This window comes from Halomonas sp. E14 (assembly GCF_052568415.1).
Window position 1 is genome coordinate 2,191,413 of sequence record NZ_CP199423.1, and the last position, 56,212, is coordinate 2,247,624.

The 56,212-nt window shown below is 65.3% G+C and carries 52 protein-coding genes and 1 tRNA gene (2 of these 53 only partly in view); 24 read left to right on the forward strand and 29 right to left on the reverse strand.

Translation table 11 applies throughout. The annotated features are described in order from the left end of the window. From fliD (ACT7B3_RS10225) to ACT7B3_RS10245, 5 genes are all read right to left on the reverse strand, one after another. On the reverse strand, positions 1-98 hold the start of the coding sequence (gene fliD, locus ACT7B3_RS10225; RefSeq protein ID WP_445157864.1) for a flagellar filament capping protein FliD. It extends 1,330 nt beyond the left edge of the window; only the first 98 of its 1,428 coding nucleotides appear in the window; it begins with the start codon at positions 96-98; its stop codon lies off the left edge, out of view. A 135-nt stretch (positions 99-233) separates the two neighbouring features. Continuing rightward, positions 234-1,925, reverse strand: a complete 1,692-nt coding sequence (locus tag ACT7B3_RS10230) for an HD domain-containing phosphohydrolase (RefSeq protein WP_445157865.1) — start codon at positions 1,923-1,925, stop codon at positions 234-236. A gap of 72 nt (positions 1,926-1,997) precedes the next feature. After that, a complete protein-coding gene (locus ACT7B3_RS10235) occupies positions 1,998-5,987 on the reverse strand; it encodes an EAL domain-containing protein (RefSeq protein ID WP_445157866.1) in 3,990 nt (1,329 codons plus the stop codon). A 64-nt stretch (positions 5,988-6,051) separates the two neighbouring features. Next, positions 6,052-7,269, reverse strand: a complete 1,218-nt coding sequence (locus ACT7B3_RS10240; protein ID WP_445157867.1) for a GGDEF domain-containing protein — start codon at positions 7,267-7,269, stop codon at positions 6,052-6,054. A 139-nt stretch (positions 7,270-7,408) separates the two neighbouring features. Then, positions 7,409-7,630 carry a DUF2835 domain-containing protein gene (locus ACT7B3_RS10245; RefSeq protein WP_445157868.1) on the reverse strand — a complete coding sequence of 74 codons (222 nt, stop codon included), beginning with the start codon at positions 7,628-7,630 and terminating at the stop codon, positions 7,409-7,411. Positions 7,631-7,767: 137 nt separating this feature from the next. Between ACT7B3_RS10245 and ACT7B3_RS10250 the strand changes: the two genes are divergently transcribed. Then, the gene (locus tag ACT7B3_RS10250) at positions 7,768-8,271 is read left to right on the forward strand and encodes a hypothetical protein (RefSeq protein ID WP_445157869.1); all 504 of its coding nucleotides are present in this window, start codon (positions 7,768-7,770) and stop codon (positions 8,269-8,271) included. A gap of 43 nt (positions 8,272-8,314) precedes the next feature. Here ACT7B3_RS10250 and ACT7B3_RS10255 read toward each other — a convergent pair whose 3' ends face one another. Continuing rightward, positions 8,315-9,883, reverse strand: a complete 1,569-nt coding sequence (locus ACT7B3_RS10255; protein ID WP_445157870.1) for an ATP-binding protein — start codon at positions 9,881-9,883, stop codon at positions 8,315-8,317. A 155-nt stretch (positions 9,884-10,038) separates the two neighbouring features. Between ACT7B3_RS10255 and mntA the strand changes: the two genes are divergently transcribed. Then, positions 10,039-10,440, forward strand: a complete 402-nt coding sequence (gene mntA / locus ACT7B3_RS10260) for a type VII toxin-antitoxin system MntA family adenylyltransferase antitoxin (protein WP_445157871.1) — start codon at positions 10,039-10,041, stop codon at positions 10,438-10,440. Between the two features lie 18 nt (positions 10,441-10,458). Further along, positions 10,459-10,863, forward strand: a complete 405-nt coding sequence (gene hepT, locus ACT7B3_RS10265; RefSeq protein WP_445157872.1) for a type VII toxin-antitoxin system HepT family RNase toxin — start codon at positions 10,459-10,461, stop codon at positions 10,861-10,863. Between the two features lie 182 nt (positions 10,864-11,045). Here hepT and ACT7B3_RS10270 read toward each other — a convergent pair whose 3' ends face one another. The 7 genes from ACT7B3_RS10270 to ACT7B3_RS10300 all read right to left on the reverse strand — a co-directional run bounded on the left by ACT7B3_RS10270 (position 11,046) and on the right by ACT7B3_RS10300 (position 20,881). Continuing rightward, positions 11,046-12,047 carry an Rpn family recombination-promoting nuclease/putative transposase gene (locus tag ACT7B3_RS10270; RefSeq protein WP_445157873.1) on the reverse strand — a complete coding sequence of 334 codons (1,002 nt, stop codon included), beginning with the start codon at positions 12,045-12,047 and terminating at the stop codon, positions 11,046-11,048. Positions 12,048-12,220: 173 nt separating this feature from the next. After that, complete coding sequence (locus ACT7B3_RS10275; RefSeq protein ID WP_445157874.1) at positions 12,221-12,448, reverse strand: hypothetical protein; 228 nt, start codon at positions 12,446-12,448, stop codon at positions 12,221-12,223. Continuing rightward, a complete protein-coding gene (locus ACT7B3_RS10280; protein ID WP_445157875.1) occupies positions 12,445-12,819 on the reverse strand; it encodes a hypothetical protein in 375 nt (124 codons plus the stop codon). Before ACT7B3_RS10280 ends, ACT7B3_RS10275 begins: the two co-directional genes overlap by 4 nt. A 95-nt stretch (positions 12,820-12,914) precedes the next feature. Further along, on the reverse strand, positions 12,915-15,329 hold the full coding sequence (locus tag ACT7B3_RS10285) for a flagellin N-terminal helical domain-containing protein (RefSeq protein ID WP_445157876.1): 2,415 nt from the start codon (positions 15,327-15,329) through the stop codon (positions 12,915-12,917). A gap of 289 nt (positions 15,330-15,618) precedes the next feature. Beyond that, positions 15,619-17,019 (reverse strand): flagellar filament capping protein FliD, encoded by a 1,401-nt coding sequence (fliD, locus tag ACT7B3_RS10290; RefSeq protein WP_445157877.1) that lies wholly within the window; start codon positions 17,017-17,019, stop codon positions 15,619-15,621. A gap of 159 nt (positions 17,020-17,178) precedes the next feature. Beyond that, positions 17,179-18,270 (reverse strand): OmpA family protein, encoded by a 1,092-nt coding sequence (locus ACT7B3_RS10295; protein ID WP_445157878.1) that lies wholly within the window; start codon positions 18,268-18,270, stop codon positions 17,179-17,181. Positions 18,271-18,358: 88 nt separating this feature from the next. Then, a complete protein-coding gene (locus tag ACT7B3_RS10300; protein WP_445157879.1) occupies positions 18,359-20,881 on the reverse strand; it encodes an EAL domain-containing protein in 2,523 nt (840 codons plus the stop codon). Between the two features lie 289 nt (positions 20,882-21,170). On the opposite strand from ACT7B3_RS10300, the gene ACT7B3_RS10305 reads away from it, so the two are divergent. Then, entirely contained in the window at positions 21,171-21,539 is a 369-nt protein-coding gene (locus ACT7B3_RS10305) for a flagellar protein FlaG (protein WP_444677457.1), read from the forward strand. A gap of 19 nt (positions 21,540-21,558) precedes the next feature. On the opposite strand, the gene fliE is transcribed toward ACT7B3_RS10305, so the two are convergent. After that, positions 21,559-21,888, reverse strand: coding sequence for a flagellar hook-basal body complex protein FliE (gene fliE / locus ACT7B3_RS10310; protein WP_444677456.1), 330 nt, complete (start codon positions 21,886-21,888; stop codon positions 21,559-21,561). A gap of 249 nt (positions 21,889-22,137) precedes the next feature. Between fliE and fliF the strand changes: the two genes are divergently transcribed. The 13 genes from fliF to fliR all read left to right on the forward strand — a co-directional run bounded on the left by fliF (position 22,138) and on the right by fliR (position 33,426). Next, positions 22,138-23,871, forward strand: coding sequence for a flagellar basal-body MS-ring/collar protein FliF (gene fliF, locus ACT7B3_RS10315; RefSeq protein WP_445157880.1), 1,734 nt, complete (start codon positions 22,138-22,140; stop codon positions 23,869-23,871). Further along, positions 23,868-24,872 (forward strand): flagellar motor switch protein FliG, encoded by a 1,005-nt coding sequence (fliG, locus tag ACT7B3_RS10320; protein WP_445157881.1) that lies wholly within the window; start codon positions 23,868-23,870, stop codon positions 24,870-24,872. The genes fliF and fliG overlap by 4 nt, the downstream gene beginning before the upstream one ends. Next, the gene (locus ACT7B3_RS10325; RefSeq protein WP_444677451.1) at positions 24,865-25,617 is read left to right on the forward strand and encodes a flagellar assembly protein FliH; all 753 of its coding nucleotides are present in this window, start codon (positions 24,865-24,867) and stop codon (positions 25,615-25,617) included. Before fliG ends, ACT7B3_RS10325 begins: the two co-directional genes overlap by 8 nt. A gap of 65 nt (positions 25,618-25,682) precedes the next feature. Next, positions 25,683-27,083 (forward strand): flagellar protein export ATPase FliI, encoded by a 1,401-nt coding sequence (fliI, locus tag ACT7B3_RS10330; protein ID WP_444677450.1) that lies wholly within the window; start codon positions 25,683-25,685, stop codon positions 27,081-27,083. After that, positions 27,080-27,535, forward strand: a complete 456-nt coding sequence (gene fliJ / locus ACT7B3_RS10335) for a flagellar export protein FliJ (RefSeq protein ID WP_444677449.1) — start codon at positions 27,080-27,082, stop codon at positions 27,533-27,535. The genes fliI and fliJ overlap by 4 nt, the downstream gene beginning before the upstream one ends. A gap of 19 nt (positions 27,536-27,554) precedes the next feature. Further along, positions 27,555-28,853 (forward strand): flagellar hook-length control protein FliK, encoded by a 1,299-nt coding sequence (locus ACT7B3_RS10340; RefSeq protein WP_445157882.1) that lies wholly within the window; start codon positions 27,555-27,557, stop codon positions 28,851-28,853. 152 nt (positions 28,854-29,005) lie between these two features. Further along, positions 29,006-29,482, forward strand: coding sequence for a flagellar basal body-associated protein FliL (gene fliL, locus ACT7B3_RS10345; RefSeq protein ID WP_445157883.1), 477 nt, complete (start codon positions 29,006-29,008; stop codon positions 29,480-29,482). 17 nt (positions 29,483-29,499) lie between these two features. Beyond that, the gene (gene fliM / locus ACT7B3_RS10350; RefSeq protein ID WP_445157884.1) at positions 29,500-30,546 is read left to right on the forward strand and encodes a flagellar motor switch protein FliM; all 1,047 of its coding nucleotides are present in this window, start codon (positions 29,500-29,502) and stop codon (positions 30,544-30,546) included. After that, on the forward strand, positions 30,539-31,105 hold the full coding sequence (fliN, locus tag ACT7B3_RS10355) for a flagellar motor switch protein FliN (RefSeq protein WP_445157885.1): 567 nt from the start codon (positions 30,539-30,541) through the stop codon (positions 31,103-31,105). Before fliM ends, fliN begins: the two co-directional genes overlap by 8 nt. Continuing rightward, positions 31,102-31,542: a flagellar biosynthetic protein FliO gene (gene fliO, locus ACT7B3_RS10360; protein ID WP_445157886.1), complete on the forward strand. Its 441-nt coding sequence runs from the start codon at positions 31,102-31,104 to the stop codon at positions 31,540-31,542. The genes fliN and fliO overlap by 4 nt, the downstream gene beginning before the upstream one ends. Before the next feature lie 50 nt (positions 31,543-31,592). Continuing rightward, positions 31,593-32,309 (forward strand): flagellar type III secretion system pore protein FliP, encoded by a 717-nt coding sequence (gene fliP / locus ACT7B3_RS10365; RefSeq protein WP_444679320.1) that lies wholly within the window; start codon positions 31,593-31,595, stop codon positions 32,307-32,309. A gap of 39 nt (positions 32,310-32,348) precedes the next feature. Continuing rightward, complete coding sequence (gene fliQ / locus ACT7B3_RS10370) at positions 32,349-32,618, forward strand: flagellar biosynthesis protein FliQ (protein WP_010628978.1); 270 nt, start codon at positions 32,349-32,351, stop codon at positions 32,616-32,618. Positions 32,619-32,625: 7 nt separating this feature from the next. Next, positions 32,626-33,426 (forward strand): flagellar biosynthetic protein FliR, encoded by an 801-nt coding sequence (gene fliR / locus ACT7B3_RS10375; RefSeq protein WP_445157887.1) that lies wholly within the window; start codon positions 32,626-32,628, stop codon positions 33,424-33,426. A gap of 115 nt (positions 33,427-33,541) precedes the next feature. On the opposite strand, the gene flgL is transcribed toward fliR, so the two are convergent. The 11 genes from flgL to flgB form a co-directional block, all read right to left on the reverse strand. After that, positions 33,542-34,852 (reverse strand): flagellar hook-associated protein FlgL, encoded by a 1,311-nt coding sequence (gene flgL / locus ACT7B3_RS10380; protein ID WP_445157888.1) that lies wholly within the window; start codon positions 34,850-34,852, stop codon positions 33,542-33,544. A gap of 19 nt (positions 34,853-34,871) precedes the next feature. Next, positions 34,872-36,788: a flagellar hook-associated protein FlgK gene (gene flgK, locus ACT7B3_RS10385; protein ID WP_445157889.1), complete on the reverse strand. Its 1,917-nt coding sequence runs from the start codon at positions 36,786-36,788 to the stop codon at positions 34,872-34,874. A gap of 85 nt (positions 36,789-36,873) precedes the next feature. After that, on the reverse strand, positions 36,874-37,995 hold the full coding sequence (gene flgJ, locus ACT7B3_RS10390; protein WP_445157890.1) for a flagellar assembly peptidoglycan hydrolase FlgJ: 1,122 nt from the start codon (positions 37,993-37,995) through the stop codon (positions 36,874-36,876). Beyond that, positions 37,995-39,134 (reverse strand): flagellar basal body P-ring protein FlgI, encoded by a 1,140-nt coding sequence (locus ACT7B3_RS10395; RefSeq protein ID WP_444677441.1) that lies wholly within the window; start codon positions 39,132-39,134, stop codon positions 37,995-37,997. The genes flgJ and ACT7B3_RS10395 overlap by 1 nt, the downstream gene beginning before the upstream one ends. Positions 39,135-39,157: 23 nt before the next feature. Beyond that, positions 39,158-39,841, reverse strand: a complete 684-nt coding sequence (locus ACT7B3_RS10400; RefSeq protein ID WP_444677440.1) for a flagellar basal body L-ring protein FlgH — start codon at positions 39,839-39,841, stop codon at positions 39,158-39,160. 67 nt (positions 39,842-39,908) lie between these two features. Then, entirely contained in the window at positions 39,909-40,691 is a 783-nt protein-coding gene (gene flgG / locus ACT7B3_RS10405; RefSeq protein WP_445157891.1) for a flagellar basal-body rod protein FlgG, read from the reverse strand. 32 nt (positions 40,692-40,723) lie between these two features. Further along, positions 40,724-41,479, reverse strand: a complete 756-nt coding sequence (locus ACT7B3_RS10410; protein ID WP_445157892.1) for a flagellar basal body rod protein FlgF — start codon at positions 41,477-41,479, stop codon at positions 40,724-40,726. 32 nt (positions 41,480-41,511) lie between these two features. Then, positions 41,512-42,798 (reverse strand): flagellar hook protein FlgE, encoded by a 1,287-nt coding sequence (gene flgE, locus ACT7B3_RS10415; RefSeq protein WP_445157893.1) that lies wholly within the window; start codon positions 42,796-42,798, stop codon positions 41,512-41,514. A gap of 81 nt (positions 42,799-42,879) precedes the next feature. Then, on the reverse strand, positions 42,880-43,572 hold the full coding sequence (locus tag ACT7B3_RS10420; protein WP_444677439.1) for a flagellar hook assembly protein FlgD: 693 nt from the start codon (positions 43,570-43,572) through the stop codon (positions 42,880-42,882). A gap of 4 nt (positions 43,573-43,576) precedes the next feature. Beyond that, entirely contained in the window at positions 43,577-43,984 is a 408-nt protein-coding gene (gene flgC, locus ACT7B3_RS10425) for a flagellar basal body rod protein FlgC (RefSeq protein ID WP_445157894.1), read from the reverse strand. Between the two features lie 28 nt (positions 43,985-44,012). Further along, positions 44,013-44,429, reverse strand: a complete 417-nt coding sequence (gene flgB / locus ACT7B3_RS10430; protein ID WP_445157895.1) for a flagellar basal body rod protein FlgB — start codon at positions 44,427-44,429, stop codon at positions 44,013-44,015. A 178-nt stretch (positions 44,430-44,607) separates the two neighbouring features. On the opposite strand from flgB, the gene flgA reads away from it, so the two are divergent. The 3 genes from flgA (at position 44,608) to ACT7B3_RS10445 (ending at position 46,187) form a co-directional block, all read left to right on the forward strand. Beyond that, entirely contained in the window at positions 44,608-45,324 is a 717-nt protein-coding gene (gene flgA, locus ACT7B3_RS10435; protein WP_445157896.1) for a flagellar basal body P-ring formation chaperone FlgA, read from the forward strand. A 135-nt stretch (positions 45,325-45,459) separates the two neighbouring features. Beyond that, positions 45,460-45,741 (forward strand): flagellar biosynthesis anti-sigma factor FlgM, encoded by a 282-nt coding sequence (flgM, locus tag ACT7B3_RS10440; RefSeq protein ID WP_444677437.1) that lies wholly within the window; start codon positions 45,460-45,462, stop codon positions 45,739-45,741. Further along, positions 45,738-46,187: a flagella synthesis protein FlgN gene (locus ACT7B3_RS10445; protein WP_445157897.1), complete on the forward strand. Its 450-nt coding sequence runs from the start codon at positions 45,738-45,740 to the stop codon at positions 46,185-46,187. Before flgM ends, ACT7B3_RS10445 begins: the two co-directional genes overlap by 4 nt. Positions 46,188-46,344: 157 nt before the next feature. Here ACT7B3_RS10445 and ACT7B3_RS10450 read toward each other — a convergent pair whose 3' ends face one another. Beyond that, positions 46,345-48,339: a sensor domain-containing diguanylate cyclase gene (locus ACT7B3_RS10450; protein ID WP_445157898.1), complete on the reverse strand. Its 1,995-nt coding sequence runs from the start codon at positions 48,337-48,339 to the stop codon at positions 46,345-46,347. Between the two features lie 309 nt (positions 48,340-48,648). Between ACT7B3_RS10450 and ACT7B3_RS10455 the strand changes: the two genes are divergently transcribed. After that, positions 48,649-50,379 (forward strand): diguanylate cyclase domain-containing protein, encoded by a 1,731-nt coding sequence (locus ACT7B3_RS10455; protein WP_445157899.1) that lies wholly within the window; start codon positions 48,649-48,651, stop codon positions 50,377-50,379. A gap of 30 nt (positions 50,380-50,409) precedes the next feature. Here ACT7B3_RS10455 and ACT7B3_RS10460 read toward each other — a convergent pair whose 3' ends face one another. The 3 genes from ACT7B3_RS10460 to ACT7B3_RS10470 all read right to left on the reverse strand — a co-directional run bounded on the left by ACT7B3_RS10460 (position 50,410) and on the right by ACT7B3_RS10470 (position 53,188). Beyond that, a complete protein-coding gene (locus tag ACT7B3_RS10460; RefSeq protein WP_445157900.1) occupies positions 50,410-51,819 on the reverse strand; it encodes an amidase in 1,410 nt (469 codons plus the stop codon). Between the two features lie 165 nt (positions 51,820-51,984). After that, positions 51,985-52,956, reverse strand: a complete 972-nt coding sequence (locus ACT7B3_RS10465; RefSeq protein ID WP_445157901.1) for an SDR family oxidoreductase — start codon at positions 52,954-52,956, stop codon at positions 51,985-51,987. A 156-nt stretch (positions 52,957-53,112) separates the two neighbouring features. Continuing rightward, a tRNA-Ala gene (locus ACT7B3_RS10470) sits at positions 53,113-53,188 on the reverse strand. Positions 53,189-53,445: 257 nt separating this feature from the next. On the opposite strand from ACT7B3_RS10470, the gene ACT7B3_RS10475 reads away from it, so the two are divergent. The 3 genes from ACT7B3_RS10475 to pgsA all read left to right on the forward strand — a co-directional run. Further along, positions 53,446-54,093 carry a response regulator gene (locus ACT7B3_RS10475; protein WP_444677432.1) on the forward strand — a complete coding sequence of 216 codons (648 nt, stop codon included), beginning with the start codon at positions 53,446-53,448 and terminating at the stop codon, positions 54,091-54,093. Positions 54,094-54,142: 49 nt separating this feature from the next. Then, complete coding sequence (gene uvrC, locus ACT7B3_RS10480; protein WP_445157902.1) at positions 54,143-55,957, forward strand: excinuclease ABC subunit UvrC; 1,815 nt, start codon at positions 54,143-54,145, stop codon at positions 55,955-55,957. A 68-nt stretch (positions 55,958-56,025) separates the two neighbouring features. After that, positions 56,026-56,212: the 5' end (the start) of a CDP-diacylglycerol--glycerol-3-phosphate 3-phosphatidyltransferase gene (gene pgsA / locus ACT7B3_RS10485; RefSeq protein WP_445157903.1), read on the forward strand. It continues 362 nt past the right edge of the window; the window shows 187 of its 549 coding nt (coding positions 1-187); its start codon is at positions 56,026-56,028; its stop codon lies beyond the right edge, outside the window.

Genomic DNA, 56,212 nt, shown 5'->3' on the forward strand with positions numbered 1-56,212 from the left:
ATGGGCGCCAGCTTGCCACGCTCGGCGGCGTTGAGCTGATCGAGCAGGCCGTTGAGATCGAGCCCTGAACCAATGCCTAGCGAGCTTATCGTAGCCATGACGCTTCCTTCTTGATGCCACTATTCTGGCAGGCTTCGCGCCATGAGTTCCGGTGAAAAGCCCGCATTCCAAGGGTTATTTCGCTATATCGGCAGCAGGCGCACCCACTTTAGACGACGCCTTCAGCCCAGCACTCAGGTCGACACCGCCAGCTCTTCCACCATGTCACCCAGGCGAGCGGTGACATCGCCGCGCAGCACCTCGCCCAGGGCTTCGCCGGGCGGCACCATTGCATCGGTCAGCTGTACCTGGAACGGCTTGCCCTGCTGATCGAGCCGCTGCACCCAGGCCAGCGCACCGCCAGAAAAACGCACCAGCGAGCCCACCGGGCGCAGCCCGAAGCGCTGCACGTAGCGCTTGACCCAGCGCGGATCGAACAGGTGCGGAGAGTGCAGCAGGTGACGATAGACCGCATCGATGCGCCAGGCCGGGCGGTCGGCCCGGCTGCGGCGCATGGCGTCCACCACGTCGACCACGGCGCTCATGCGCGCCAGTTCGGAAAGCCCTTTGGCAGAAGCGCCGGTCGGATAGCCGCTGCCGTCGAGACGCTCGTTGGAGCCGACCACTACCGCCTTGACGACCGCGGGCGAAAGCCACTGGCAGCGACCCAGCCGCTGCTGCAGCAGTTCCACGTGGGTCTTGAGCCGGGCGAACTCAGCGGGCTCTAGCGACGGCGCCGCCAGCAGTTCACCCGGCAGCAGCCCTTTGCCGAGGTCATGGATCATGGCGCTGGCCGCCAGCGCCTTGCGCACGTCGCGCGGCACGGCGTTGCTGCCGGCCAGCGCCAGCATGTGCACGGCCACGGCCAGGCCGTGGCGCACCAGCAGCGGCTCCTGCACCAAGCAGCGCGTGGCGAACTGCAGCGCTTCGATGTCCTCCTCGGCCAGCTGCAGCAGCATGTCGGCATGCCGCGAGAGCTGAACCGAGTCCACCTCATCGCCCTGCTGCAGCTCAAGCAGTTGCGCATCGAGGTAGCCCGCCACCCGTGCCAGGCGCCGCGCCATCGGCGTGGGGTAGTTCAACAGGTTGCGCCGGCTTACCGGCGGCGCGACTGCGGCCGACTGGCTCTGGAACAGCATCGACGGCAGGCGGCCGACGTCGGCCTCCTCGCCGTAGCGCTTCGCCTCGCGCTCGATCTCGCGCACGAAAAACCACAGTTTGCGCTCCTGATCGGCGGTGCAGGCATCGAACTTGAAGCCCACCTTGAGCGTCTGCCGGTCGGCGTCTGCCTGCTTGTGGCGCGGCACCGCCTTGACCGTGAAGCGGGTGCCGTTGGGGAAGCAGAACTCGATCTCGAACAGCAGGCCGTCGGTCAGCAGGGCGGCGGAAGAAGCCGGCAGTTCGAGCAGGCAGCCCTCCTGCGACAGATCCTTGAGATCGCCCTGCGCCGAGGCTTCGCTGTCCGTCACTGCGCTACGCAGGATGGCGCCGACCTCCATGCCCAGGCGCAGGCGTGCGCGGTAGGCTTCACGGCGCTGCAGCTCTTCCAGGTAAAGGGGGTACTCGCAGTAGCCGATCGTTCGGCCCTGCTCGGCATCGAGGCTCATTGCCTTGAGGGAAGGCGTGCGAATCATCTTGCCCTGGAACTGCCCCAGCAGGCGAAACCCCAGCCCACGCTTGAGCTCACCCACCACTTCGCGGATGGCGGAAAGATCAACGGTGAGCGATTCGCCGGGCTGCTGCTCCATGACCACCACGGGCAGCGGCGCGCTCTCGGGGGCATCGAGCAGCAGCGAAGCGCCACCCGGCTGGATCAGCTGATCCAGCAGCGCCTCGATCTCGCCCGGGCTGGTCACCCGTATGAAGTCATCCTGGTGCGGCTCCATGCTTATCGCTCACCCCTTGGTTGCATCTCTTTTCCCCATGCGCTCAGCACGAAAGAGCCAGACGAAAGGCACTCATCTATCGGCTGGCTGGAAGGCAACTTTAGCCCCGGCGGAGCGATAGCCCTGTCGTTCCAGGTAGGCGCGCAGCTGATCCAGCGGCATCGGCTTGGCGAAGAAGAAGCCCTGCAGCACGTCGCAGCCATGCGCCGCGAGGAAATCGCGCTGCTCGGCCTCCTCGATGCCTTCTGCCACCACCTCGAGCCCCAGGTGATGCGCCATGGAGATGATGCCCTGCACGATGGCGCTGTCGTGGGGATTGGTGGTCACTTCCCTGATGAAGCTGCGATCGATCTTGATCTTGCCGATCGGCAGCTGCTTCAGGTAGCTGAGGCTGGAGTAGCCGGTACCGAAATCGTCGATGGAAACTTCCACGCCCATGTCGCGCAGCTGGTGCAGGGTGGCCACCGCCGCCGCGGTATCGTTCATCAGGATGCCTTCGGTCAGCTCCAGCTCGAGGTAGTCCGGCTCAAGCCCTGTTTCCAGCAGCGCTCGCTTGAGCTTGTCGAGGAAATTGGGGCGGTGGAACTGCAGCGGCGACAGATTGACCGCGACACGAAACCGGCCGTAGCCCTCATTGCCCAGGCGGCGCATGTCACGGCAGGCCTGGCGCAGCACCCACTCGCTGATCGGGGCGATCTGCCCGGTCTCCTCGGCCAGCGGGATGAACAGCCCAGGCGAAAGATAGCCCTTCACCGGGTGCTTCCAGCGCACCAGCGCCTCGAACCCGGCCACCGATGCATCCTCTGCCCACAGCAGCGGCTGGTAATGCAGCTCGAAGTCGCCCGCCTCGATCGCCTCCTGCAGGTCGTTGCGCAACGCCATGCGCGAGCTCACCTCGGCATTGATTTCTCGGGTATAGCACTCCCAGGCGTTGCGGCCCTTCTGCTTGGCGCGATACATCGCCATGTCGGCCTGCTGGATCAGTTCGACGGGGTTCGCCAGCTCCTCCTTGAGGAAGGCGACGCCCACGCTGGCGCCGATATACAGTTCATGCTCCTCCACGCGGAAGGGCCGTCCGATGCTGGCCAGCAGCCGCTCCGCCAGCCTCAGGGCGGCGTCTTCGCTGCGCAGCTCCGGCAGCAGGATGACGAATTCGTCGCCACCGAAGCGGGCCAGCGTATCGCCGGGGTCCAGCTCCTTCGCCACGCGCCGGGCCACGTCGATCAGCACCTTGTCGCCCACCTCGTGGCCCAGGCTATCGTTGATCGGCTTGAAATCATCCAGGTCGACATACAGCACGGCCAGCTGGCGACCGTGACGCTGAGCCAGCTGAACATCGTGCAGCAGGCGGTCCTCGAACAGCGCACGGTTGGCCAGCCCGGTCAGGGCGTCGTGGCTGGCGTGGTAGGAGAGCTTCGCCTCGTAGGCCTTGCGCTCGGAAATATCGTGCAGAACGCCGACGAAGTGGGTGACCTCGCCGGAGAAGTCGCGAACCGGTGCCAGGTAGAGATTGTTCCAGAACGGCGTACCGTCCTTGCGGTAGTTGCACAAAGTGACGCTGAGCTCACGCTGCTCGGCCAATGCCCGGCGCATCTGGTCAATGGCCTGCGGATCGGTTTCGCTGCCCTGCAGCACGCTGCAGCCCTGCCCGATGATCTCACTGCGCCGATAGCCGGTGATACGCTCGAACGCCTCGTTGGCATAGATCATCGGCAGGCCGGGCGCACGCGCATCGGCGATGACGATGCCGTTGATGCTGGCTTCCACGCTGCGCTGCAGGATGCGCAGCTCGGTGTCGCGGCGGTGGCGCTCGGTCATGTCCTTGGCGATACCGTAGTAGCCGATCACCTTGCCTTCGACCACCATTGGCAGATTGGTCAGGTCGAGATAGACGCTGTGCCCCTCGGCGTGCGACACCGTGAGCGAATAGCGGAACGCCTCCCCCTCCCCCGCGGCACGCAGCTGATCGCGCAGGCGCTCGCGGTCGGCCGGCTCGATCAAGGCATCGAAGTGCTGGCCGATCAGCGACTCCAGCCGGTAGCCCGTCACCTCGGAGCAGGCCGCGTTGGCGCTGACGAAGCGGCCCGCCAGGTCCAGCGAGAACACCGCATCCGGATGGTAGGTAAACAGCGAACGGTAGCGCTGCTCGCTTTCCCGCAGCGCACGGCGGTTCTGTTCGCGCTCCACCGCCAGCGACACCAGCTCCGCCGCTTCGACGATGCGCCGCCGGTCGCTGCGCTGAGGTTCGCCGGGCTGCGCGGAATAGATGGCGAAAGTGCCCAGCAGGCGGCCGTCGCTGGCCATCACCGGGTAGGACCAGCAGGCGCGCAGGCCATGCGCCTCCGCCGCGGCATGAAAACCGCGCCACTTCGCATCCTCGGCGATATTGGCGCAGACCACGAATTCGCGCAGGTAGGCAGCGCGCCCGCAGGCGCCGTTGCCCGGGCCGATGCGCACGTCGCGCAGCGCCGTGCACCAGCTTTCGGGTAGCGACACCGTATACACCTTGCTCAGCAGCGTGCCGGTTTCGTCGCACAGCATGATCGAAGCGATGGCCCCCGGCGCCTGGGCTTCCACCAGGCGGCACACGGCCTTGAGCGTGTCGGCCAGCGGCTGGTCACGGGCGATCATGGTCTGCACACGCTGCTGCGCCCGCAGGTAGCGCTGTGCTTGTGCCAGGGCCAGCGAGCGCCGCCTGCCCAGGCTGGCCATGCCGAGGCTGAACGCCAGCAGGTAGCTAAGCAGCAGCCCGCCCAGGGCCACGCCCAGCGGCATCAGCGCAGCCAGCGGTACCATGGCCGGCTGGGCGTCGTGCGCCTGAACCAGCAGCCTCACGCCGCCGGGCAGCACGATAGAAGTGCTATGCAATAGACGCCCTTCGCTCGCCTGGTCCTGGCGGTTGTCGACCAACCTCACATCGTTGCGCCACACCGTCAGCGTCAGCGGGGTGACCAAGGCAGACAGCTCTCTCTCGACAAGACGGCGCAGATCGACCAGAGCCACCACCCGGCCGTCGGCAGGCTCAGGCAGTGGCACCACCACCAGCGTCAGCTCGGGCCGGTCCCTGTCGGGCAGCACCCAGCGGGGGTAAGGACCGCCTACCGCCAGCCAGTCGAGCAGCCAGGCGTCGCCAAGCTGTACCCACTCCGGCAGGCGCAGCTCGGCGTCACGGTCGCGTCCCGGGCCGAAGGTCTCGTCTTGGGCCTGCCAGTAGAGCGAGAGCAGTTCCGGCATGTCGCGAAAATAGGTCGCCGATTCCGTAGCACGGTAGGACGCCGGGGGAAGCCCGCCAAGGTTGGCCCAGCGTTCGGCCAGGCGCTGCAGGCTGCGCTGCTGGCCGTCCACCGCGCGCTCGCTCGCTCCCTTGAAGTGAATGAGCAGCTCGGCGGCATGGCGGCGCTGGGCGTCGGCCTGCTGCCAGGTGAGCGCATACCAGGCCAGGCTGCTGGCCAGCACGCCGCCCACCAGCGCCAGTACCGCGGCGCGATTCAGCGCCAATGGCGCGGCGGAACGTCGGCTCAGCAGCAGCATGGCAGTGCCGCACAGCAACGCGGGAAGTGCGGTGAAGGGGGTGGTAAAGGCCTGGCCCCAGGGGCTGGGTATCACCAGATACGGCCATACAACACTCAAGACGCTCAGCGCACCGATCAGGCAAATCGCGATACCGACCCAGAACCAGCCGAGGCGCGCCCGCGGGGTGGCGGTTCCGCCCATCAGGCAGGCCGATGCCATCAGCAAGGCGATGCTGGCAGCCGGTGAAAACGGCGCCGTCCCCAGCATCAGGAAATCCGCCAGCGAGGGCAGCAGAGCCGCCAGGGGGGAAGAAAGACCAAGACCCAGCAGCAGCACGCCGCAGCCCTGCGCCAGACGCACGCGCTGCAGGGTGGCAGCCAGCAGGCCGCCTCCTACCAGCGTCATCACCGGCAGGCTGGCAGCGGAAGGCTGCCACTCTCCGGGCAGGTACCAGCCGGCCAGGCCGTTGATAAGCCCCATGGCCAGCAGCAGCACCGGCACCAGAACCAGCCACGTGTGTCGCGCCACCTGCTGCGTATTATTGGGCATACCGCCTAGACTCCCCGAGAAACATGAGAGTCATATCGGCAGGTGCGGCGAGAACTTGACCTGCTCAAGCGCAGGGCGCATCGATCAATTCGACACGGTTACGGCCGGCATGCTTGGCCCGGTACAAGGCTTCGTCGGCGCGCTTCAGCGCCTCCTGGGGCGGTTCATCCTCACACAGGCGGGTCACGCCGATGCTGCTGGTCACAGGTATGCGCTGGTTGTCGCGGCTATAGAAGGCATGGTTTTCCACCGCCACCCGGATACGCTCCGCCACCTCGACCGCCCGCGCCGTGCCGCTGCCTACCAGCAGCACCACGAACTCCTCGCCGCCGTAGCGTGCGGTGCAGTCGTGCTTGCGGGTCTGACCAATGAGCACCTCGGCAAAGCGGCACAGTACCGTATCGCCCACCGAATGGCCGTGGGTGTCGTTGATGAGCTTGAAGTTGTCCAGGTCGAACATCAGCAGCGAACAGGGCACGGCGCCGGCTTCCGCCTGACCCTGGGTTTCCCGCTGCCAGGCCTGGATCTTGGTCAGGTGCACTTCCAACGCGCCGCGGTTGAACAGGCCCGTCAGCGGGTCGTGAGTGGCCTGGCGATAGAGCCGCAGCAGCAGGCTGAGCTGGAAGTGATTGGCCGCCAACGACACCATCAGCAGGCTGGAGAGCAACCACAGGCTCTCGACGCCACGACCGGTTAGCCAGGCGCCATCCACGTGCTGCGAAAAGGCCAGCAGCCCCAGCATGGCCAGCCCCGCCGCCAGCGACTCCAGCAGCGTGAAGGGAAAGATGCTGAGCGCGGCCACCAGCAGGAACGGGATGAAGCCGTAGCCGACCAGGTTCTGCACCTGGTCCGGCGGCAGCATGAACAGCACCAGCAGGTAGAACCCCGCCGGCAGCGCCAGCAGCATGCCGGCGCTGAAGCGAATGCGGCGGATGCGCTCGCCGCTCGTATATGCCAGCAGCAGCACCGCCACCAGCCCCAGCATCAGCACGATGCGGCCGACCAGGGTGTAGCGCAGCAGCTCTGAAGGAAGCACCAGGGAGTCAACCACGATCCACAGCGGCGACAGCAGCGCAAAAATCAGCCCCAGCGCCAGCACTCGGCTGCGCAGGTAGCGGGCGTGGGCAAAGGCGAAGTCGCGGGAATGGTGGCGGCTACTCAACGTGTCGCGCAGGGCGCTGAGCCCGACGAACAGCTCGTGGCCGACTTCCGGCGGCTCGGCCAGCACATCCAGGCGGCGGTTCTGATAGTGGCTCGGGTCTTGGGGTTGGCTATAGCGCATGAAGTGGCCTGCAGGAAGGAGTGCGGCACATGGCCGCGTGGCGAAAGCCGATAAATCGCTTCTTGTTGTATATCAGACGAATCGAAACATCACGAGGGTGCGAGAGTCGACGCGCGACAAGGATAGGGCTATTGCCAATTCAAGTCAGCCGCTCTATAGCCTGAAAACGGCCTTCTGCGGTGAAGACCAGGCGAAAGGTGCCGTGCACCCCCTCCCGGGTGACCACCCGGCGCAGCGCCTCGGCGGGAAAGCGCACCCGCCGGCCATCCAGACTGCGCGCCAGCACCAGCCCCGCCCGCCCCTCGTAGTGGGCCAGGCAGGCCTCGGCAGAGAGTTCCAGCACCACATCGATACTCGGCAAGGTAAGGCTCCCGGCGCTATATGCGCCCCTTCTCAATCAAGGGCATTTGCCCGTATTCTACCTCGAGCCATCAGGCGGGGCGGAAGAACCCTGCCGATCCTTCCAGGCGCCCGGCGCCTTCACGCAGGAACTCCACAGTGAACCGCAACCTACCCTCTTTCTCAGCCCGCACGGGCATCATGGCGCTGGGCCTCGGCACCGCGCTGGCATTCGGCAGCGCCACCGCCCAGGAGCCCGACTGGTCGGCCTCGCCCAGCTACGGGAGCCATCACCTTGCGGCCGGCTTCACCCCTGACCCCTGGGAACTGAACCTGCAGGCGGGAGGCTCCACGGAGGTGAACGGCAAGCTCGGGCCGGGCTGCACCGGCTTCATCATGGGCAGCGCCCCCGATGTCGACCTGCACTATACCCCAGGCAGCCTGCCGCTCTATATCACCGTCGAGGCCAGCAGCGACACCACCCTGGTGATCAACGCACCGGACGGCCGCTGGTACTGCAACGACGACTTCATCGGCCTGAACCCGCTGGTAATGTTCCAGAACCCGCAGAACGGCATGTACAACATCTGGGTCGGCGTGCACGGCAGCAACCAAATGCAGCCCGCCACGCTGAAGATCACCGAGCTCAACCCCGCCCGCTGATCGCCCCGCGCAGTAACACAGGCGGCAACTCCCCTGCCGCCTTCTAACTTGCCTGCAGTGACTCCACCTCGAACGCCACGATCTGGCGCCGCTCGCGGGAAAACTCCACCCCGACCAGGTGAATCGGCTTGCCCTGGCCGCGGTACTTGTCGGCGTAGCCCCTGGCCTTGATCTGCGCTAGGGCGCTGCCTTCGGGCAGCTGTTCCACCACCTTGAACTCGAACAGGTAGATATGCCCGGCGAAGTCCACCGTCATGTCGACCTTGCCGTGGTGGCTGGCGTCCTCCACCGTCACGTTCACGCCCAGTGCGGCGAAGTGGCTGTAGAACACGCTGGCATAGTGGCCTTCGTAACGGGCGATGGGGTTGTTGCGGTACCAGTCGTGCGGCAGACCGGCATAGAGTGCCTTGAGGTGCGCTTCCAGCCCCACCAAGTCGTGGGCACGCAGATGGGTGAACAGCGTCTTGCGTTCACGGGGAGCGCTCTCCATCCCCAGCACTGGCAGCAGTGCCTGGTTGAGGCTGGTCTCAACCTCCTGGTTGGGAAAACCCAGGGTATAGAGCCGATAGCCTAGCATCGGCTCTTCTACTTTCTTCACCGTGAGATAGCCGGTCTGGAACAGCAAGCCTTCGGTGGCGATATCGTCCACGTCGAAGCGACCCAACAGCTCAGGCTCGGTCTCCCACTGATCCAGCGCCGGGGTGAATATGCCTCGCTGCCTGAGCACCTCCACCAGGAAAGTAGGCGTGGCGCTCTCGAACCAGTAGGCGCCGAACTGGCGCTTCTGGAACAGCAGCAGCACGTCGAAGGGGTTGTAGACCGCGGTGACCTCCTGCCCGCCCCAGCGGTAGCCGTTGTACCAGCGGCGGATCTCGTCGCGCTCAAGCCCCGGCAGCTCGGGGGCGAACACCGTGTCGATGTCGGCATCGGTATACCCGCAGATCGATGCGTAAGGCGCATCAAGGGTGATGTCGTTCAGGTTGTTCAGCCCCGAGAACAGGCTCACCTTGCTGAACTTCGACACCCCGGTAAGCAGCACGAAGGCCAGGTGCGGGTCGGCGTCCTTGAGCACGCTATAGAGGTTCTTCAGCCCCTCGCGCAGCTCACGGGCGCGCTCGGGCGCCAGCAGGTTGTCGAGAATCGGCTTGTCGTACTCATCGATCAACACCACCACGCGCCGGCCATACATTTCGTGGGCCTGTTGGATAAGCTCTCGGTACTGACCGGCGATGGAGGTGTTCTGCAGCGAGAGCTGCAGTCGTTCCTTTTCGGCGCGCAGCAATTCTTCGATATGTCGATCCAGCGCTTCTCGGCTGGTCAACACTCCATCGGCGAAGCTCAGCCGAATCACCGGGTGCTGCACCTGCCAGTCCCACTTGTCGTGGATATGGAGCCCCTCGAACAGCGCCTCGCGCCCCTCGAACAGGCAGCGCAGCGTATCCAGCAGCAGGCTCTTGCCGAAGCGCCGCGGCCGCGAGAGAAAGTAGTACTTCCCCTCTTCCACCAGTCGATGGATCACCGAGGTCTTGTCAACGTAGTAGTAGCCGCCTTCACGGATGTCGGAAAACGTCTGGATACCGATGGGCAGTTTCTTGCGAGCGGCAGCGGACATGGCGCCTCCAGGCATGACGGTGCGGCAGGCCGCCAGTGTAGCACCGCAGGCGTCATAGCGGCCTGCGGTGCGCACCGGCCTTTGCCTGATTACGCCTTATCTTATCGAATGCTAGACTGACACCCTCTTGCTCAGCCGATTCAAGGCAGGACCCGATGCCAGATGCCACCGCCCTTCAGGAAGCCCTGGCCGAACTGGCGGCCCGCAGCGACGAAATCGCCGTGCTGTGGCTCTATGGCTCGCGGGCCAAGGGCACCGCAACGCCCCGCAGCGACTACGACCTGGCCGTCGCGTTTCGCAGTTTCGAGAAGGACCCGCTGGAGCGGCGCTTGCGCCCCGAGCTGCTGACGCAAGCCTGGCAGGATGCCCTGGCGCTAAAAGAGGGCCAGCTCTCCATCGTGGACATCAACCTGGCGCCGCTGCCCCTGGCGCATGTGATCATCCGCACCGGGCGCGTGCTGCAGGCCAACGATCGCCTGCGGGTGATTCGAGAGGAACAGCGCATCGGCTCCATGTGGGAGATCGACCACCTCTACCATCAGCGCCACTTCGCCTGACCGACCGAGCCGACCCCTATGGAACACGAATATATCGACGCCATGCGGGAGCACCTGGCGACCCTCACCGAGGAGCTGGAGCAGCTATCGCAGGCCGCCAAGCAACCCAGTGGGCTAAGCCCGCTGCTCTACCGGGCCGCTGAACGCAACCTGCAGCTGCTGACCGAGGCCTGTATCGGCATCGCCAAGCAGCGCCTGAAGGCACTGGGGCAGGCAGTGCCCAGCGACGCAAGGCAGGCTTTCGCCAAGCTGCACCGCCTCGGCCACGACGACAGCGGCACGCCCTGGAACAAGGTCATCGGCCTGCGCAACGCGCTGGTGCACGACTACCTCAACCTGGACGCCGGCATCGTCGAGAGCGTAATACGCCAGCGCGACTACCAGCGGCTGCTGGATTTTGCCGAGGCGCAGCTCAGGGCCTGAAATCAAGAGACAAGCCCCAGCCTTCAGAAGAAATGGCGGCCTGTCCCTGATTGGCTGCCTACTAGCCTGTAAGACAAATTCAACCCAGCATCGCCAGTGTATGCGTCCGCTGCTGTTTCACGGCATCGAGATTGAGGGGCGAACCGACATGACGGCTGTCTCCGGTTGCCGGCGATAAGAACTCAATGATCGCTGAACAGCTCTTCCAGCGTACCCGCGGTCAGGATCTTGCCGACCCACGCATCCAACTGCTCATCGCTGGCCTGCGTCAGGCGTTCTTCCGCCCAGTCAGACACGCCACCAAACTTCAGCTCGATCAACTTACGCAGGGTACCCTCGATGCCTTCGTGACGGCCCTGTAGGCGACCTTCCTGGCGACCTTCCTGACGACCTTCCTGCCGCTCCTTTTTCACCAAGTTCTCTAAATTCTCTGCAAGCATGTCCTTGTCCTCTACCAGGCTGTTTAGCTGTGCCAGATCGAGCTCGGCACCAAGCCACTGCAGGTGGCGCTTGAGCCAACGCGTGATGATTCGGTCGATGCGCTGCTTGTTGGGATCGGCCCGGATGATAACAACGACACGGTCCACGGCGCGCTGCAGGGCTTCCCAGCTCTGGCCGGCGTTTTCCACGCTGAACACGCCGCTTAGCGGGGTCTGGCGCAGCCCCAAGTCTTCGTCAGTGTAGCGCCCTTCGTCGATCAGGTAGTAGCGCAGGTGTGGCTGATAGACCCGCAGGAACGCGGGCGGTTCCGGCTGCACCATCTCGAAGATATCCCGCGGGGCCGTCCAGGGCTTCGAGCCGTTGTAGAGCACGATGGGCAAGATCGGCGGCAAGCCTTGACCCGGGGTGACAACCTTCTGCTTGAGTAGCTCGCTGTAAAAGCAGGCGACATAGTGCATCAGCCGGATCGGCATGGTGCGATCCACCGTGGACTGAAACTCCAACAGGATATAGAGGAAGACACGCTGGGGCATCCCCTCCCAGGTGATCTCCACTGACCACACCACGTCTTCGAACTTCTCCTCGAACAACGGCGTGATGTAGTGGCCGCTGTGGTTCTGGAGCGTGGTGAAGTCCATCAGCGCGGCGAGCTCGGGCGGGGCGAAGCCTTCAATCAGTTGCTGAACGAACTCCGGGTAGCTGAACAGCTCCTTGTAGCCGGTGTCGTGGTGGTTGGCGGCCATGCACCCTCCTTTCAGTTGCGGGAAGTCTACCATGACCGGCCGCGACTCCCGCGCCACCCCCTACGACTGAAGAAGGGTCACGCCGCCCGCCGCTCGAACATCTCTCGCGCCCTATGTGGGTGTCCTTTATTTCTCGTAAAGCACGTCATGCAAGGTGATACGTTGCGCTTCATTCATTCCCCCTCCCCTGTCATTGGACCTTCTACCGGAAGCTGGAGCATCGCCAGCGTATGCGACCGCTGCTGCTTTACGGCATCGTCCAGAATGCCCAGCAGCCTGTCGTAATCCTTCGGCATCTTTTCGACCATGCCGGCCGTCTCGAAGCGCTCAAGGGTGCTTTGCGTCTCGTCGATAAGGTCTTGAAGGGCATCGATCACTTGCTGGTAGTTTTCTTCGCTCATGCACTGCTCCCTTCCGAACCGGTTTGCAGCGCATGCGAGCGGGAATAGAGGCGCCGAATGCTTTCGATGGCGACCGCTTCATGGTCATCCAATGCCAGCAGCGTATCGCGCTTTCCTTCGCTCGCCCCTGTCGCGTCAACCAGTTCTTCCGAGTAGCGCCTAAGCAGATGCGCCAGGTTCATGCGGATCATGGCGATTTCAAGCTCAAACTCCGTCTGGAGGTTGGCAAGGCGACGCCTTTCCCTCGGCTCGGCGCAACACTCAATCTTGACGTTGAGCGTATCGTGAAGGAAGTTCTCGGTGGCCTTGAGCTTGGGCAACAGGTTATCCAACAACTCGCTTGACGATAGGCTCGTGTGTACCGTTGACATCTTCGACTCCTCGAAAAAAAACAGGCGCCACGAGGGCGCCTGTCGGCCTTGAAAGTGGGGCAAAGCCTGCCTGCCCCACCGGTTCAAGCCCCAGATTAACCCAGCAGCGACAGCACGGACTGCGGGATCTGGTTGGCCTGAGCCAGTACGGAAGTGCCAGCCTGCTGCAGGATCTGCGCGCGGGTCATGTTGGCCACTTCCACCGCGTAGTCGGCATCTTCGATGCGCGAACGGGCGGCAGAGAGGTTGGTCTGGGTAGTACCCAGGTTGTCGATGGCAGATTCCAGACGGTTCTGAATGGCACCGAGGTCAGAGCGCAGAGCGTCGACCTGGGACAGGGCGTCATCCAAATCACCCAGCTTGGAACGCTCGCTTTCGGTGACGGACTTGAAGGTCAACTCGCCCTGCTGGTCAACGAACACTTGACGCGCAGAGCTATCCGTCACATTGCCATTCTCTTGCACGAAACGCTCGATGGTGGAGGTCGCATCGGTGACGAAACCGCCATCAGCATTGATGTACACGTTCGTGGCATCGCTATTGACGGTGGCGTTGACAGCTACTGCAGCACCACCGAAGGCAGCACCATCATTATTTCCAGTAGTAGTGATGGTCAGCGTGCCGTCTACCACTTGCGTGGTGAAATCAGCAGGGGTATCCATATTAGTGAAAGTCGGCGAGGTGCCGAAATCACCCAGGGCAGAATCGAAATTGCCACCCAGCGCCGCCGCAAAGGCGTTCGCCACCTGTTCGCCTGTCAGACTCTGATTGGCGGTGAACGTCACGCCGTCAATTTCATAGGCATCACCCGCCTGCATGTTGCCGAAGGTGAGACTGACGCTGGCAGCATTTGTGGCATCACCATAGTTAGCAGTTCCCGTGGACTCAATCGCCTGCAGTTCACGAGATACGCTACCATTTGCTGCAATCTCATACTGATTGCCATCAACATTGACCGTGAAGGCGGAGCCTTGCATCTGCTTGGCCAGCTGATCGGCACCGATGGTGGCATTGGTAACGTTCAGATTGCCAGTGGTAGTGTCGGCGGTAAAGACGGTATCACCCATCTTGATGGTACCGCCGGTGCCGGCGTCCTGACCTGCTACTTCTGCCACAATGCCACCAGGACCACCAAAGGCCGCGCCGTCATCATTACCACTTGTCTCAAGGGTCATTGTCGCCCCTGACACAGCTGTAGCACCACCCAGATTGTTAAAATCAAGCGTGCCGAAACTGCCCGTAAATGCACCGTTGGCCACTCCTTCGATGCCGGTGTTCTGCAGCTTGGTGAAGAAAGCCGCCGCAACGTCTTCATCAGTCATCGTGCCGGACGCGGTCAGCGTCACGCCATCCAGGGTGATGGACTGACCCGCCGTCAGTGCTGAGAAGCCAACTTGCAAAGTAGCAGCATCAGTACCATCCCCAAACGATTCAGAGATAGACGGTGCGGTTGGAGCTGCGACTCCTTGGCTACCCATGCTTTCCAGCACGTTTTCCAACTTGGCCTGCTGCAATGAGCCGCTGCTGTTGGTCTGGGTCAGGTTGCCATCTGCCGTCAGGTACAGCACCGCGCCAGATTCCTTAGCGGTCAGGTTTCCTTCGCTATCGACTATGACGTTCTGAGTGCCACCATTGGGAGCACCCTGGATGGTAATGGTCAGCTCAGTGGTTTCACCTGCCTTGCTGGGTACCAGGTGAGACAGAGCGTCAGCCATATCAACGCCGGCAGCATCAAAGCTATAGCTGTTGGTGGCGGCGTTGAAGGTATAGCCGTCCGTTGCAGCGACATTAAACCCAGTATTGGTGCCGCTGAAGCTCACGACACTGCCGTTAGTCACTGAACCAAGTACATTAGAGGCTTTAGCCTCGACGTTCTGCAGTACATTGGTGAAGCGTTCAACCCCGTTGGAGGTGCCTTGCGCCTGGAAGCCAGCCAGAACGAGGTCATTGCGCGAAGCAGCGGCGTTAGCGATTTCGCCCTTGCCAGTCACATTGAAGCCTTCCAGGCCCAGCGTCTTGACGTTGATTTCCTTCAGACCAATGGAAATCACTTCGCCATCGTTGGCACCGACCTGAATCCGCATGTTGTTGTCGGACTGCAGCACCTTGGTGCCGTTGAAGTTGGTCTCGTCGGAGATGCGGTTGATCTCGTTCAGGCGCTGGTCGATTTCGTTCTGGATCGACTGGCGGTCTTCGGCGGAGTTGGTGCCGTTTTCAGCCTGAACGGCCAGCTCACGAATACGCTGAAGGTTGTCGTTGATCTGGTTCAGGGCACCTTCGGCGGTCTGGGCAACGGAGATACCGTCGTTGGCGTTACGCTGCGCCTGGGCCAGACCGGTGATCTGGGAAGACATACGGTTGGCGATGGCCTGACCGGCCGCATCATCCTTGGCGCTGTTGATGCGCAGGCCGGAGGAGAGGCGCTCCATGGAGGTCTGCAGGGCGGACTGGCTCTTCTGCAGGTTGGACTGCCCGATCATCGACGTGATGTTGGTATTGATGACTGACATAGTGTCATTCCTTCTTTCGTTGAGGGCTCCATTGGCGGGCCCACTGAACCTTGTTTCGCCGGCCCAGCATCTCGGGCCTACCTCAACGGCGCCGTTGGCCGTTACCCTTATTAACGGCGCCCCAGGGGGAAACTTTAGCTCGGCGGCGCTTTTTTTTTAGTCGGCCAAACAGAAGGTTACGTGACCGGACGTGAGGCGAAAAAGAAAACGCCCGGCGGGTGCCGGGCGGCAGACCAACGCAGCCGATGCCAGGGGAGCCGGCGCCAGAGAAGGCAGCGAAAGCTTTGCGCTACTTCTTCAGGCCGAGCTGGGCGTTCATGATCTCGAACTGCTGGAAGAGGTAGTCGCTGGTCTGGTTCATCTGGGCGATCATGGCATCGAGCTGACCGAACTGGGTGCGGTAGCGGGAGATGGTGGCCTCGATGCTCAGCTCCATGCGCGCATAGCGTTCGTTGAGGCTCTTGATGCGGCTCTCGGCCCCGCTGATGGCGCCGCCCAGCGTGCCGTTGCCACCGCTGGCTTGCGCGATGGTGTCGCCAAGCCGGCCGGCCAGGCCCTCGCCCGCGCTGTCGCCGGCAAAGAAGGTGCTCAGCGCGGCCTGGTCGTTGGCGATCACGTCGTCCAGGCGCTTTTCGTCGACGTCAAGGGTGCCGTCGAGCTTCAGGCTAATGCCGATATCGCCCAGCATGGCGAAGCCGCCCTCTTCCGCCGCCACGCCGCCCGACAGCACGCCGCGCAGGCGCGCCTCGATGCTGCGCACGGCGCTGTCGCCTAACAGATGCCCGGCAGATTCGACATCGCCGCTGAAAGCGGTGAGCCTGCCGATGGTGCCCTTCAGGGCGTTGTAGGCGTCGACGAAGCCGGTCACGGCCTCGCGTACCGCACGGGTGTTCTGCTCCACCTTGACGGTGCTGCTGCCCTCCGCCGCCAGGGTAAGGGTAACGCCCTGGATGGCGCCCTCGACCTGGTTGGAGGCGCTGACGATGGGAATGCCGTTCACGTTGAGCAGGGCGTCGTGCCCGGCCTGGGCGATGGCGCCGGCGCCCTCCTCCTCGCTGAAGGCCACCCCTTCCGCGAGGTCAACGCCGGACCAGTCCATGCCGGTGATCGACGCGTCCTTGCCGGTTTCGCTGGACATCAGCGCCAGGCGGTAGCCTTCACCGTCGAAGACGATCGAGGCGCTGACCCCGGCGCTCTCGGCGTTGATGGCATCGCGGATGTCCTCCAGGGTGCTGCCTGCGGCGATGGAAACGGGCACGCTGGCGGCCTGCCCTTCACCGGCATGTGCGAACTGCAGCACCAGCTCGCCGCCCTCGGCGGAGACCACATCGGACAGGCCGACCACACCTTCCAGCCGGGCGGAGGCCAGGCTGCCCGCGCTGGCCAGCCGCTCCACCTCGATGGCGTACTGGCCCATGGCCGCATCGCGCCCCGCCGCGGCCTGCACGGCGTCGCCGCTGGTGGCGGTGGAAAGGCTCTGGTAGAGCGCGGCGTCGTTCAACGCACCGGCGGCACCCTGCAGCCCGGAAAGCGCACCCTGCAGCTCGCCGTAGGCGGAAATCTTGACCTGCTGGGTTTCGATCTGGCGTTCGATGGGCTTGAGCTTGCCGCGCTCCGCCGCGTTGAGCTGGTCGAGCAGACCGTTGAGGTCGAGCCCGGAGCCGATGCCGAGGGAGGAAATACTGGCCATATGCAACTGCCTTTTGCCGAGGAATTAGCGGCGATGAATGAGTGCCGATGAATTGACGTCCTGATAGAGGGAACTTCGGCCGACGCAGGAAAAACTTTAGCGGCTACAGGCTAAGGGCTACAGGCTAAGGGCTACAGGCTAAGGGCTACAGGCTAAGGGCTAAGGGCTAAGCGCCAGCGGCTGCGCATGAATGATCACCTCGACCCGGCGGTTCTGCGCACGCCCTTCCGCGCTGTCGTTGCCGGCCAGCGGGCGGGTGTCGGCCAGGCCCACGGCACGCAGGCGCTGCGGCTCCACCCCGGCCCGCTCCAGCGCGTGCACGATGGCGATGGCGCGGGCGCTGGAGAGCACCCAGTTGGAGGGGAACTCGGCGGTCTGGATGGGGCGGCTGTCGGTGTGGCCTTCCACCGCCACTTCGCCGTCGTGGCGCTGGATCACCGCCACCAGCCGCTGGATCAGCGTTTCGCCGGCGTCGGTCAGTTCGGCCGCGGCGGTGGCGAACAGCAGCCGGTCTTCCACCCGCAGCTTGATGCCTTCGGCCACCCGCGATACCTCCACCCCTTCCAGGTCCGGCAGGTAGGGCGCCTCGGCCAGGCGTTCGCCCAGCGCATGGTGCAGTGCTTCGGCGGCCTGAATGGCGCCGGGCGCAACCTCGCGTACCCGCGCCGGGGGGTGGTCGGTGAGGATCAGCATGAACGGCGCCTGGGGTTCGGGCAGCGCAGCGTCGCGGTCGATCAGCGGCTGGGGCAGCGGTTGAGGCTGTGATTCGAGCTGGGGCGGCAAGGCGGCCTGGATCGGCATGGAAGCCGGCAGCGCCTGTGCCAGCAGCGGCAGCGGCGTGCGCTGCGCCAGCAGCTGCAAAGGGCCGGGAGGCGTGAAGGCAGTGGGCGGCGTGCCCAGCGGCAAGGCCGTGCGGCGCGGCAGCCCAGCCACCCCCAGCGCGGCGGATATGGCCCTGGGGCTGAGCCCGGCCGGGGCGGGTGGCGGCACGGCCGGCCGGGCCAGCAGCAGCGCGCTGGGTGCCGGCACGCCCAGCAGCGGCCCGAGCGGCGCGGGCACGGGCGCCTCGGCGCCGCGCCCGAGCTGGGAGAGCGTGAAGATGAGCACCAGCAGGGCCACCATTAGCGTCATGATGTCGAGGTAGCCGATCATCCAGCCCTCGTGCTCATCGCCGTGGTGGGGGGCGTCCAGGCTTTCATGGCGCATGGGGCCGCGGTGGTAGCCGCCGCCCCGGGAGCCGTTGGTGGTCATTCAGGCGCCGCCGTAATGGAAAGGTGGGCCAAGCCTAACCGCCCCTGCCGGGCGCCGAAACGGAGAAAAGCGCCCGGTTGTGGCGGCTTCACGCCGGGTGCGGGGCCTGCTGGTCGCGCTGCGCCAGGTAGGCGCCGGCGAACTGCTCCGCCGCGACGGGCCGGCCGGTCAGGAAGCCCTGCACCAGGTCGATGCCGTGGCGCGCCAGGGCGCGGTGCTGCACCTCGGTTTCCACGCTGATGGCCACTACTTTCAGCTCCAGCTCATGGGCCAGGCCGGCCACCGCCGCCACCACCGCTGCGGCGCCGCGCTGGCCGCCTTCGAGCCGCTGCACGAAGCGCCGGTCGATCTTGAGCGCGGTGACGGGCAGCTCCTGCAGGTAGCTCAGCGCGGCGTGGGCGCTGCCGAAGTCGTCGATGGTGATGGGCCCGCCCAGCTGGCGCAGCCGCTTGAGTGTTTCGGCGGCCTGTCGCGGCTTCTCCATCAGGGCCTTTTCCGAAAGTTCGAAGCCGAGCAGCCCGGGCGGCAGCCCGTGGGCCTTCAGGGCGTCGTCGATGCGCTGGGGAAGCGCGCTGTTGTAGAGCTGGCGGGCCGTCAGGTTGATGCTGACCGGCACCGGGTCGACGCCAGCGGCACGCCAGCGGCTGAGCTGCTCGCACACCAGGGTGAGGATTCGCTCTTCCAGCCGCGGCATGAGTCCGGCGCGTTCGGCCAGGGCGATGGCGCTGTCGGGGGCGACTTCGCCCAGCAGCGGGTGCTGCCAGCGCAGCAGGGCCTCGGCCCCGTGCAGGGTGCCGCTTTCGCGCTCGAACAGCGGTTGGTAGACGATATGCAGGCCTTCGCCGGTGTCAATGGCGTGGCGCAGCGCAGTTTCCATAGCGCGCTGGCGGTCGTCCTGCAGGTTCATGTCGTTGCGGTAGAGCCGGTAGCCGTTGCGGCCATCCTGCTTGGCCCGGTACATGGCCATGTCGGCGTTGCGCACCAGGACTTCGGCGGCCACGGCATCGTCGGGGTAGAGGCTGATGCCCACGCTGCAGCCGATATGGTATTCGCGCCCTTCCAGCACGCAGGGCTCGGCCACGGCGTCGACCAGCCGGCGGGCAATGCGGGTCACCTCCTCGACCTCTTCGAGATCGGGCAGCAGCACCAGGAATTCGTCGCCGCCCAGGCGCGCCAGGGTGTCGTCTTCGCGCAGCCGGGACTGCAGCCGCTCCGCGATCAGCACCAACAGCTCGTCGCCGCTGGCATGGCCGAGGCTGTCGTTGATCTGCTTGAAATGGTCGAGGTCGAGGAACAGCACCGCCAGGCGCGACTGGTTGCGATGGGCGTGGCGAATGGCCAGCTCCAGGCGATCTTCCAGCAGGCGGCGGTTGGGCAGGCCGGTGAGCGGATCGTAGTAGGCCAGCTTGCGAATGCGCTCTTCGTTCTCGCGGATATGGGTGATGTCGCTGAACAGCGCCGCGTAGTGCGAAACCTGCCCGGTCTCGTCGGTAATGGCCGAGATGGTCAGCAGCTCCAGGTAGAGCTCGCCGCTCTTGCGCCGGTTCCAGATCTCGCCGCGCCAGTAGCCGCAGCTCTTCAGCGCCTGCCACATCTCGCGGTAGAAGGCGCCGTCGTGGCGGCCGGACGAGAGGATTTCCGGCGTCTTGCCGATGACCTCTTCCGCGGTGTACCCGGTCATGTGGGTGAAGGCTGGGTTGACGAATTCGATGCGGTTGCGCGGGTCGGTGATGATGATGCCTTCCAGCGAGGTGTCGATGACGCGCTCGGCCAGGCGCAGGTTCTCGCGCGATTGCGCCAAGGCCTGGTCGCGCTGCTGCAGGGCCTCGCGCAGGTCCTGCATGTAGAGGTGCTCGGCCCCGGCCAGCAGGTCGCGGAAACCGAGCAGCCCTACCACTTCGCCGGCCTCGTTGACCACCGCCAGGTGGCGTACCCGATGCTGTACCAGCAGGTCGCGAGCCGCGATCAGGCTGTCGTTGTCGCGCACCGTCAGCAGCGGGCGGCTGGCCAGCTCGCCGATGGGCATGTCGCCGGGGTGGCGTGCCACGAAGCGCACCAGGTCGCGCTCGGTAAGGATGCCGAGCGTGCCGTCGGCGCAGCGCACCACCGCGGCGTCGCTGTCGGCCAGGTGCATGGTCTGGGCCGCCTCGGAGAGACGCTTGTCGCCGGGCAGCACCAGCGCCCTGGGGCGCATCGCGGCCTGCACCTCGCGCAGCCGCAGGTAGGGTTCTAGCCCCTGGTTCAGCGCCACGTCGGTTTGCGTGAGAATGCCGACCGGGGCGCCGTGAGAATCGACCACCAGGAAGTGGCGCCGCCCTTCGGCGCTGAAGCGAATCGCCGCTTCGTTGAGGGAGGTGCCCATTGGCAGAGTGGCGACGGGGCGGCTCATCACCCGCTCGATGGCCGTGGTCGAGGCGGCGGGGTCGGAGAAATCAATCGCCAGGGCATCGCGCTCGGTCCAGATGCCCTGGGCCATGCCGGCTTTCATCACCAGGATGGAGCTGCAGCGGCGCTGCGCCATGCGCCGGGCCGCCTCGCACAGCGGGGTGTCGGGCTCGCAGGTCAGCAGCCCGGCCTGCATGATGCGCTCGATGGGTAGTTCCTGGTTCATGGGACCTCTCAGCCGCCAATGGGCATCACGCCCTGCCATCGCCGACACCCTGCGTCGGCGCTCTTGCCCGGACAGACCCATGCGACCCTGCGCCCGATTAGATCGCCAATCTCTTATTTTCCGTCCGCCGCCATCATAGCCGATCATGCTGCGCTGCCGTCAACGCGGCTTATGGTTGCCGCCACGGTGCTAAAGTCATGCTTTGCGCTGCCGATAGGAACTTTGGGACAGGCCCGCTCGGCCTGCGATCCCGTTGCGCCGCCATGGGCCTCAACAAGGAAAACACCCTATGACTTCGCCACTTACCGATGCCACCAGCACGCTGCCCAGCTCCGCCCTGCACGACCTCACGCCTCGCCAGCGCAAGGAGAGCGTGCTGGCCTCGCTGCCCACCGCCGGCAGCATGCTGTCGCAGGCGGAAAGCCATGCCCAGGCGCCCAGCCAGGCCGACCTGGTCGAGCCGATCCAGCGCGTCAACGAGGTACTGCGCCAGTACGGCGTGGAGTTCGAGCTGAACGACGACCCTTCGCGCGTCGTCACGCGGATCATCGACCGCGAGACCGGCGACGTGCTGCGCCAGATTCCCGCCGAGGAAGTGCTGGCCATCGCCGAGCGGCTGGAAGAGCTGAACGGGCGGCTGGTCGACCTGAAGGTCTAGCCTGCCCTGGCCCCGCGGCTCAAACCTGCATGTTCATCACGTCGCGGTAGGCCGTGACCAGGCGGTTGCGCACCTGCAGCCCCATCTGGAAGGCGACGCTGGCCTTTTGCATGTCGACCATGACGTCGTTGAGTTCGACGTTGGGGTCGCCGGCTTGAAAGGCCATGGCCTTGGCGCTGGACGCCTGCTGCAGGCGGTTGATGCGCTGGATCGAGGCGTGCAGTTCACCGGCGAAGCCGCCTTGCCCCACCTGGGTGGCAACCAGCGGGCCCTTGGCAGCCTGGCCGCCGGCCTGGGCGGCCATGACCTGCATTTGCGCAAGCGCGGATTGGATGGCGGGTGAACTCATGCAAGACGCTCCCTGGGAGTCTGGGCGATAAGCGCAAGGCTACCAGCTTCCCTTCCTTCGCCAAGCCCTCAATTGGCCTCTAAAAAACAGGCTTTTCCTGCCTTTGCCCTCGACACGGGCTCGCATAATAGCGTCGATCAAAGTCACGCCCCGCAGAGGGCGGTCGCAACGCAGTGTACGGAAGCTGTCAATGCCCTCTTCTCGCAACAGGTTATACGCTGCCGGCAGTGCTCACCCCAGGGGGTGCGCATGAGCGCCGGCGCCACCCAGGAGCCCGCCGCAGCCCAGCCGGCCCCATCGCCCGTGGCGCGCCTTCAGGCACAGCTGCGCGGCAATCCGCTGATCGGCGTTCTGATCGGCACCGCCGCCCTGGTCGCCATCGTGGCCGCCGTGCTGATGTGGGGCCGTGCGCCGGAATATCGTGTGCTCTACAGCAACCTGACCGAGGCCGACGGCGGACGCATCATCAGCGAGCTCGACAGCCGCGGCGTGCCCTACCGCTTCAGCGGCGGCGGCACCACGCTGATGGTGCCGGGCGACGCGGTGCACAGCCTGCGCCTGCAGCTGGCCGAACAGGGCCTGCCGCGAGGCGGCAACGTGGGCTTCGAGCTGATGGACAGCCAGGCCTTCGGGGTCAGCCAGTTCGCCGAACAGGTCAACTTCCAGCGCGGACTGGAGGGCGAACTGTCGCGCTCCATCGAGTCGCTGGGGCCGGTATCGCGGGCCCGCGTGCACCTGGCCATGGCGCGCTCTTCCGTTTTCGTGCGCGACCGCGAGCCGGCCAAGGCGTCGATCATCGTCACGCTGGAGCCCGGCAGGGTAATGGGCGACGGCCAGGTCAATGCGATCGTGCACATGGTTTCCAGCAGCGTGCCCGACCTGGCGGCGGAAAACGTCACGGTGGTGGACCAGAACGGGCGCCTGCTGTCGATGCCGCAAGCCAACGGGCGCGACCTGGACGGCACCCAGCTCGACTACATCGCCGAGGTGGAGCGCTCGTTCCAGCGCCGCATCGAAAACATCCTGGCCCCGCTGCTGGGTCACGAGAACGTGCGCGCCCAGGTGGCCGCGCAGATCGACTTCTCCCGCCGCGAAGAGACCTCCGAGCGCTTTGGCCCCAACCAGCCGCCCAACCAGGCGGCGGTGCGCAGCCTGCAGTCCAGCGTTTCCTATAGCGGTGGCGATGACCTCGCGCTGGGCATTCCCGGCGCGCTGAGCAACACCCCGCCGGGCGTGGCGCCCTCTCCCATCAACAACCCCAACCCCGAGGACGGCGAAGCAGAGGGCGAGGAAGGCGAGACGACCGAGCAGGTGCCGGCGTCGCTGAGCAGCCTGCGCCAGGACGGCATCACCAACTTCGAGGTCGACCGCAACATCGAGCACATCCAGCACCGCCAGGGCCAGGTGGTACGCCTCTCCGCCGCGGTGGTGGTCGACTACCGCGAGGAGCGCGACGCAGAGGGCGTGGTACGCCGCGTACCCCTGAACGCCGCGGAAGTCGCCCAGATCGAGCGCCTGGTGCGCCAGGCCATCGGCTTCTCGGTTGCGCGCGGCGACGAAATCGCCGTGGTCAACAGCCCCTTCAGCCGCACCATCGAAGAGGTCGAAGTGCTGGAGTGGTGGCAAGAGCCGGAAATGCACGAACTGGCGACCACCGTGGTGCGTTACTTCCTGATCGCGCTGGGCGTGCTGCTCGGCTACCTGCTGGTGCTGCGTCCGTTGATCAAGCGCCACACTCAGGCGCCGCTGCCGGCTACGCTGCAGAGCCCCGCCCTGCGCGTGCAGATCGGCGACGACAGCGAGGAAGGCCGCAGCGGCGAGCCGACCCTGGCCGATGACGACGCCAGCCGCACCTATCCCAAGCCGAAGCGGCAGCGCAAGTCGTCGGCTTATGAAGATCATCTTGCCGCACTGCGCGAGATGGCCCAGGAAGATCCGCGCATGATCGCCATGATCGTCCGCAGCTGGATGAACAAACCATGAGTACTGCCAACGCCATGAACGGCACGCGCCGCAGCGCCATCCTGATGCTGGCGCTCGACGAGGACAGCGCGGCAGAGGTGTTCAAGTATCTGCCGCCCAAGGAGATCCAGCAGCTCAGCATGGAGATGGCCGAGCTGGACCAGGTCTCCCACGAGGAGATGCGCCAGGTGCTGCAGGAGTTCCACCGCGAGACCGAGGAGTTCATCGCGCTGAACCTCAACTCCAGCGACCACATCCGCTCGGTGCTGACCAAGGCGCTGGGCAGCGAGCGCGCCACCAGCCTGATCGAGGACATCCTCGAGAGCCAGAGCAGCAGCAGCGGCATCGACTCGCTGAACCTGATGGAAGCCTCGATGGTGGCCGACCTGATCCGCGACGAGCATCCGCAGATCATCGCCACCATCCTGGTGCACCTGGAGCGCCACCAGGCCGCCGACATCCTCGAGCTGTTCGACGACAAGCTGCGCAACGACGTGGTGCTGCGTATCGCCACCTTCAGCGGCGTACAGCCCGCCGCCCTGCAGGAGCTGACCGAGGTGCTCTCGGGCATGCTCGATGGCCAGAACCTCAAGCGCAGCAAGATGGGCGGCGTGAGAACCGCCGCCGAGATCCTCAACCTGATGAACTCCTCGCTGGAAGAAACCGCCATCGAGACGGTGCGCGCCCACAGCGAGGACCTGGCCCAGAAGATCATCGACGAGATGTTCCTGTTCGAGAACCTCATGGACCTGGACGACCGCAGCATCCAGATAGTGCTCAAGGAGATCGACACCAACTCGCTGGTGGTGGCGCTCAAGGGTGCGCCGGAGGCGCTCATGGAGAAATTCCTGCGCAACATGTCGCGTCGCGCCGCCGACCTCATGCGCGAGGACATGGAGGCCCGCGGGCCAATCCGCGTTTCCCAGGTGGAAGCCGAGCAAAAGGCCGTGCTCCAGGTGGTACGCCGCCTCGCCGACTCCGGCGAGATTGTGCTGAGCGGTGGAGACGACACCTATGTCTGAGAACGGCCCTTGGTCTGAGCACGGCCCTTCCCCCACCGGTCGCCAGGACGCCTGGCAGCGCTGGAGCATGGCCGAGCTGCGCCAGGAGCTGCCGGGTGCCGCGACAGCGCCCCGCGACCGGGCCGAGGAGCTTCGCCGCAAGGAAGCCTTCCGCCGCCAGGCCGAGCTGAAGGCGCTGCGCGAACAGGTGCTGCGCGAGGCCCGCGAAGAGGGCTACCAGGCGGGCTTTGCCGAAGGCAAGCAGGCGGGCCATGTCGAGGGGCTGGCGGAAGGACGCCAGCAGGCGCAGCGGGAGCTGCAGCAGCGCATCGCCACGGAGCTGGCACCGCTGGCACCGCTGGCCGGCGCCTTTTCCGAGGCGCTGGCCTCGCTGGACGAAGCGCTGGGCAACGACCTGGTGGAGCTGGCCTTGGCCACCGGCCAGCAGCTGGCCGGGGAGGCGCTGAAGGCGCGCCCGCGCCAGGTGCTGGTGCTGATTCGCGCCCTGCTGCACACCGAGCCGCCGCTGACCGGCCAGCAGCGCCTGTGGCTGCATCCGCTCGACCTCAAGCTGGTGGAGGAACACCTGGGTCACGAGCTGCAGGCGGCCGGCTGGAAACTGCAGCCCGACGACCAGATCAGCCGTGGCGGCTGCCGCGTGACCAGCGCCAGCGGCGAGCTCGACGCCACCTGGGAGAGCCGCTGGGAGGCGGTAACGGCGCAGGTACGCCGTCGCCGCGCCAGCGCTTCCCAGGACGATGGCTAAAAAAACGACCTTAGAAAAAACGCTGGCCTTTCAAAAACGCTGGCTTCTAAAAGGAAACAGGCTTCATGACCGAGACGGTAGCCCAGGCCGCCAACCCGCACCAGGCTCGCTGGCAGCAGACGCTGCGGCGCGTGCGTGGGCGCGTGGCGAGCGTGCCCGGCTATCGCGCCAGCGGGCGCGTACTGCGTGCCACCGGCATGGTGATCGAGGCGGTGGGGCTGCGGGTGGCGCTGGGCAATGCCTGCCGCATCGAGCTGCCGACCGCCGGCGCCCACGAGCCGCCGCGCTTCGCCGAGGCCGAGGTAGTGGGCTTCTCCGGCGAACGCCTGTTCCTGATGCCGCTCACCGAAATCTCTGGCTTGATGCCGGGCGCCCGGGTTTACCCGCTGGGCGACGGTCCCGATCACGCCGCGCGCCGCTTCCCGCTTGGCGATTCGCTGCTGGGGCGCGTGGTGGACGGCAACGGCGAGCCGCTCGACGGGCTCGGTCCGCTCGATACCGCGCCGCGCGCACCGCTTGCCACCCCGCCGCTCAACCCGCTTTCGCGCGCCCCCATCAACGAGCAGATCGACGTCGGCATTCGTGCCATCAACGCCCTGCTCAGCGTCGGCCGCGGCCAGCGCATGGGGCTGTTCGCCGGCTCCGGCGTGGGCAAGTCGGTGCTGCTGGGCATGATGGCGCGCTACACCCTGGCCGACGTGATCGTGGTGGGCCTGATCGGCGAGCGCGGCCGCGAGGTGCAGGACTTCATCGACAACATCCTCGGCCCCGAGGGGCGGCGGCGCGCCGTGGTAGTGGCGGCCCCCGCCGACACCTCGCCGCTGCAGCGGCTGCAGGGCGCTGCCTATGCCACGCGGCTGGCGGAAGGCTTTCGCGACGACGGCAAGAACGTACTGCTGATCATGGATTCGCTGACCCGCTACGCCATGGCCCAGCGCGAGATCGCCCTGGCCATCGGCGAGCCGCCGGCCACCAAGGGCTATCCACCTTCGGTGTTCGCCAAGCTGCCTAGCCTGGTCGAACGGGCCGGCAACGCCGAGCGCGGCCGCGGCTCGATCACCGCCTTCTATACCGTGCTCACCGAAGGCGACGATCAGCAGGACCCGATTGCCGACTCGGCCCGCGCCATCCTCGACGGCCATATAGTGCTGTCGCGCAGCCTGGCGGAGGCGGGCCACTACCCCGCCATCGACATCGAGGCCTCGATCAGCCGCGTGATGACCCACATCATCGACGACGCGCAGCTGAGCATGAGCCAGATGTTCAAGCGACTCTTTTCACGCTATCAGCGCAACCGCGACCTGATCAGCGTCGGCGCCTACAGCCCGGGGCACGACCCGCTGCTCGACGAGGCCGTGCAGCGCTACCCGCTGCTGGAGCAGTTCCTGCAGCAGGGCATACAGGAAAGCGCCTCGGTGGAGGCGTCACGACAGGTTCTCATCCAGACCCTAGGAGTCAGGCCATGAGTGCAACGTCACAACTCGCCATGCTGTGTGAACTCGCCCGCGACGCCCGCGACCAGGCCGGCCAGGCCCTTGCCGGCGCCCGCCAGAGCGAGAGCCAGGTGGCGGCGCAGCTGGAATCGCTCAACCGCTATCGCCTGGAATACGCCGAGCGGCTGCAGCACGCCATGCGCGACGGCATCGACCCGGCCAGCATGCACAACTACCACCAGTTCCTCGCCTCGCTGGACGCGGCGCTGGCACGCGCGCGCGAGGCCCTGAACGCTCAGCAGCAGCGCGTGCAGCAAAGCCGCCAGCAGTGGCAGGAAGAACAGAAGCGCCTGTCTGCCTTCGATACCCTGTCGACGCGCCGCAGCGCCGAGCTGCTGCGCCAGGAAGGGCGACGCGAACAGCGCATCAGCGACGAGATGGCCGCCGGGCGCCTGCTGCGCCAGCGCAGCGGGCAGACGCCGTGAACCGGCTCAGGAGACCTTCATGAACATCGAGCTGTTGTTGAGCCACCTGCCGACGCCGAACCGAAGCGGGCCGATGGCGGAGCGTGGCGCCCCCCAGGCGCCCTTCGCCCAGGCCATGGCCCACGCCGGGCAGCGCCCGGCCATGGCCGATGCGCCCCTGGCTGCCGGCTTCGGCCCGGGCGAGGGCCTGCCTCCCGCTCTGGCGCAGCAAATGGTGCCCACGGCGCCCTGGCTACCAGCGCTCACTGCCGGCTCGAACCAGCTCGCAGCTGGACTGGACGCGCCGGTGGCCGTGCCCGATGCCGAGCTAGAGGGCATCATGGCGCGCCTCGCCTTGATCGAAGGCACACACGAATGGACGCCGCCGGACGCCGTCCAGGCGGCGCACAGCGCAACGCCGGAAACCACCCTGGCGACAGCGATGGCGCAGCCCGGGATGGCGGCCGCGGTGCCGCTTACCCCAACGGCGCCAGCCACAGCAGCCGAGCCTGCCGTGGCCGCCAGGCTGGCGGCCACGCCGGCCGTCGGCGAAGCGCACCCGCATGGCAGTGCCACGCCGCTTCATACGACTCTGGGCGGCCAGCCCCAGCCGCCGGCAAGCCTTGCCGGCCAGGTGCAAGCGCCAGCCGCCCCGGCGGCTGACAGCGCCGGGCGCGCCAGCTTGGCGGCTTCTGCCGCCGCCGCTTCCCGCGGCGGCGCCGCCAACCGTACAGCAGAAGCCTTCACCCCGGCTGCCGCCCCGCCGGCCAGGGAGCTACCCACGCCCTTAGCCGCACAAGAGGCAGGCCGCCCCCTGGCGGGCGCCGAGCCGCTGGTGCCGGGCCTGGGTGCCCAGGCGCCGGGGCCGACCTCGGCGGCACCCGCCCAGGCCAGCCTGCCGGCACCGATCCAAAGCCCGGCCTGGCCGGGCCAGCTGAACCAGCAGCTGGTGCAGTTCGCGCGCATGGGCGGCGAGCAGCGGGTAGAAATGCAGCTGAACCCGGCCGAGCTCGGGCCGCTCTCGGTCACGCTCAAGATGACCGAACAGGGTGCCCAGGCCCAGTTCCTCTCGGCGCATGCCCAGGTTCGCCAGGTGCTGGAACAAGCCATTCCGCAGCTGCGCGAGGCGCTTGCCGAACAGGGTATCACCCTGGCCGAGTCTTCCGTTGGCGAGCAGCGCCAGCCGCAGGGGCAGGCCTTTGCCGAGCATCAAGCCGGCAGGCCGGGTGCCACGGTAGGCGATGCCGTTGAAGATGGCGCCAACGGGAGTGAGCAGGCGGTCACCGAGGGCGCACCGGTCGGTATTTCGCTGGACGGTCGGGTGAACCTCTACGCCTGATGCTCACCCTCTACGCCTGACACACACTCTCTACGCCTGGGACAAACAGCCAAGATAGGCCCTTTCGCGCGGCCTGTTCCCCCCTTCGGGAGACGTGCGAATTGCGATACTGACGCTCCCATGGCGGGACCCAACTTCACGAAGGCAAGGCAATGGCGAAATCGACCGGCGGCTCCTCCAAGCTCTTGTGGCTGATGATCATCCTGGTGCTGCTCTCTACCGCAGCGGCGGGCGCAGCCATCTACCTGGTCATGAATGATCGCGACGGCTCGGCACAGGGCAATCTGCAGGGGCAGCAGCTGCAGCGCCAGGCGCCCATCTTCGTCAAGATCGACCCGTTCACGGTCAACCTGGCCGACGACAACTTCGGTTCGCGGCTGCTCTACCTGGGCCTGTCGCTGAAGGTCGGCGACAAGGAGACGCAGGACATCCTGCAGGAACACATGCCCCAGGTTCGCAGCCGGCTGCTGATGCTGCTTTCCGGCAAGCAGGCCGCGGAACTCACTTCCCCGGACGGCAAGCGTCGCCTGGGCGAGGAAATCACTGCCGTCATCTCCGATCCCCTGACTCAGCCCCAGCCGCCCCTGGATATCCGGGACGTGCTGTTCACTGAGTTCATCGTGCAATAACCGGGCGCTCTGGCCACATGTCTCAAGACGATCTGCTGTCACAGGATGAGATCGACGCCCTGCTCAAGGGCGTCAGCGGCGACGACGAACCCGCTGCGCGCAGCGACGACGAGGTCCGCATCCGTCCCTACGACCCGGCGACGCAGCACCGCGTGGTACGCGAACGCCTGCAGGCGCTGGATATCATCAACGAGCGCTTTGCGCGCCATTTCCGCACCGGGCTGTTCAACCTGCTGCGGCGCAGCGCGGACATCACCGTCGACTCGGTGCGCTACCAGAGCTACAGCGACTTCTCGCGCAACGTGCCGGTGCCGACCAACATCAACATCATCGCCATGAAGCCGCTGCGCGGCTCGGCGCTGATCGTGTTTCCGCCCAACCTGGTGTTCATGGTGGTGGATAACCTGTTCGGCGGCGACGGCCGCTTCCTGACCAAGTCGGAAGGGCGCGAGTTCACCAACACCGAACAGCGCATCATCCAGCGTCTGCTGAACCTGGCGATCGACGCCTACGAGGAGTCGTGGAAGTCGGTCTACCCGCTGGAGATGCACTACCTGCGTTCGGAGATGCAGTCGAAGTTCGCCAACATCACCAACTCGCCCAACGAGATCGTGGTGAACACAAACTTCAACATCGAGGTCGGGAATCTTTCCAGCAGCTTCCAGATCTGCATTCCCTACTCGATGATCGAGCCGCTGCGCGACCTGCTGGCCAACCCGCTCAACGAAGGACGCCAGGAGCAGGACGGCGCCTGGTCGAAGCGAATGGCCGGGGAACTGCGTCATTCCGAGGTGGAGCTGATCGCCAAGTTCGCCGACCTCCCCAGCCGCATTGCCCATGTGATGGCGCTGAAGGTCGGCGACGTGCTGCCGCTGGAGCTTCCCGACACCGTGGTCGCCAGCGTCGACGGCGTGCCGGTGATGGAGTGCGACTACGGCAGCCAGCATGACCTACGCGCCCTGCGCGTCATCCGCATCATCGACCACGGGGCCCAGACCCCGGCTCCCCAGGATGCCTTCATCAAGGGCGCTGCACCTCAAGCCAAGGATTCCAAGCATGACTGATCCCAAGAAACCCGATCAGAACGTTTCCGACGACGACTGGGCCGCCGCCATGTCGGAACAGGGCAACAGCGAGCCGCCTGCCGAGGACGATCCCTGGGCCGAGGCCATGGCCGAACAGCAGGCCGCCACGGGTGCCACGGGCGACGACGATCCTTGGGCCGAAGCGCTGGCCGAGCAGGAGGCCATGGAAGCCGCATCGCAGGAGGCGCTGCGCCCCAGCGCGCCCGCTCCTGCCGCCCAGTCGGCCGGCGAGCGCATCTTCCGCCCGCTCGACAAGGGCGCGGGCAGCGCCGCACCGCGTGATCTCGACATGATCATGGACATCCCGGTCAAGCTGACCGTGGAGCTCGGCCGCACCCGGCTCACCATCAAGCAGCTGCTCGAGCTGACCCAGGGCTCGGTGATCGAGCTCGACGGCCTGGCCGGCGAGCCGATGGATATCCTGATCAACGGCTACCTGATTGCCCAGGGTGAGGTGGTGGTGGTCGAGGACAAATACGGCATTCGCATCACCGAGATCATCACCCCCTCCGAGCGGGTGCAGAAACTCAACCGATGAGCGAGACGACCTCCCCCGGCGCCAGCGCCAGCGGGCTCGAAAGCCTGGCGGTGGGCAGCGACGCCCTGGTGGGCCTGGCCACGCTGGGCAAGACGGCGGCCGCGCTGGCCCTGGTGCTGGCAATCATCTTCGCCTGCAGCGCGCTGCTCCGGCGCTGGGGGCCGCAGCGTCGCGCCGCCGGTGGCCAGCTGCAGGTCGTCGCCAGCACGGCCATCGGCAGCCGCGAGCGCGTGGTGGTGGTGGAGATCGCTAACACCTGGCTGGTACTCGGCGTGGGCGGCGGCCAGGTCAGCAAGCTGCATGAACTGCCGGCCCCGGCGCAACCGGAAGCCACCGCACCCGGCGCCACGGGGGAAGGCGAGCGCTTCGCCGCCCGCTTAGCCCGTGCGCTCAAGCACAATGCCGGTCTCGGCGGCCCCGACCGGGGCACGCCATGATTCGCAGCTCACTTGTCCGGCGCCCGCTGGCGCTGCCTGCCCTATTGGCAATGCTAGGCCTTGCCCTGCTGCCGCTGGAGGCCTTCGCCCAGCAGATCCCCGGTATTGTCAGCCAGCCGCTGGACAACGGCGGCCAGCAGTGGTCGATCCAGCTGCAGACCCTGCTGCTGCTCAGCGCCATGGCGTTCCTGCCGGCGGCGCTGCTGATGATGACCGGCTTCACCCGCATCATCATCGTGCTCAGCCTGCTGCGCACGGCCATCGGCACCCAGTCCACGCCGCCCAACCAGGTGATGCTCGGGCTGGCGCTGTTTCTCACCTTCTTCGTCATGTCGCCGGTGTTCGCCATGGTCTACGAAACGGCCTGGGTGCCGCTGTCCGCGGAGGAGATCGGCTTCGAGGAGTTTCTGCAGATCGCCCAGGGGCCGTTCCGCGAGTTCATGCTGGCCCAGACCCGCGAGCCCGACCTGGCACTGTTCGCCCGGCTGGGCGACGTGGGCCCCATGCAGGGACCGGAAGACGTGCCGCTGCGCATCCTGGTCCCGGCATTCGTTACCAGCGAGCTGAAGACCGCGTTCCAGATCGGCTTCACCATCTTCATTCCGTTCCTGATCATCGACCTGGTGGTGGCCAGCACGCTGATGTCGCTCGGCATGATGATGGTGCCCCCGGCCACCATCTCCCTGCCCTTCAAGCTGATGCTGTTCGTGCTGGTCGACGGCTGGCAGCTGGTCATCGGCTCGCTGGCGGAAAGCTTCTTCATTTAACGTTTGGCCGTCGCCCCGTTGCGCCGGCAAGGAGTCACGATGACACCGGAAATGGTCATGGGCATCGCCTACCAGGGCATGCGCGTCACCCTGTTCCTGGCCGGCCCGCTGCTGATCACGGCCCTGCTGACGGGCCTCACCGTCAGCCTGTTCCAGGCCGCCACCCAGATCAACGAGATGACGCTCTCCTTCATTCCCAAGATCCTGGGGGTCTTCACAGTGCTGGTGCTGGCCGGCCCCTGGCTGTTGAAGCTGATCGTCGACTTCACGCGCAATCTCTTCACCAGCATTCCCAGCATGTTGATGTGAGCCGGCCATGGTCGAGGTGACCTTCGCCCAACTGCAAGGCTGGCTGGTCGTGTTGCTGTGGCCCTTCGTGCGCATCACCTCCTTCTTTGTCGCCTCGCCGCTGTGGGGACACTCCAGCGTGCCGAATCAGGTCAAGATCGGCCTGGCCTTCCTTATGACGCTGGTGCTGGCCCCCGTGCTGCCCGCCATGCCCGAGGTGCCGATCATGTCCTGGGCGAGCCTGGGGCTGATGGTGGAGCAGATGCTGATCGGCATCGCCATCGGCCTGGTCATGCACGTGGTTTTCGCGGTGGTACAGGCCGCGGGGGAATTCATCGGCCTGCAGATGGGTCTGGCCTTCGCCACCTTCTTCGACCCGGGAAGCGGCACCAATACCATGATTCTGTCGCGGGTGTTCTTCATGATCACCCTGCTGATGTTCGTGGCCCTGGGCGGCCACCTGATGGTGCTCGAGGCGCTCGCCAGCAGCTTCTTCAGCCTGCCGGTGGGCATCGGCGCCTTCAATCCCACCGCCTTCGAGATGCTGGTGCGCTACGGCGGCACCATCTTCGTGGCCGGCATGTCGCTGGCGCTGCCGCTGGTGGGTTCGCTGCTGATCATCAACCTGGCCATGGGTATTCTCAACCGCTCGGCGCCGCAGCTCACGGTTTTCAACATCGGTTTCCCGACGTCGCTCACCGTCGGCCTGGTGCTGCTGATGGTGCTGATGACCGACATGTCGCGCTTCCTGCAGCGCCTGTTCAGCAACGGCATCCAGTTCATGTATTCGCTGATCGATGCCTTGGCACCGCTGCCCCCCTTAAATTAAAAAAAACCGCTCCGGCGAACCGGAGCGGTAAAAGACCGTGCCTCGACTGCTTTGCACGGCCTGCAGGGACCAAGACAGACTCAAATAAAACGACGGTTTTACGTGCGATCACGACTTACATGAAGTTGAACAGCGACAGACCCTTCACGTCGACGAAGGCCTTCTGCGCCGCCTGCAGCCCAACCTGGCGCAGGCTGTATTCGGCGATGGCCTTGCTGTAGTCGAGATCGACCAGGTCGGAGAGCGTCTGTTCGTAGTTCATCATGCGATTGCTGGAAACGGCATCGACCACGTCGAGTTCGTTGAGGCGTGCGCCCATGGAGGCACGCACGGTCAGGACGTTATCGAGGCTGTTGTCGAGCTCGCGCATCACCGTGTTGATAGTGTTGCGAAAGTGGGCGCGATTCTCGGCCGTGCCCTCCTGGTCGAGTTCCAGCAAGTCGATGGCGTCCTTCAAGGACTTGAACAGGTCCTGGTTGGCATTGCTGTCGTTGGCCGGGCGCAGCTGGAGCTGGTCGCCATCGGCGGGCGTCCCTTCCAGGGTGATGCTCACGCCACCGAAGCTGACGGTCTTGCCTGAAACATAGGGTTCGTCATAGATCTGGCTCGTTGAATCGTCGGGGTTGGCCACCCGGACCCGCATGGTGATCTCGCCATCCTCTTCGACTTCCACGAAATTCACGGTAAAGGGCTTGCCGAAATGCTCGGCATTGGGGTCGACGCGGTTCGGGCCACCGGTAAAGGATACAGAGCCCGCATTGGCGAAGAAGCCGTCTTGCACACCGAGGCTACCAGCGGCTGGAGCTGGGTCAGCCAACACGGAACGCTCCGCCCGCGCCACGTAGCCGGCGCCGGACGGCACGCTTTGGAAGATGACCTTGCCGTTGTCGGCCACCGGCATCAGCCGCGAGGCGTCGATCCGCTGTTCGCGGGTGTTGGCATCGCCGATGTAGTCGACACCCGAGACACCGGTGCCCGAGGTGCGAGTAAAGGGCGGGGAGTTGTCCTGGAAGCCGCCGAACAGGTAGCGACCGTTGCCGTCGGTGGCGTTGGCCTGGCCGATCAGCGTCTCGTAGATGCCGCGCAGCTCGGAGGCCACCGACTGGCGATCCACGTCGCTCAGGGTATCGCTCGCCGCCTGCACCAGCAGCGTCTTGGCGCTGGTGATGCCGTCGGCCACACTGTTGAGCACGCTTTCGGCCTGGGCCAGGGAGTTGCGGGCGGAGATACGCGCGTCGCTGAACTGCTGGGTGACCGCCTTGGCCTGGGAGACGCCCACCGCACGCGACGCCGCCTGGGGGTCATCGGAGGGGTTCACCACGCGCCGGCCGCTGGCGATCTGCTGGCCGACCTTGAGGAAATCGCCCTGCTGGCGGTTCATGGCGGCCACGCTCTGGTCGAACATGGTTACGGTGCTGATACGCATCGTCTAACTCTCCCAGAAATCAGTTGCGCAGGCCGAGGATGGTGTCGAATACCGAGGAGGCGGTATCGATCACCCGGGCGTTGGCCATGTAGAACTGCTGATAGCGAATCAGGTTGGCCGCTTCCTCGTCCAGGTTCACGCCAGACTCGGACTGCTGTACGGCCTTGAGCTGGTCGGTCAGCCCCTGGCGGGCATCAAGGTTGACCTTGACGATATTGGCACGGTTACCGACATCGCTGACCATGCCACCATAGGCCTGGCTGAAGGAGGCACGGCCACCCACCAGGGCCTGGCTCTGCAGGTTCTGCAGTGCCAAGGCGTTGCGGTTGTTACCCGTCCCGGTATCGCCAAGCGAGATCGCAAGTGCGGCTGACTGTCCAGCCTGCGGCAGCTTGCCCAGGGTAAAGCTGACGCCACCTATGGTCAGCCTATCGCCTTCTTTCAGCTCATCGGCAGCGGTCAGGGCAGTACCGTCTCGCATCAGGCTCATGCCATCTGGCAGGCCGTCTGACAAGGTAAAGGTGCCGTCTGACTTAACTTCCAGCCTGATTCCCCCTGGGGGAATATCTTCACGCGGCGAAGTGTCGGTTCGTACATTCGTGATGGCCAGCGTTCCGCTAGTCTCGACGAGGGAAGCCGCTGCAATCTTGTCCAGGTCACGAACCTGGGTTTCGAAATTGGCCGCCACCCGGCGCAGCGGCTGCACCTCGTAGCGATTGCCGTCTGCGGGCAACTTGTCGAAGCTCAGCGTCATGCCGCCAAAGCTCAAGGTGAACGCATCCTCATCCCACTTGACCTCACTTGCCGGCAGCGCCTGGTTGCTATCCTTGCGCGTGATCTGCGGCTGGCCATCCTGGAAACGGATGGTGTAGTCGGTGGCGCGCAGCTGATCGATATTGGCCGAATCGAAGCTTGCCGCCACGATCTCCGCGTCATTGGCATTGCGCGGGTAGGAGTAGGCTTGCGGTTGGCCGATCTTGAAGAAATCGCCGCCCTGGTTGCCATCCAGGTCCTGGCCCAGGCGGTGCTGCTCGTTGAAGCCGACCGCCAGCGATACGGCGAGCTGACCGATCTGGTTCTGGGTCTTGTCCAGCGTCTCGGTACGGAAGGTCATCAGGCCGCCAAGGGTGCCGCCCTTGATGGTACTTTCCGACAGCGCCACGATATTGCCGCCGGAATCGCGATAGCCCAAGACGACTCGCTGGGGATCATGCGGCGCCTCGATGGCCTCGAGCTTGTAGGCGTTGGTTCCCGATACCAGCGGCTGCCCATTGGGCAGGCTGATGTTGTAGCTCTTGCCGTCCTGGATATCCAGGCGAATATCCATGCGCTGGCTCAGCTCGGCGACCAGCTGGTCACGCTGGTTGAGCAGGCTGTTGGGCGCCTCGCCGCTGCGCGCGCGCGCCAGCGCGATCTCGCGGTTGAGGGTCGCGAGCTGTTCGGTGAGGTTGTTGACCTGGACGACCTCATCGCGAATCTGGCCGTTGATGCCCACCTGCATGTCCTGCAGGTAGCCGTCGAAGGCGCGAAACTGTGCCGTCAGGGTATCGGCAGTGCCGAGCAGGCCCTGGCGCGCGGCCGGATCGGACGGCGCACCGGCAAGGTCCTGCAGCGACGAGAAGAAGTTCTGCATCAGCGGCGACAGGCCGGCGCTCCGGTCGGCCAGCAGGTTGTCGATCTGACTGATCTGGTTCTCGTAGGCCCGCAGGGCGCTGGACGCGCTGGTGGCGGCGTTGAGCTGCGAGGCCACGAACTGGTTGAACTGGCGCTGCACCGCATTGACCTGCACCCCGGCATCGGCACGACTCTGGCCGAGAAGCGTCAGCTCGCGATTGTAGCCGGGCGTATAGACGTTGCTGATGTTGTTGCTGGTGGTATTCAGCGCGTTCTGGGCGGCATTCAGGCCGCTCAGGCCGACGGAGAAAATGGTGCTCATGATGTCGTTTCCTTTCGCCTATGCCCGCTATATCGGCCTGAAATTCGAAAGCTTTAGCTGCCTTGGAGAAACTGCCTCGGAGAGTTCAGTAGCTGAAGAACACCAGCGAGTCGCGTGCCCGCATCGGCCCCATGCTATTCATCACGGCGATCAATTTGTCCGCATAGGCCGGGTCGGTGGCGTAGCCTCCCGCCTGCAGCGCCCTGGCGGCCTGCGCGGCATCCCCGGCGGTGGTCACCGCGGCATAGCGCGGGTTGTTGCCGATCAGCCGGGCGTAGTCGGTGAAGGCCTCCTCGAAGGAGCCGTAGACGCGGAAGGTATCGACCATCCGCGTGCGCCGCCCGTTGATGTATTCATGGGTCGTGACATCGGTGGTACGCCCCTGCCAGCTGCTGCCCGCCTTGATGCCGAACAGGTTGTAGCTGTTGCTGCCGTCCGCGGTGGGAATCTCGTGGCGCCCCCAGCCGGTTTCCAGCGCTGCCTGGGCCAGGATCAGCTCGGCCGGCACGCCCGTGCGCCGGCTGGCGGCCTGGGCGGGCGCCGAAAGTCGCTCCATGAAGCGCTGCACGTGCTCGCCCGCAGGCACACCGGCGCGAGTTTCCCGCACCGGAGGCGTCGGGCGATTCTCGCTGCTGGGCGGTGGGCTTGCCGCCGCCGGCAGCTTGGCGTCCAGCGCCGCCATGAAGCCGCCTCGTACGGCTTCCAGCTCATCGAGGAAGCTCGCCGGCAGCGCCACGGGCTCGGCGGCGCCTTGTTGGCTGGCGACGCGGTCTTCGGTCATCGGCTTGTCGCCGTCGGGCTCGGGCTGCAGTGCATCCTTCAACACGCGAGGCGTGCCGCGGGGAATGCCTGCGATGAGTTCGGAAAGCTCAGCATCGGCGACGGCCGATCGCGCCGGCGCAACACCGAGCTGTTTCTCCAGCTGCGCGACGAGGTGGTCGGCCAGGCCGATGCCGCGCCCGGCCATGGTCTGCGCCCACTGCTGGTCGAGCATGGACTGGTAGAAGTCGCCCTGCTGGCTGTCGAGCAGCCCGCCGGAGGGGATGGTGTCACGCATGCTCTTGAGCATCATCTGCAGGAACAGCGCTTCGAACTGCTGCGCGGCTCCGCGCAGGCCGGCCGCCTCATCCTGCCTGGCGGTATGCTTGAGCCGCTCGAGCCCCTGCACGTCCATGGCCAGCTGGCTGCTCATATTCTGAATGGCCATCAGATGATCTCCAGGTCGGCGCGCAGCGACCCGGCCGCCTTCAGTGCTTCAAGGATCGCCATCAGATCGCTGGGCGTGGCGCCAAGCGCGTTGAGGGCATTGACGACGTCCACCAGGTTGGCGCCTTCGACGATCTGCAGGTAGGCATCCTGCTCCTGCAGGGTGATGCCTGTTTCCGGCACCACCACGGTGGTGCCCTCGCCGAAGGGCGACGGCTGGCTGACCAGGAAACGCGTATCGATGATGATCGAGAGGTTGCCATGAGCCACCGCGGCACGCCGCAGGGTGACCGCGCTGTTCATGACCACCGAGCCGGTGCGGGCGTTGAACACCACCTTCGCCGGCGCCTCGGTCGGCGTGACGCGAATGTTCTCCACCTGGGCCATGAAGTTGACCCGAGAGTTGGCATTCGTGGGGCCATCCAGCGCAATCACGCGGCCATCGCGGGCCGCTGCCACCGGACGCCCGAACTCGGCGTTGATCGCACTGACCACGCGCTGCGCGGTCCCGAAGTCGGCCTGCTTGAGTTCTAGCTCCAACAGCCCTCCGTGCAGGCCGAGATCCAGCTGGACCTCGCGCTCGACCATGGCGCCACCGGGAATGCGTCCCCCTGCCAGCTGGTTCACCTGCACCTGGGCGCCGCCCGCCGCCGCCCCGGCACCGCCGACCAGCAGGTTGCCCTGGGCAATGGCATAGGTTTCGCCATCCGCCCCTTTCAAGGGGGTCATCAGCAGCGTGCCGCCGCGCAGGCTGCGGGCATTGCCGATGGAGGAAACGTTGATGTCCAGGCGCTGGCCAGGCCGCGAGAACGGCGGCAGGTCGGCCGTGACCATCACCGCCGCCACGTTACGCAGCTGCATATTGGTGCCTGGCGGGACGGTGATGCCGAGCTGCGACAGCATGTTGGTGAGGCTCTGCCCGGTAAAGGGCGCCTGCATGGTCTGGTCGCCGGTGCCATCGAGGCCCACCACCAGGCCATAGCCGACCAGCACGTTGTCGCGCACGCCGGCGAAGGTGGCGATTTCCCGGATGCGTTCGGCCTGCGCCGGCAGCGCGACCAGGCAGAGCAAGGCAAGCGTGAGCCATCTTGCCGCCGTAGCGTGAAAACGCTTGGCGCTGGATAAGGAATGAGTCGTCATGACCGCCTCGCTAACTCGTCGCATCAGAAAGGCGAAACGTTGAGGAAGAAACGCTGCAACCAGCCCATGTGTTGCGCCTCGCTGATATAGCCGTTGCCTACGTATTCGATCCGGGCGTCTGCCACTGCCGTGGAAGGAACGGTGTTCTGGCCGGTGATGGTGCGCGGGTTGACCACGCCGGAAAAGCGGATGAACTCTACGCCCTGATTGATGGCGATCTGTTTTTCGCCGCGCACCCGCAGGTTGCCGTTGTACATCACCTCGAGCACCGACACGGTGATGGTACCGGTGAAGCTGTTACTGGCCTGGGAGCCTCCGCCGCCGGCAAAGTCGCTGTTGCCGGAGAGATTGCCGGACAGGTCGATGCCCCGTTCGGCCAGGCGATCGAGCACATCGGGCAGCGCTGAAATATCGAGCCCCGCCGAACCGCTGCGGTTCATGTTCGACTGTGCGTTCTTGCTGGCGCTGACCTGCTCGTCGAGCACGATAGTCAGGATATCGCCCACCATGCGCGGGCGACGATCTTCGAACAGCGGCTGTACGCCACGATGGGCCTGGTAGATGGAGCCGTTGGCCAGCCGCGGCGGCGGCTCGGCGATGGTGATCTGCTCCTGCTCGCCGACCACGGAAGCGCGCGGCACCTGGGCGCAGCCACCCAATACCAGCGCCAGAACGGCAAGTAGCACCATGGCCAAACGCGTCGTCATGCTCGTACCTTTCATTCTCACTCGCTTTCGGCCTTGCTCCGCCCCGAACGGGCGGAAAGGCGTCTCATCAGAGCTGGCTCAAACGCGCCAGCATTTCGTCGCTGGTCTGCACCGCCCGGCTGTTGATCTCGTAGGCGCGCTGGGTCTGGATCATGCTGACCATCTCCTCCACCACGTTGACGTTGGAGGTCTCGACATACCCCTGGAACAGTCGCCCGGCACCGTTCATGCCTGGCATGGTCTCGTTGCGCGGTCCGGACGCCGTGGTTTCCAGATAGAGGTTGCCACCGATGCTCTCGAGCCCGGTCGAGTTGACGAAGGTGGAGAGAGAGATCTGCCCTACTTCCAGCGCCTGGGTCACGCCGGGCTGGGTGACCGACACAGTGCCGTCCTCGCCGATGGAGATCGACAGGGCGTTGTCGGGAATGATGATGGCCGGCTCCAGGGGATAGCCATTGGCGGTCACCATTTGGCCGTTCTCATTGAGCTGGAAGCTGCCGTCGCGGGTATACGCCGTGGAGCCGTCGGGCATCAGCACCTGAAAGAAGCCGTTGCCGTTGATGGCCAGGTCTCGGGAATTCTGGGTATGTTCCAGACCGCCCTGGGTGTGCAGGCGCTCGGTGGCCACCGGGCGCACGCCGGTACCCACCTGCAGGCCGGAAGGCAGGCGATTCTGCACATCGTTCTGCGCACCGGGTTGGCGCAGGTTCTGGTACAGCAGGTCTTCGAATACCGCCCGCGAGCGCTTGAAGCCGTTGGTGCTGACGTTGGCCAGGTTGTTGGAGATGACGTCCAGCTTCACCTGCTGGGATTCGAGCCCCGTCTTGGCGGTCCAAAGCGATTTGATCATGGTGGTTCCTCAGCTTACGGGCGTCAGCCTCGTCAGCCCTGTAGAGAGAGCAAGTTGTTGGCCCGCTGGGCGTTCTCGTCAGCCGTGCTGATCACTTTCATCTGCATTTCGTAGCGCCTGGCCACGTCGATCATGGCGACCATGGCCTCGACCGCGCTGACGTTGCTGCCTTCCAGGGCGCCGCTCACCACGCCGGCGTCGTCATCGGCCGCCAGCGCCTGAGCTTCGCCCTCGTCGTTCAAGGGCATGCGGAACAGGCCGTCGTCACCGCGCTGCAGGGCCTGGGGCGGCGTGACCAGCTTGAGCCTTCCCACGTCGACCAGCGCCTCGGGGCCTTCCCCCTCCCCGATGGCGCTGAGCGTGCCGTCGGCACCGATGGTAACGCTCGACCCCAGCGGCACTATGAGCGGGCCACCCTCACCAATCACCGGCCGACCCAGCACCGTGACCAGGCCATCGGGTCCGACTTCGAGATCGCCGCGTCGGGTGTAGGCTTCGCTGCCGTCGGCGGCCTGAATGGCAAGCCAGGCGTCGCCCATCAGGGCGACGTCCAGCTCACGGCCGGTACGATTGATGGGCCCCGGGCTGAAGTCGCTGCCCGGCGTGGTAGCCGCCACGGAGACGCGAGTCGCCAGCGCGCCGTCGCCCTGTACCGGCACGGCGCGCATGGCATGCAGCTGGGCGCGAAAGCCGCTGGTGGAGACGTTGGCCAGGTTGTGGCTTACCACCGCCTGCTGGTCCATCGTCTGCTTGGCGCCGCTCATGGCGGTATAGAGAATGCGGTCCATGACTCGACTCCCCTGACGCTAGTCAGTAGCGCTTAGCGCAGGTTGATGGCGGTTTGCAGGAGTTCGTCCTGGGTCTTGATGGTCTGCGAGTTGGCCTGGTAGGCCCGCTGCGCCACGATCATGTCGACCAGCTCACGGGCCATGTCCACGTTGGAGGTTTCCACCGCGCCGGAGACGATACCGCCCAGCAGGCCGGTGCCCGGCGCGCCAACCAGCTCCTGGCCGGATTCGGCAGACGCACGCCAGACGTTGTCGCCAGCCGGGGCCAGGCCTTCGGGGTTACGGAAACTGGCCAGGGCAATCTGGCCGGCGGGGCGCGACTGCTCGTTGGAGTAGTTGCGCATGATGGTGCCATCATCAGTGATGACGATGCCGACCAAGGTGCCGGAGGTATAGCCGTTTTGGGTCAGCTGGCTGACCGTGGAGGTGTTACCAAACTGAGTGGTACCCGCAAGGTCGAGGTTGAACTCAAGATTATTCGCCCCCCCGCCAAGATAATCCGCCGCAACGAAGGTAATATTTTCAAAGACATTGTTAGCAGGTTCTATCAGCTGGCCGTTGGGATTAAACCGAAGCGTAAATCCCTGCGGAACTTGCTTGTCATCAACTATTACGGGATCGCCATCAGCATCCCTTTCGACAAGAGCCTTTCCATCAAGCGTCATCTTAGCCGTCCACTGATTGGCATCAGTCTTCTCGTAGTAGACGGTTATATTGCGAGGGTTACCCAGTGAGTCGTAAACGGTGAAGTTGTTTGAATAGTGATAGTCAATGGTTAGCGGGCCACCATTCGCATCACGGGCTTCGACAGAGCTCATATCTTCAGAGCCCGGCAACTTGCGCGCATCCAAGTTGATCGTCGTCCCGACCCGGGTGGTCGCGCTGGCTGCCAGCTCTTCGGCAGAGACATTCAACGGCACCGGCTGACCGCCCACCTGCACCTGACCGGCAGCGTTCAGGCCGTAGCCCATGATCTGGAAGCCCTGGGCGTTTACCAGGTCGCCGTTGGCCTTCATGGTGAGCTGACCGTTACGGGAATAGACCACCTCACCGCTGTTATCCATGAAGCGGAAGAAACCGCTGCCGGCAACGGCCAGATCCAGGTTGCGGTTGGTGGATTCGATGTTCCCTTCACTGAAGTTCTGCAGCACGGAGGCTACCCGCGTACCCAGCCCCACCTTGGAGTTGGCGAACACGTCGGAAAACTGGACGCTGGAGCCCTTGAAGCCGACCGTCTGGGAGTTGGCGATGTTGTTGCCGATCGCGCCCAGTTTCTGAGCCTGGGAATTCAGGCCGCTCAATGCTTGCGAAAAACTCATGTTCGTTCCTCTGCCTGCCGGCTAATTTGCCGCTATGCGCGGTTCTCTTATGCTGTGTCGGCGCCTTGTTGGCGCCCCCGTTCAAAGAATCTGCTTCACCTGGTCGAGCCCGACCTGGCCGTAGATCGCGCCCAGGTCCAGCTTCACGCCGCCATTCTTGTCCGGCGGGGTCACGCCGCCCACTAGGGCATAGTTGAGTGTGGAACCGGCCAGGGTGCGCTCGCCGCTGGTGGCCTCCACACGCACGCGGTAGCTGCCGGCCACCGCAGCTTCGCCTTCACTGGTGCGGCCGTCCCACACGAAGGACTCCACGCCGGCCTTGACCGGGCCGATATCGTAGCGATTGATGACCTGGCCGCTGGCGTTGGTGATCACCACGCGGACGTTGTCGGCCGACTGCCCCAGCTCGATCCCGAACGGCGTGGTGTGCAGCGCGCCATCCTCGCCGTGCTCGAGCAGAACGCGATCACCCGGCACCAGCACGCCCTTGCCGATCAGGCCGGTTGCCTGTAGCGCCTGGCCGGCGTGCATCTGGGCAGTGATGTCCTGCAGCGTGCGGTTGAGCTGCTCGATCCCGCTGACGGTGTTGATCTGCGCCAGCTGGGAGGTCATCTCATGGTTTTCCATGGGATTGAGCGGGTCCTGGTGCTTCATCTGCGTGATCAACAGGGTCATGAAGTTGTCGCGCAGCTCGGCGGACTGGCTGGCGTCACGCGGCGAGGGGCCGCCGGCGTTCATGCGCGAGATGACGTTGGCATCGATAGCGGTGGGCATGGCGTCAACCCTCGCCCAAGGTGAGCGTCTTGAGCATCATCTGCTTGCTGGTGTTCATCACCTCGACGTTGGCCTGGTAGGAGCGCGACGCCGAAATCATGTTGACCATTTCATGCACCGGTTCGACATTGGGCATGGCCACATAGCCTTCGTCGTTGGCCAGCGGATGTTCAGGGCGGTACTCCAGGCGCAGGGGCGAGGGGTCTTCCACCACTTGGCGCACGCCCACCCCACCGATGCCATGGCGCCCCTGCAGGCGCGCCTCGAACAGCACCTGCTTGGCGCGATAGGCTTCGCCGTCCGGGCCTGCCACGCTGTCGGCGTTGGCCAGGTTGCTGGCGGTGACGTTCATGCGCTGGGACTGGGCACTCATGGCCGAGCCGGCGATATCGAAAACAGAAAACATGGACATTGGGAAAGCTCCTGAGTGTCCCGGCGGCTTACTCGGACTGCATGGCGTTCTTCAGCCCCTGGATGCGGCTGTTGATGATGGTCAGCGCGGCCTGGTAGCGCACGGCATTGTCGGCGAAGGCGGTGCGCTCGCGATCCATGTCGACGGTATTGCCATCGAGGCTGGGCTGGGCGGGAACCCGATAGAGCAGGTCACGCCCCGGCGCCGAAAAGGCCTGCCCGGCAAGGTGACGATCGGCAGTGCGCGCCAGGGCCAGGCCGCCCCCGGAGGAGCGCCCCCCGTGCTCCACCGCCTTCTTGAGCTCGCTGGCAAAGTCGAAGTCGCGCGCCTTGTAGTTCGGCGTATCGGCGTTGGCGATGTTGCTGGCCAGCACCTTGTGCCGCTCCTGGCGCAGGCCAAGCGCCTGCTGATGGTAATTAAAGGCGGCTTCGAGCTGGTCGATCATGCCGGCACTCCCGTTGCGTACCTGGTTTAGAACATGCGGAACTTGTTGAGGTTGGAGAATAGCCAGGGCGGTGTCACCTCAATGGCAAGAACAGCCCGCGTTTCCTCATCCATTTCACCTATTTCACCCTTGGCGCCAGGGCTAGAATGCCTCTACATCCCTACACGAGCCGGTCGATATGCTGCGCCGCCGCCCACGCCCTGTTGCTGCCCGCCGCCCGGCTGCCGCCCTGCTGGCCCTGGCCCTTTTCGCCTGCCTGCCCCCGGCCGGGGCGCTGGCAGACGACGCCGCCCTGCTCGACGTCGTGCAGCGCTTCCTTCATCAGCAGGCGGAACCGCTGGGGGAGGAAATCATCATCGAGGTGCGCCCCACCTCGGCGGTCATGCCCGCCTGCGAATTTCCCCAGCCGTTCCTGACCCGCGAAGGCGAACCTGCGCTTGGGCGCGTGTCAGTCGGCGTGCGCTGCGGCAGCGACGGGCGCCAGGTGCGCTACCTGCAAGCGGAAGTGGGCGTGATCGGCGACTACCCGGTGCTGGCGACATCGCTCGCTGCCGGCGATAGCGTGCAGCCCCACCATCTCGAAAGCCGCCGGGGCAATCTCGCCGCGCTGCCCAGCCGCACGCTGCTGGACTCCGCAGAGATCGTCGGCCAGGTGCTGACACGCCCGCTAGGTGCCGGCCAAACCCTGCAGGCACATCACCTGCGTGCCCTGCCCCTGGTGGAGCGCAACCAAAGGGTGGTGGTGGAGGCCCACGGCAGCGGTTTTCGGATCGCCCGTGAGGGGCAGGCGCTTGAACCGGGCGGGATGGGCGATCGCGTACGCGTGCGCTTCGATTCGCGCGAAATGGTCACGGCGCGGGTGATCGGCCAAGGTCTGCTCGCCGTGGACTTCTGAACCGGCCTGAGGCACCCTGGCGACACGGCGAGAGCCCTGACCGGCAGGGTGCCCGACGCTTTGGCACCGCACTGCCTAAAGTTCCGTCTGGCACTGCCGATAGTAGGAGAAAGCCCCGCTCATGAGGCCCCTATTGTGAAGATCAATAACCAGAACCCCTTGACGCGCCCGCTGCCGTCGACCCAGCGCGACGACGCCCAGCCGGTCAAGGGAGCAACACCCGCCTCGCAGCAGGATGCCGGCCCTGCGGCCAAGACGCACCTGCGCCAGACGGCGGCCGATGCCTCCCGCGACATCGACATGAACCGGGTGGAAGAGATCCGCGAAGCCATTCGGGAAGGCCGCCTCGACATTCGCGCCGAGCGGATTGCCGACGGCCTGATCCAGTCGCTGCTGGACGAGCAAGGTAAGCCATGAGCCTGGCGCGGCTGCTGCAGGATCAACGCCGGCGTCTCACGCGGATCATCGAGCTGCTGGAGCGCGAGCGTGAACAACTGGTGCAGGCCGAGCTCAACGGCCAGGTGCTGGGCGAGCTTGCCGAACGCAAGCAGCACTACTTGAGCGAGCTGGAATCTTGCGAAGCCCTGCGCCTTGGCGTGCAGCGCCGCCTGGGCTACGCCGAGGATGCCCAGGGTGCGCGCCAGGCCGCCGCGGATGCCGGCTGTCAGGACGCCTGGGAGGCCACGCTGGAACTGACCCGGAAAGCACAGCGATTGAACGAGCGCAACGGCGCCTTGGTCGGGCTGCGCATGGAGCAGAACACCCGGCTGCTGGGCTTCATCCATCAGGCCGCCGAGAAGACCCTCTACGGCGCCAGCGGCCGCGTCGCGGCGCAGCCGGGACGCCTCAACGCGCAGGTCTGATTCTTTCTCCCTTTTCCATTTCCCTTTTCCCCGCCCCTTTTCTTTTCTGCCTCATGCCCGGTGGCCACCTGCAGTGGCCACGGAGACCCGCACGCTGGCTTGCCGCAGCGTATATCCCGGCACCCGCCGCGCCCTTTCACCTTGCTTCCTGACTAACCTACTGGTCGCAACGGCTGGACTCGGGCTCCGCCAGGCATACCGCATTGCGCCCACTGGCCTTGGCCAGGTAGCACGCTTCATCGGCTCGTGCCAGCACCGTTTCGATGGCCTGATCACCCTCCTGCATGGCCGTGACGCCCATGCTAAGCGAGATGTGATAGGTCTCGCCTTCATGCGACACCGTCACCTCCGATACCGCACGACGCAGGGATTCGGCGATCTCCCTTGCCTGCTGAAGGGTGCAGCTCGGCAGCAGCACGGCAAATTCGTCGCCGCCCTGGCGAGCCACATGGTCGCTGCGCCGCACTTCCCAGGCCACCACCTGCGCCACGCGACGCAGCATCTCGTCGCCCAGCGCATGCCCGCCCTTGTCGTTGATGGGTTTGAAGTGGTCAAGATCGAACAGAATGAGCACCGAGGGGGTACCGGTCTTGGCATATTCCGCCAGCGCCTCTTCCAGGCGACGCTCGAAGCCACGTCGGTTGAGCAACCCGGTAAGCGGGTCGTGCTCCGCCTCCCAGCGCTGCAGCGCCTCCTGCTGCCGACGTTCGGTGATATCCTTGACCATACCCACGAAGCCCAGCGGCTGGTCGTTGCCACGCACCTGGCTGGCATGCACTTCGAGCCACAGGGTGTCGCCGCCGGGATGCTGGTAGCGCAGCTGGCGGATGAAGTCGCTGCCGGTATTCAGGGAATGGCTCCACAGGTCGCGGGTGCCTTCCTGATCCAGCGGATGAATGCGCCCCCACCAGTCGTTGGTGCTGCGGAGCGCATCGAGCCCCAGCAGCTCCAGCAGCGCCGGGTTCAGGTAATTCAACCGCCCCTGCAGGTCCGCCACGAACATGCCCAGCGGGGTCGACCCCAGCACGGCATCCAGGAAGGCCTGGCGGTCGCGAAGATGCTCCAGGGCTGCCAAACGCTCGCGCTCCAGCCGGTTGAAGCTGCTGGCGACCTGGCGCAGCTCATGCATGTTGGTGAAGAGTTCCAGATAGTGGCGCTCGCCTGCGCCCACCTGCGCGATCTGACGTTCCAGCCTCCGCAACGGCCGCAGCAGCCGAGTGACCAGCCAACGCATAGTCACCAGCAGCAAGAGGGCCAGCGCCAGCCAAGCCCACCACAGCTTGCGCAGGTAGTCCGCCAGCGGGGCATGGACCTGGCTCTGGGGCAGCGATACCTTCACCACCCAGTTGGCCGGCCAGATCTGGCGATAGGCCACCAGCGCCGGCTCCCCATCGGGAAGCAACGAGAAGGCTTCACCCTGCCAGCCGTCCAGGGCCAACGCCAGCGAATCCGACTGACCCGGCGGCACGCCTGACTGACGCAGACGGCGCGGTTGAAAGAGCTGACGGCCGGAGGCCGTCCATACCGTGACATGGCCGTTCTCGCCCAGACGAATCTCCTCCAGCCGACGAAACAGCCCACCCTGGCTGAGGTTGAGCATGCCGCCCACCACGCCGGCAAACCGGCCTTCGTCGGTCCAGCGCGGCACCAGCATCAGCACCAGGGAATCGCCAGAGGCCCGGCCAACGAAGGGCTCACTGACATAGGGCCACGGCGAGCGGCTGACCAGGCGGAAGTACTCCGTCTCCGCGACATCCAAGCCGACCCGTTCTGGCACGACCGGCCAGTCGGCCACTATGCTGCCCTGTGCGTCCGTCACCATCAGCCCATCGAACCACTCGAGCAGCAAGTGCCCGTCCTCTAGCGCTCCGGCCGCTTGGCCCGCATCAGCATTGCGCAGGTGCCTTTCCAGGCGCTGCAGGGTACTAAAACGCCGGTTGAGCTGTGCCGTCAGGTCATCGGCGATCAAGCTCGACTCATAGCGCAGGTGAGCGAGGTTCACCTCATCGACCAGCCCCTTTCCGAAGCTCCACGACAGCATCAAGAGCATGCTGACAATGACCAGCCAGGTCATGGCCAGGCCAGCCAGAAGCCGCCCTTGCAGCGAAAACAGTGCGCGCGAGAACAGTGCCATGCGAGCCGAAAGATGCAACGAATTCCCCTCAATCATCCAGGCCAGAGCAAATCTTGCCGGGGCGACCCGGCTAGCTTCTTGCCACTGCAGCGCCGCTGCCAGACAAGAGAGGCGTGTTCTCGCAATATCGGCCATGGTGTAAAGAACTTGAGCTGCCACGAAACGTCTCAAGGAGGAGCGCGCGAGCCGGCTGCCAACACGCAAGAAAAGCCGCTGGCATTAGCGAAATGGCGCTAAAGTCCATGCATTGCAGGTCGATATTCACCTCAACCACGTCCGCGGCAGTGAGACGCGGCCTCCTCGGCCATAGGAAAGATTACCCAGCCCATGACGCACCAAGGCAGACGCCCCCCGGGCAACGAGCTCCGCGACCTGGCCCTGCATCCGGCACGGCTGGTGCTGAATGCCTTCGAGCACAGCCAGATCGGCATGGCCATCACCGACGCAAGCGGAACCATCGTGCTGGCCAACGAGGCCTTCGACCGCCTGGCGGGCTGTTCTCGCGGTGAAACCACCGGCTGGGCCGTGTCGCGTTTCTTCGCCTTGCTGCGTTCATCGGCTCAACCCGGCGAGGAGACCGCCCCGACCGGTTCATGGCAGCAGGAAATGCTGTGCCGGCGTGAAAGTGGCGAATCGCTGCCCGTCCTGATGACCGTCGACAGCCTGCCCGTCAGCGGGTCGACGGGGCTCTTCCTGCGCACCTTCGTGACCCTGGCATCGGACAGCGGCCCCCTGTTCCGTGAGCGCCACTGGGTTCACATCGACCCGACCACCGGCCTACCCAACTGGCTGCTGCTGCGCGACCGGCTCAACCATGGTCTGGCTCAGGCGGAGCGCTCAGACTGCGCGTTGGCGCTGCTGTTCATTGACATTGACGACTTCAAGGCAATCAACCAGACCCATGGCTATGCAGCTGGCGACAAGGCGCTGGGCGAGCTGGCCCAGCGCATGCAAAAAACGCTGCGCAGCAAGGACACCCTGGCCCGGCTGGCCAGCGACCAGTTTGTCGTTCTGCTGGAGAAAGAGGGCACGGCCGAAACCGCTCAGATCGTGGCCGAACGCCTGCAAGAGGCCTTGGAGCCTCCCTTTGTCAGTGAAGATCGCTACCTGCTGTTGACCGTATCGATCGGTATCGCCCTCTACCCCTATGATGCGCAGGAGGGGGAAGCGCTCATCGATGCGGCCCGCAGCGCCATGTACAGCGCCCGTCACCAGGGGCCGGGACGCCTGGCCTTCGTCGATCATCACCTCACGTCCCAGCTCGAGGCGAACTATCGCCTGGAAAACCAGCTGCGCGAAGCGCTGCTGCTGCCGGAGCAGCATGTCACACTGCGCTTCCAGCCCGAGCTGGACATGGCCAGCGGCAAGTGCACCGGGCTCGAGGCGGTGCTGGCCTGGCGTGACCCCCAGCGCTGGCCCGGCCCGCCCATGGAGCAGATGGACACCATCACCCGCCTCGGGCTTGGCACTCGCCTCAAGCGCTGGGCAATCCAGGCCACACTCGATCGCCGCAGCGCATGGCGCCAGGCCGGTTCCGCCCTGGCGGACCTGCCGGTAACCATTCCCCTGTGCGGCTCGCACCTGACCAATGAGCCGTTCGATCACCGGCCGCTGGACCAGTTCCTGCGCGACCTGACGGCAGAACCCTTCGACTGGCTGATGCTGAAGCTGCCTGCCCGCTCTTTGGGTGAGAACCTTCACGCCTCGCTGCATTTGTTCAAGCGGCTGGAACGGCTCGGCATCGGCATCGTCGTGGACGAGATGGGTCAAGGTCCCTTGGAGCTGGCCTGGCTGGCGCGCCTGCCGGTGCGCAAGGCCATGATCCCGAGTGCACTGAGGGCGAATGGCGAAACCGACCGCAGCCTGCTGGAAGGCCTATGCCGGCTTCTCGAGTCACTGCACATCGAACCGGTACTGACGGGCATAGACGATGAACCAGCCCTCGCTCTGATAAGTCAACTCGGCATCCGCAAGGCGCTGGGGCTCCACCTTTGCCCGCCGCTGCCTGCCGAGGCGCTGGCAACGTGGCTTGAAGGGCACCCTGCCACCTCGCCATAAGGCCCCAGCCCACTCCAGCCAGGCGGCGAGCTAGGCCGGTACCCGAGGAGTTTCAGGAAAGCGCGGCGGATAAGCACCCAGGTAGGCATGTGCCGCCCTGAGTACACGCACGTCGTCATGCTTGCCACCGGCCAGCTGAAAGCCGATCGGCAGCCCGGCTCGGGTGAAACCACAGGGCACCGAGGCAGCCGGCTGCTGGCTGAGATTGAACGGATAGGAGAACGGCGACCACTCCTCCCAGTCACGCATGCCGCTGCCTGGCGGCACATCGTGATGGAGCGGGAACGGAGGCACCGCCACCGAAGGCGTCATGACCAGATGGTAACGCTGGTTGAAGTGCTCAAGCCGCTCGGTCAGCCTGGCACGCGCCTCGATGGCATAGAACATGTCGAGCGCGCTCATCCGCTCGGCGCGCATGGCATCCGCCACCATTCCCGGGTCCAGGCGCTGCCGGTCGCGTTCGTCATGCTCACGATAGACGGCCAGCGATGCGGTGAACCAGATAGTGTTGAAGACTTCGATGGGCGAGCCGAGATCGAGCTCGACCTCTTCGACCACCGCGCCAAGCGACGCTAGGTGCCGAGCGGCCTGCTCGACGCCATGGGCGATCTCGGGGTCGACCACGCCTCGCCCAAGCGTCGGGGCGAAGGCAATCGTCAGGCCGTCAAGGCCGCGCTCCAGGTCCTGCCCCCAGTCGTCGGGCTGGCCGCGCAGCGCGTAGGGATCGCGGTAATCGTAGCGGCCCATTACGTTGAGCATGCGCGCCGCATCCGGCACCGTGCGCGTCAAGGGCCCCAGGTGGGAGAGCGTAGCTGCCTTTGAACGCGGCCACTCGGGCACCCAGCCGAAGGTCGGCTTGAAGCCGAAGGTGCCCGTGAATGCCGCTGGAATGCGGATCGATCCTCCTGAATCGCCGCCTTGGTGCAACACCCCCATGTTCAGCGCAGCGGCCACCGCCGCCCCGCCGGAAGAACCTCCCGGCGTGAGACGGGTATCCCACGGGTTGGCGGTGGCGCCGAAGACCTGATTGTCGGTAATGGCCTTCCAGCCAAACTCCGGCGTGTTGGTCTTGCCAAGGAAGACCGCACCCGCCTCACGCAGCATGCGTGCCGGAGGGGCGTCATGGCGGCACGGCTCGCTAGAGCGGGTCAGTGACCCCTTGCTGGCGGGCATGCCCGCCGCTTCGGTCAAGTCCTTCAGCGAGACCGGTATCCCGTCGATCTCGCTCAGCGGCCTGCCTTGTTGCCAGCGCCGCTCGGACGCCGCTGCCGCCGCCTCGGCCCCCTCATGATCGACAAACACGTAGGCATTGACCGCCCCGTTGAAGCGCTCGATGCGCTCCAGCGCCGCCCTTGTCGCTTCACGCGGCGAGGCACGCCCCGCTTCATACAATGCCTTGAGCTGGCCCGCATCCATGTTGCCCAGATCCGTGTCGCTCACAAGAGTCTCCTTTCTCGCGTCAAGGCTACCAAGAAACCAACGCCATCGTTGAATTAACGCTACCGATGAAATAACGCTACCGATGGATAACGCTTCTGATAAAAAAGATAGGCGCAGGCACGAGCCTCGCCAAGGCCTGCACCCGAAAGGCGCCCGGCACCGGACCTAGCGCCTGGAGCTGCGTCCCCTGCCGGACAACCATAGCCCCGCCAGCACGCCACCCGCCAGGGCACCTACCATGGCGGCCCGACGCCGCGCGCGGCGGTTGCGATACCCCCCTTCGATACGCCGCTCGCCGCTGGGAGGAGAAAAGAGATTGCCGGAGGAGGTCGGCATGGGGCCAGCACGCTCCAGCGCCCGGCTGACCAGCCAGCCGTTCAGGGTGCTGTAGCCCGGCACCAGCGGCGACAGACAGGCCAGCAAGGCGGGCAAGCCGACGAAGGCACTGGCCCGCGGACGTTGCGCCAGCCCGACGATTGCCTTTGCCGCACGCCGCGGGTCGTAGACCGGCGGCACCGGCGTAATGGCCTTGCCGGTATAGTTGCCGCCATCGCGAAACCCCGGGGTATCCATCACCGAGGGGTAGGCATTGCAGACATGGATATGCGGCCAGGCGTGCAGCTCACCACGGAGGCTCTCGGCCAGGGCACGCAGACCGAACTTGGCGGCGCTGTAAGCAGCGGCATAGGGCTGCGGAGCGAAGGCGCCGAGAGAGATATTGTTGATCAGGATGCCGCGGCCCTGCCGCTTGAAGTGCGGCAGCACAGCATGGGCTCCGCGCAGGCAGCCCAGCAGGTCGGTCTGAATGACCTGCTCGTGCACCTCGAGCGGCATTTCGTCGAACACGCCCAGCGCACCAATGCCGGCATTGTTGACCCACACATCGATTCGCCCCGCCGTCTCGACTGCACCATCGGCCAGACGCGACATCGCCTCGGGGTCCGTCACGTCGGCCACCGCAATGCGCGCCTGCCCGCCTAGGCGATGGCAGCGTTCAGCCACCTCATGCAAGGCCTGACGGTCTCGTCCCGAGAGAAATAGCGCGGCGCCATGGCGGGCGAATTCATAGGCGCTGGCGCGACCGATCCCGCTCGAGGCACCGGTGATCACGACTACCGCATTATGCAGATTCGGCATTTCCTTGCCTCCCTGATTGGCGAACTGGCTGCTTCAGGGTAGACGACACCTTCGCCAGGTCACACCGAGACCGGCCGGCTGGCAATCGGCAACGGGGAGGAGGCAAACACGAAAAAGCCGCCTGACTGGGCCAGGCGGCTTTTTCATGAGATTCATTGGTGGAGCCTAGCGGGATCGAACCGCTGACCTCAACACTGCCAGTGTTGCGCTCTCCCAGCTGAGCTAAGGCCCCACAGCGTTCCCGCACCCGGCGAGAACGACGCAGATCATACTCACGCACCGGGGCGTCGTCAAGTTAAATTGTGCCGAAACGATAGAACTGGCGAATAGACGCTAGGTTAATTTCCCTTACGAGAAGAGTATGGCAATCTTGCCGACGTGCGCAGCGGCCAACGTCCCAGCAGCCTGGCGCCCACGCTTGTGCCGGCATGCCGCCTGCGTTACGACGTCTTCTGTCCCCAGTTTTTTTACCTGACGAGGAGCGTCAGCTTGATCAAGGTTCTCGTTGTCGATGATCATCATCTGGTGCGCACCAGCCTGGCCCACCTGCTGGCCAGCGAAGAAGACATTGCGGTAGTCGGCGAAGCCGCCAGCGGCGAAGAAGCCATCACCCTATGCCGCAAGCTCGAGCCAGACGTCGTCGTCATGGATCTGCGCATGCCGGGGATCGGCGGGCTAGAAGCCACGCGCAAAATCATGCGCAACCATCCCGATGTTCGCGTCCTCGCCCTGACGGGCTTCATGGAAGACAACTTTGCCCAGCGCCTGCTTGAAGCCGGCGCCTGCGGCTTCATCAGCAAGGATACCCAGGTCCCTGCCATGGTCGAGGCCATCCGCAGCGTGTTCGCCGGCCATCGCTATATCAGCCCGGACATCGCCCAGCGCCTGGTGCTGGCGCGCTTCGAGTCGGATGAGAATCCCTTCGACCAGCTCTCCCAGCGTGAGCTTCAGGTGGCCATGATGATCGTCAACTGCCAGCGCGTTGCCGAGATCTCCGACCGGCTGTTCCTGAGCCCCAAGACCGTCAATACCTATCGCTATCGCATTTTCGAGAAGCTCGGCGTGCAGACCGATGTCGAACTCACTCACCTAGGGCTGAAGCACGGCCTGGTCGAAGGCTTCCAGGCACCGCAATGAGCGCCGCCTTCTGGTAAGCTGGGGCGACACGCACCACCATCAGCTTGCGATGACCTTCGATTCACAGCCGTTCCTGGCCCACCTCACCCAGTCACCGGGCGTCTACCGTATGGTCGATGCCCAGGGCAACACGCTCTACGTAGGCAAGGCACGGCGGCTAAAGGCCCGCCTAGCTAGCTATTTCCGCGGCCAGCTGAATACCAAGACACAGGCCATGGTGGGCCGCATTGCCGACATCCAGGTCACGGTGACACGCAGCGAGATCGAAGCCCTGCTGCTCGAGCAAACGCTGATCAAGGAACTGCGCCCGCCGTACAACATCCTGCTGCGCGACGACAAGTCCTACCCTTTCATTTTCGTCAGCGATCGCCACCCCTACCCAGCGCTGGAGTACAAGCGAGCCCGCCGGCGCCACGACGACGGCCGCTACCTGGGCCCCTATCCCAGCAGCAGCGCCGTGCGCGAAAGCTTGTCGCTGATGCAGAAGATCTTTCGCATCCGCAACTGCGAGGACAGCGTGTTCGCGCACCGCTCACGCCCCTGCCTCCAGCATCAGATCGACCGCTGCAGCGCTCCTTGCGTTGGGCTTATCGACGAAGGCGACTACCGCCGCGACCTGGACCATGCAGTGATGTGCCTGGAAGGCCGCAGTGAACAGGTCACCGCGGAGCTAACCGAGGCCATGGAAAGCGCCAGCCGCAGCCTGGCCTTCGAAGAGGCGGCGCGGCTGCGCGACCAGATCCAGCACCTGCGCCAGCTACAGCAGCGCCAATTCGTCGATACCGAGCACGGCGATGCCGACGCCTTCGCCCTGGCCGACCGTGAGGGCGCACTATGTATCTCGGTACTCTCGATCCGCCAGGGACGGCTGCTTGGGGCGCGTCATCACACGCCGGAAAATGGCCTGGATCTTGCCGCTGACGAAGTGCTTGGCGAATTCGTCAGCCAGTTCTACCTCGGCCAGGGGCGTGAGATCCCCCGCGAAGTGATCACCAACCTGCCCCTTCCCGATGCCGGCATCGTAGAGAGCGCACTGGCTGAACGCGCCCAGCGGCGTGTACGGCTGGCGCACAAGGTGCGCGGTCATCGCAGCCAATGGCTGGAACTGGCCATTACCAATGCGCAGCAGCAGCTGGCCAGCCGGCTTGCCAGCCAGTCCGAACTCGACCGCCGCTTCGACGCCCTTCGCGACGCCCTGGGCCTGCAGCAGCCGCCCCAGCGGCTGGAGTGCTTCGACATCAGCCATAGCCACGGCGAGGCCACCGTGGCGTCCTGCGTCGTCTTCGACCGCCAGGGGCCGCGCAAGTCGGATTACCGCCGCTTCAATATCGAAGGGGTAGCGGCCGGGGATGACTACGGTGCCATGCAGCAGGCCCTGATGCGCCGCTTTCGCCGGCTTACCGAAGGCGAAGGGGTTGCCCCCGACCTGCTGCTGGTGGATGGCGGCAAAGGCCAGCTCAACCTCGCCCGGGAGGTGCTTGGCGAGCTTGGCCTTCGCCACGTCACGCTGCTAGGCGTGGCCAAGGGCACCACGCGCAAGGCCGGCCTGGAAACGCTGTTCCTGGAAACCGTGGACCAGAACCTGAACCTGACGCCGAGCTCACCGGCGCTGCACCTGATCCAGCATGTGCGTGACGAAGCGCACCGCTTCGCCATCACCGGCCATCGCCAGCGGCGCGACAAGACGCGCCGCAGCTCGGCACTGGAAGGCATTGCCGGCATTGGCCCCAAGCGGCGCCGGGAACTGCTGCGTTTCTTCGGCGGGTTGCAGGGCGTCAAGCAGGCCAGCCAGGAAGAGCTGGCCCGGGTGCCCGGCATCAGCGCCACCCTGGCCGAGACGATTCATCAAGCCCTGCATGGATGATGGCAGCGGCTACGGATAGAATGATGGACTCCCGGCAACCCAGACCTCAGGCAAGGAACATCTTTTTCATGAACATCCCCAACATCCTGACGCTGGCAAGAATCGCCTTTATCCCGCTGCTGGTGATGTTCTTCTACCTGCCCTATGCCTGGAGCATGCCGCTTGCCGCCGGCCTTTTCGCCCTTGCCTCCATCACCGACTGGCTGGACGGCTATCTTGCCCGCCGCTGGAACCAGGCCACCCCCTTCGGTGCCT

Excerpts from the sequence above, each read along its gene's own strand:
- ACT7B3_RS10230 (WP_445157865.1), bottom strand. The coding sequence starts at position 1,925 with ATGGAGCCGCACCAGGATGACTTCATACGGGTGACCAGCCCGGGCGAG.
- ACT7B3_RS10235 (WP_445157866.1), bottom strand. The coding sequence starts at position 5,987 with ATGCCCAATAATACGCAGCAGGTGGCGCGACACACGTGGCTGGTTCTG.
- ACT7B3_RS10240 (WP_445157867.1), bottom strand. The coding sequence starts at position 7,269 with ATGCGCTATAGCCAACCCCAAGACCCGAGCCACTATCAGAACCGCCGC.
- ACT7B3_RS10255 (WP_445157870.1), bottom strand. The coding sequence starts at position 9,883 with ATGTCCGCTGCCGCTCGCAAGAAACTGCCCATCGGTATCCAGACGTTT.
- mntA (WP_445157871.1), top strand. The coding sequence starts at position 10,039 with ATGCCAGATGCCACCGCCCTTCAGGAAGCCCTGGCCGAACTGGCGGCC.
- hepT (WP_445157872.1), top strand. The coding sequence starts at position 10,459 with ATGGAACACGAATATATCGACGCCATGCGGGAGCACCTGGCGACCCTC.
- ACT7B3_RS10270 (WP_445157873.1), bottom strand. The coding sequence starts at position 12,047 with ATGGCCGCCAACCACCACGACACCGGCTACAAGGAGCTGTTCAGCTAC.
- ACT7B3_RS10275 (WP_445157874.1), bottom strand. The coding sequence starts at position 12,448 with ATGAGCGAAGAAAACTACCAGCAAGTGATCGATGCCCTTCAAGACCTT.
- ACT7B3_RS10280 (WP_445157875.1), bottom strand. The coding sequence starts at position 12,819 with ATGTCAACGGTACACACGAGCCTATCGTCAAGCGAGTTGTTGGATAAC.
- ACT7B3_RS10285 (WP_445157876.1), bottom strand. The coding sequence starts at position 15,329 with ATGTCAGTCATCAATACCAACATCACGTCGATGATCGGGCAGTCCAAC.
- fliD (WP_445157877.1), bottom strand. The coding sequence starts at position 17,019 with ATGGCCAGTATTTCCTCCCTCGGCATCGGCTCCGGGCTCGACCTCAAC.
- ACT7B3_RS10295 (WP_445157878.1), bottom strand. The coding sequence starts at position 18,270 with ATGACCACCAACGGCTCCCGGGGCGGCGGCTACCACCGCGGCCCCATG.
- ACT7B3_RS10300 (WP_445157879.1), bottom strand. The coding sequence starts at position 20,881 with ATGAACCAGGAACTACCCATCGAGCGCATCATGCAGGCCGGGCTGCTG.
- ACT7B3_RS10305 (WP_444677457.1), top strand. The coding sequence starts at position 21,171 with ATGACTTCGCCACTTACCGATGCCACCAGCACGCTGCCCAGCTCCGCC.
- fliE (WP_444677456.1), bottom strand. The coding sequence starts at position 21,888 with ATGAGTTCACCCGCCATCCAATCCGCGCTTGCGCAAATGCAGGTCATG.
- fliF (WP_445157880.1), top strand. The coding sequence starts at position 22,138 with ATGAGCGCCGGCGCCACCCAGGAGCCCGCCGCAGCCCAGCCGGCCCCA.
- fliG (WP_445157881.1), top strand. The coding sequence starts at position 23,868 with ATGAGTACTGCCAACGCCATGAACGGCACGCGCCGCAGCGCCATCCTG.
- ACT7B3_RS10325 (WP_444677451.1), top strand. The coding sequence starts at position 24,865 with ATGTCTGAGAACGGCCCTTGGTCTGAGCACGGCCCTTCCCCCACCGGT.
- fliI (WP_444677450.1), top strand. The coding sequence starts at position 25,683 with ATGACCGAGACGGTAGCCCAGGCCGCCAACCCGCACCAGGCTCGCTGG.
- fliJ (WP_444677449.1), top strand. The coding sequence starts at position 27,080 with ATGAGTGCAACGTCACAACTCGCCATGCTGTGTGAACTCGCCCGCGAC.
- ACT7B3_RS10340 (WP_445157882.1), top strand. The coding sequence starts at position 27,555 with ATGAACATCGAGCTGTTGTTGAGCCACCTGCCGACGCCGAACCGAAGC.
- fliL (WP_445157883.1), top strand. The coding sequence starts at position 29,006 with ATGGCGAAATCGACCGGCGGCTCCTCCAAGCTCTTGTGGCTGATGATC.
- fliM (WP_445157884.1), top strand. The coding sequence starts at position 29,500 with ATGTCTCAAGACGATCTGCTGTCACAGGATGAGATCGACGCCCTGCTC.
- fliN (WP_445157885.1), top strand. The coding sequence starts at position 30,539 with ATGACTGATCCCAAGAAACCCGATCAGAACGTTTCCGACGACGACTGG.
- fliO (WP_445157886.1), top strand. The coding sequence starts at position 31,102 with ATGAGCGAGACGACCTCCCCCGGCGCCAGCGCCAGCGGGCTCGAAAGC.
- fliP (WP_444679320.1), top strand. The coding sequence starts at position 31,593 with ATGCTAGGCCTTGCCCTGCTGCCGCTGGAGGCCTTCGCCCAGCAGATC.
- fliQ (WP_010628978.1), top strand. The coding sequence starts at position 32,349 with ATGACACCGGAAATGGTCATGGGCATCGCCTACCAGGGCATGCGCGTC.
- fliR (WP_445157887.1), top strand. The coding sequence starts at position 32,626 with ATGGTCGAGGTGACCTTCGCCCAACTGCAAGGCTGGCTGGTCGTGTTG.
- flgL (WP_445157888.1), bottom strand. The coding sequence starts at position 34,852 with ATGCGTATCAGCACCGTAACCATGTTCGACCAGAGCGTGGCCGCCATG.
- flgK (WP_445157889.1), bottom strand. The coding sequence starts at position 36,788 with ATGAGCACCATTTTCTCCGTCGGCCTGAGCGGCCTGAATGCCGCCCAG.
- flgJ (WP_445157890.1), bottom strand. The coding sequence starts at position 37,995 with ATGGCCATTCAGAATATGAGCAGCCAGCTGGCCATGGACGTGCAGGGG.
- ACT7B3_RS10395 (WP_444677441.1), bottom strand. The coding sequence starts at position 39,134 with ATGACGACTCATTCCTTATCCAGCGCCAAGCGTTTTCACGCTACGGCG.
- ACT7B3_RS10400 (WP_444677440.1), bottom strand. The coding sequence starts at position 39,841 with ATGACGACGCGTTTGGCCATGGTGCTACTTGCCGTTCTGGCGCTGGTA.
- flgG (WP_445157891.1), bottom strand. The coding sequence starts at position 40,691 with ATGATCAAATCGCTTTGGACCGCCAAGACGGGGCTCGAATCCCAGCAG.
- ACT7B3_RS10410 (WP_445157892.1), bottom strand. The coding sequence starts at position 41,479 with ATGGACCGCATTCTCTATACCGCCATGAGCGGCGCCAAGCAGACGATG.
- flgE (WP_445157893.1), bottom strand. The coding sequence starts at position 42,798 with ATGAGTTTTTCGCAAGCATTGAGCGGCCTGAATTCCCAGGCTCAGAAA.
- ACT7B3_RS10420 (WP_444677439.1), bottom strand. The coding sequence starts at position 43,572 with ATGCCCACCGCTATCGATGCCAACGTCATCTCGCGCATGAACGCCGGC.
- flgC (WP_445157894.1), bottom strand. The coding sequence starts at position 43,984 with ATGTCCATGTTTTCTGTTTTCGATATCGCCGGCTCGGCCATGAGTGCC.
- flgB (WP_445157895.1), bottom strand. The coding sequence starts at position 44,429 with ATGATCGACCAGCTCGAAGCCGCCTTTAATTACCATCAGCAGGCGCTT.
- flgA (WP_445157896.1), top strand. The coding sequence starts at position 44,608 with ATGCTGCGCCGCCGCCCACGCCCTGTTGCTGCCCGCCGCCCGGCTGCC.
- ACT7B3_RS10445 (WP_445157897.1), top strand. The coding sequence starts at position 45,738 with ATGAGCCTGGCGCGGCTGCTGCAGGATCAACGCCGGCGTCTCACGCGG.
- ACT7B3_RS10455 (WP_445157899.1), top strand. The coding sequence starts at position 48,649 with ATGACGCACCAAGGCAGACGCCCCCCGGGCAACGAGCTCCGCGACCTG.
- ACT7B3_RS10465 (WP_445157901.1), bottom strand. The coding sequence starts at position 52,956 with ATGCCGAATCTGCATAATGCGGTAGTCGTGATCACCGGTGCCTCGAGC.
- uvrC (WP_445157902.1), top strand. The coding sequence starts at position 54,143 with ATGACCTTCGATTCACAGCCGTTCCTGGCCCACCTCACCCAGTCACCG.